52 protein-coding genes and 1 tRNA gene are annotated in these 50,792 nt (G+C 64.4%); 37 read left to right on the top strand and 16 right to left on the bottom strand.

All coding sequences use genetic code 11. From position 1 onward, the window contains the following. Window positions 1–193: 193 nt before the first annotated feature. Complete coding sequence (locus tag IEX97_RS07900; protein ID WP_188882221.1) at window positions 194–1,003, bottom strand: YaaC family protein; 810 nt, start codon at window positions 1,001–1,003, stop codon at window positions 194–196. 256 nt (window positions 1,004–1,259) lie between these two features. Here IEX97_RS07900 and guaB point away from each other — a divergent pair, with 256 nt between their 5' ends. The 24 genes from guaB (at window position 1,260) to IEX97_RS07785 (ending at window position 20,435) form a co-directional block, all read left to right on the top strand. Next, on the top strand, window positions 1,260–2,729 hold the full coding sequence (guaB, locus tag IEX97_RS07895; RefSeq protein WP_229776640.1) for an IMP dehydrogenase: 1,470 nt from the start codon (window positions 1,260–1,262) through the stop codon (window positions 2,727–2,729). Between the two features lie 51 nt (window positions 2,730–2,780). Next, complete coding sequence (locus IEX97_RS13920; RefSeq protein WP_268238328.1) at window positions 2,781–2,906, top strand: hypothetical protein; 126 nt, start codon at window positions 2,781–2,783, stop codon at window positions 2,904–2,906. Window positions 2,907–2,994: 88 nt separating this feature from the next. Next, window positions 2,995–3,879 carry a pyridoxal 5'-phosphate synthase lyase subunit PdxS gene (pdxS, locus tag IEX97_RS07890; RefSeq protein ID WP_188882218.1) on the top strand — a complete coding sequence of 295 codons (885 nt, stop codon included), beginning with the start codon at window positions 2,995–2,997 and terminating at the stop codon, window positions 3,877–3,879. 15 nt (window positions 3,880–3,894) lie between these two features. Further along, window positions 3,895–4,461: a pyridoxal 5'-phosphate synthase glutaminase subunit PdxT gene (gene pdxT, locus IEX97_RS07885; protein ID WP_188882216.1), complete on the top strand. Its 567-nt coding sequence runs from the start codon at window positions 3,895–3,897 to the stop codon at window positions 4,459–4,461. Between the two features lie 138 nt (window positions 4,462–4,599). After that, the gene (gene serS, locus IEX97_RS07880; RefSeq protein WP_188882214.1) at window positions 4,600–5,883 is read left to right on the top strand and encodes a serine--tRNA ligase; all 1,284 of its coding nucleotides are present in this window, start codon (window positions 4,600–4,602) and stop codon (window positions 5,881–5,883) included. Further along, window positions 5,883–6,191: a hypothetical protein gene (locus IEX97_RS07875; RefSeq protein ID WP_188882212.1), complete on the top strand. Its 309-nt coding sequence runs from the start codon at window positions 5,883–5,885 to the stop codon at window positions 6,189–6,191. The genes serS and IEX97_RS07875 overlap by 1 nt, the downstream gene beginning before the upstream one ends. Before the next feature lie 16 nt (window positions 6,192–6,207). Next, window positions 6,208–6,648 carry a hypothetical protein gene (locus IEX97_RS07870; protein ID WP_188882210.1) on the top strand — a complete coding sequence of 147 codons (441 nt, stop codon included), beginning with the start codon at window positions 6,208–6,210 and terminating at the stop codon, window positions 6,646–6,648. A 115-nt stretch (window positions 6,649–6,763) separates the two neighbouring features. Beyond that, window positions 6,764–6,970, top strand: coding sequence for a DUF1657 domain-containing protein (locus IEX97_RS07865; RefSeq protein WP_188882208.1), 207 nt, complete (start codon window positions 6,764–6,766; stop codon window positions 6,968–6,970). A 70-nt stretch (window positions 6,971–7,040) separates the two neighbouring features. Then, a complete protein-coding gene (locus IEX97_RS07860) occupies window positions 7,041–7,904 on the top strand; it encodes a DUF421 domain-containing protein (protein WP_188882207.1) in 864 nt (287 codons plus the stop codon). A 129-nt stretch (window positions 7,905–8,033) separates the two neighbouring features. Next, window positions 8,034–8,111: transfer RNA gene (locus IEX97_RS07855), tRNA-Arg, on the top strand. Window positions 8,112–8,414: 303 nt separating this feature from the next. Next, window positions 8,415–9,377, top strand: coding sequence for a ubiquinol oxidase subunit II (locus IEX97_RS07850; RefSeq protein ID WP_229776638.1), 963 nt, complete (start codon window positions 8,415–8,417; stop codon window positions 9,375–9,377). A 50-nt stretch (window positions 9,378–9,427) separates the two neighbouring features. Then, entirely contained in the window at window positions 9,428–11,398 is a 1,971-nt protein-coding gene (locus tag IEX97_RS07845) for a cbb3-type cytochrome c oxidase subunit I (protein WP_188882205.1), read from the top strand. A 3-nt stretch (window positions 11,399–11,401) separates the two neighbouring features. Beyond that, entirely contained in the window at window positions 11,402–12,046 is a 645-nt protein-coding gene (locus tag IEX97_RS07840) for a cytochrome (ubi)quinol oxidase subunit III (protein WP_188882204.1), read from the top strand. Between the two features lies 1 nt (window position 12,047). Continuing rightward, complete coding sequence (locus IEX97_RS07835; RefSeq protein WP_188882202.1) at window positions 12,048–12,380, top strand: cytochrome C oxidase subunit IV family protein; 333 nt, start codon at window positions 12,048–12,050, stop codon at window positions 12,378–12,380. A gap of 111 nt (window positions 12,381–12,491) precedes the next feature. Further along, window positions 12,492–13,472 carry a COX15/CtaA family protein gene (locus tag IEX97_RS07830; protein WP_188882200.1) on the top strand — a complete coding sequence of 327 codons (981 nt, stop codon included), beginning with the start codon at window positions 12,492–12,494 and terminating at the stop codon, window positions 13,470–13,472. A gap of 182 nt (window positions 13,473–13,654) precedes the next feature. Next, window positions 13,655–14,338 (top strand): Crp/Fnr family transcriptional regulator, encoded by a 684-nt coding sequence (locus IEX97_RS07825; protein WP_188882198.1) that lies wholly within the window; start codon window positions 13,655–13,657, stop codon window positions 14,336–14,338. Beyond that, window positions 14,335–15,714, top strand: a complete 1,380-nt coding sequence (locus tag IEX97_RS07820) for a hypothetical protein (protein ID WP_188882197.1) — start codon at window positions 14,335–14,337, stop codon at window positions 15,712–15,714. The genes IEX97_RS07825 and IEX97_RS07820 overlap by 4 nt, the downstream gene beginning before the upstream one ends. A gap of 81 nt (window positions 15,715–15,795) precedes the next feature. Further along, window positions 15,796–16,032, top strand: a complete 237-nt coding sequence (locus tag IEX97_RS07815; protein WP_188882196.1) for a DUF2249 domain-containing protein — start codon at window positions 15,796–15,798, stop codon at window positions 16,030–16,032. A gap of 25 nt (window positions 16,033–16,057) precedes the next feature. Then, window positions 16,058–17,464, top strand: a complete 1,407-nt coding sequence (locus IEX97_RS07810) for a hypothetical protein (protein WP_188882194.1) — start codon at window positions 16,058–16,060, stop codon at window positions 17,462–17,464. Next, window positions 17,457–17,759: a metal-sulfur cluster assembly factor gene (locus IEX97_RS07805; RefSeq protein WP_188882192.1), complete on the top strand. Its 303-nt coding sequence runs from the start codon at window positions 17,457–17,459 to the stop codon at window positions 17,757–17,759. The genes IEX97_RS07810 and IEX97_RS07805 overlap by 8 nt, the downstream gene beginning before the upstream one ends. Window positions 17,760–17,772: 13 nt before the next feature. Beyond that, a complete protein-coding gene (locus tag IEX97_RS07800; RefSeq protein WP_188882190.1) occupies window positions 17,773–18,735 on the top strand; it encodes a multicopper oxidase domain-containing protein in 963 nt (320 codons plus the stop codon). An 80-nt stretch (window positions 18,736–18,815) separates the two neighbouring features. Next, window positions 18,816–19,667 (top strand): DNA adenine methylase, encoded by an 852-nt coding sequence (locus IEX97_RS07795; RefSeq protein WP_229776636.1) that lies wholly within the window; start codon window positions 18,816–18,818, stop codon window positions 19,665–19,667. A gap of 19 nt (window positions 19,668–19,686) precedes the next feature. Continuing rightward, window positions 19,687–20,061: a nucleotidyltransferase family protein gene (locus tag IEX97_RS07790; RefSeq protein ID WP_188882188.1), complete on the top strand. Its 375-nt coding sequence runs from the start codon at window positions 19,687–19,689 to the stop codon at window positions 20,059–20,061. Then, complete coding sequence (locus IEX97_RS07785; RefSeq protein ID WP_188882186.1) at window positions 20,037–20,435, top strand: HI0074 family nucleotidyltransferase substrate-binding subunit; 399 nt, start codon at window positions 20,037–20,039, stop codon at window positions 20,433–20,435. The genes IEX97_RS07790 and IEX97_RS07785 overlap by 25 nt, the downstream gene beginning before the upstream one ends. Window positions 20,436–20,508: 73 nt before the next feature. On the opposite strand, the gene IEX97_RS07780 is transcribed toward IEX97_RS07785, so the two are convergent. The 9 genes from IEX97_RS07780 to gluQRS form a co-directional block, all read right to left on the bottom strand. Next, on the bottom strand, window positions 20,509–21,453 hold the full coding sequence (locus tag IEX97_RS07780) for a thermonuclease family protein (protein WP_229776634.1): 945 nt from the start codon (window positions 21,451–21,453) through the stop codon (window positions 20,509–20,511). Window positions 21,454–21,608: 155 nt separating this feature from the next. Then, window positions 21,609–22,715, bottom strand: coding sequence for a GerAB/ArcD/ProY family transporter (locus IEX97_RS07775; protein ID WP_188882185.1), 1,107 nt, complete (start codon window positions 22,713–22,715; stop codon window positions 21,609–21,611). Window positions 22,716–22,742: 27 nt separating this feature from the next. After that, window positions 22,743–23,858 carry a GerAB/ArcD/ProY family transporter gene (locus IEX97_RS07770; protein ID WP_188882183.1) on the bottom strand — a complete coding sequence of 372 codons (1,116 nt, stop codon included), beginning with the start codon at window positions 23,856–23,858 and terminating at the stop codon, window positions 22,743–22,745. Between the two features lie 73 nt (window positions 23,859–23,931). Then, window positions 23,932–24,159: a hypothetical protein gene (locus tag IEX97_RS07765; protein ID WP_188882181.1), complete on the bottom strand. Its 228-nt coding sequence runs from the start codon at window positions 24,157–24,159 to the stop codon at window positions 23,932–23,934. A 43-nt stretch (window positions 24,160–24,202) separates the two neighbouring features. Beyond that, window positions 24,203–25,471 (bottom strand): Ger(x)C family spore germination protein, encoded by a 1,269-nt coding sequence (locus IEX97_RS07760; RefSeq protein WP_188882179.1) that lies wholly within the window; start codon window positions 25,469–25,471, stop codon window positions 24,203–24,205. A 10-nt stretch (window positions 25,472–25,481) separates the two neighbouring features. Next, entirely contained in the window at window positions 25,482–27,101 is a 1,620-nt protein-coding gene (locus tag IEX97_RS07755; protein ID WP_188882178.1) for a spore germination protein, read from the bottom strand. Between the two features lie 173 nt (window positions 27,102–27,274). Then, window positions 27,275–28,150 (bottom strand): SMP-30/gluconolactonase/LRE family protein, encoded by an 876-nt coding sequence (locus IEX97_RS07750; RefSeq protein WP_188882177.1) that lies wholly within the window; start codon window positions 28,148–28,150, stop codon window positions 27,275–27,277. 56 nt (window positions 28,151–28,206) lie between these two features. Continuing rightward, window positions 28,207–28,761 (bottom strand): Uma2 family endonuclease, encoded by a 555-nt coding sequence (locus IEX97_RS07745; protein WP_188882176.1) that lies wholly within the window; start codon window positions 28,759–28,761, stop codon window positions 28,207–28,209. Between the two features lie 105 nt (window positions 28,762–28,866). Continuing rightward, a complete protein-coding gene (gluQRS, locus tag IEX97_RS07740; RefSeq protein WP_188882175.1) occupies window positions 28,867–29,841 on the bottom strand; it encodes a tRNA glutamyl-Q(34) synthetase GluQRS in 975 nt (324 codons plus the stop codon). Between the two features lie 198 nt (window positions 29,842–30,039). On the opposite strand from gluQRS, the gene IEX97_RS07735 reads away from it, so the two are divergent. The 3 genes from IEX97_RS07735 (at window position 30,040) to IEX97_RS07725 (ending at window position 32,687) form a co-directional block, all read left to right on the top strand. Then, a complete protein-coding gene (locus tag IEX97_RS07735) occupies window positions 30,040–31,047 on the top strand; it encodes a fatty acid desaturase (RefSeq protein ID WP_188882174.1) in 1,008 nt (335 codons plus the stop codon). A gap of 127 nt (window positions 31,048–31,174) precedes the next feature. Next, on the top strand, window positions 31,175–32,110 hold the full coding sequence (locus tag IEX97_RS07730; protein WP_229776632.1) for a heme o synthase: 936 nt from the start codon (window positions 31,175–31,177) through the stop codon (window positions 32,108–32,110). A gap of 112 nt (window positions 32,111–32,222) precedes the next feature. Then, a complete protein-coding gene (locus IEX97_RS07725; protein WP_188882173.1) occupies window positions 32,223–32,687 on the top strand; it encodes a DUF2249 domain-containing protein in 465 nt (154 codons plus the stop codon). 77 nt (window positions 32,688–32,764) lie between these two features. Here the strand turns inward: IEX97_RS07725 and IEX97_RS07720 are convergent, their stop codons facing one another. Genes IEX97_RS07720 through IEX97_RS07710 form a run of 3 tightly spaced genes read right to left on the bottom strand, consistent with a single transcriptional unit; the run spans window position 32,765 to window position 36,524 of the window. Then, on the bottom strand, window positions 32,765–34,234 hold the full coding sequence (locus tag IEX97_RS07720; RefSeq protein ID WP_188882172.1) for a DUF4129 domain-containing protein: 1,470 nt from the start codon (window positions 34,232–34,234) through the stop codon (window positions 32,765–32,767). Then, a complete protein-coding gene (locus IEX97_RS07715; RefSeq protein WP_188882171.1) occupies window positions 34,231–35,466 on the bottom strand; it encodes a DUF58 domain-containing protein in 1,236 nt (411 codons plus the stop codon). Before IEX97_RS07715 ends, IEX97_RS07720 begins: the two co-directional genes overlap by 4 nt. Further along, on the bottom strand, window positions 35,463–36,524 hold the full coding sequence (locus IEX97_RS07710; RefSeq protein ID WP_229776630.1) for an AAA family ATPase: 1,062 nt from the start codon (window positions 36,522–36,524) through the stop codon (window positions 35,463–35,465). The genes IEX97_RS07715 and IEX97_RS07710 overlap by 4 nt, the downstream gene beginning before the upstream one ends. Window positions 36,525–36,709: 185 nt before the next feature. On the opposite strand from IEX97_RS07710, the gene IEX97_RS07705 reads away from it, so the two are divergent. After that, entirely contained in the window at window positions 36,710–36,922 is a 213-nt protein-coding gene (locus IEX97_RS07705) for a hypothetical protein (RefSeq protein WP_188882170.1), read from the top strand. A 74-nt stretch (window positions 36,923–36,996) separates the two neighbouring features. Here IEX97_RS07705 and IEX97_RS07700 read toward each other — a convergent pair whose 3' ends face one another. Both IEX97_RS07700 and IEX97_RS07695 read right to left on the bottom strand, forming a co-directional pair. Continuing rightward, window positions 36,997–38,253 (bottom strand): class I SAM-dependent rRNA methyltransferase, encoded by a 1,257-nt coding sequence (locus IEX97_RS07700; protein WP_188882169.1) that lies wholly within the window; start codon window positions 38,251–38,253, stop codon window positions 36,997–36,999. Window positions 38,254–38,343: 90 nt separating this feature from the next. Then, window positions 38,344–38,886, bottom strand: coding sequence for a 1,2-dihydroxy-3-keto-5-methylthiopentene dioxygenase (locus IEX97_RS07695; protein ID WP_188882168.1), 543 nt, complete (start codon window positions 38,884–38,886; stop codon window positions 38,344–38,346). A gap of 174 nt (window positions 38,887–39,060) precedes the next feature. Between IEX97_RS07695 and IEX97_RS07690 the strand changes: the two genes are divergently transcribed. The 4 genes from IEX97_RS07690 to IEX97_RS07675 all read left to right on the top strand — a co-directional run bounded on the left by IEX97_RS07690 (window position 39,061) and on the right by IEX97_RS07675 (window position 42,968). Next, complete coding sequence (locus tag IEX97_RS07690; RefSeq protein ID WP_188882167.1) at window positions 39,061–39,510, top strand: hypothetical protein; 450 nt, start codon at window positions 39,061–39,063, stop codon at window positions 39,508–39,510. Then, a complete protein-coding gene (locus tag IEX97_RS07685; protein ID WP_188882166.1) occupies window positions 39,503–41,815 on the top strand; it encodes an ABC transporter ATP-binding protein/permease in 2,313 nt (770 codons plus the stop codon). The genes IEX97_RS07690 and IEX97_RS07685 overlap by 8 nt, the downstream gene beginning before the upstream one ends. Before the next feature lie 24 nt (window positions 41,816–41,839). Then, window positions 41,840–42,616, top strand: coding sequence for a metallophosphoesterase family protein (locus IEX97_RS07680; protein WP_229776628.1), 777 nt, complete (start codon window positions 41,840–41,842; stop codon window positions 42,614–42,616). Between the two features lie 169 nt (window positions 42,617–42,785). Further along, entirely contained in the window at window positions 42,786–42,968 is a 183-nt protein-coding gene (locus IEX97_RS07675; protein WP_229776626.1) for a type II toxin-antitoxin system HicB family antitoxin, read from the top strand. Window positions 42,969–43,077: 109 nt separating this feature from the next. Here IEX97_RS07675 and galE read toward each other — a convergent pair whose 3' ends face one another. Next, the gene (gene galE / locus IEX97_RS07670) at window positions 43,078–44,091 is read right to left on the bottom strand and encodes a UDP-glucose 4-epimerase GalE (RefSeq protein ID WP_188882164.1); all 1,014 of its coding nucleotides are present in this window, start codon (window positions 44,089–44,091) and stop codon (window positions 43,078–43,080) included. Between the two features lie 203 nt (window positions 44,092–44,294). On the opposite strand from galE, the gene IEX97_RS07665 reads away from it, so the two are divergent. From IEX97_RS07665 to IEX97_RS07645, 5 genes are all read left to right on the top strand, one after another. Continuing rightward, a complete protein-coding gene (locus tag IEX97_RS07665; protein ID WP_188882163.1) occupies window positions 44,295–45,089 on the top strand; it encodes an RpnC/YadD family protein in 795 nt (264 codons plus the stop codon). A gap of 280 nt (window positions 45,090–45,369) precedes the next feature. After that, a complete protein-coding gene (locus IEX97_RS07660) occupies window positions 45,370–46,620 on the top strand; it encodes a 2,3-diketo-5-methylthiopentyl-1-phosphate enolase (protein ID WP_188882162.1) in 1,251 nt (416 codons plus the stop codon). Further along, entirely contained in the window at window positions 46,617–47,402 is a 786-nt protein-coding gene (locus IEX97_RS07655) for an MtnX-like HAD-IB family phosphatase (protein ID WP_188882161.1), read from the top strand. Before IEX97_RS07660 ends, IEX97_RS07655 begins: the two co-directional genes overlap by 4 nt. Continuing rightward, on the top strand, window positions 47,387–48,019 hold the full coding sequence (gene mtnB / locus IEX97_RS07650) for a methylthioribulose 1-phosphate dehydratase (protein ID WP_229776624.1): 633 nt from the start codon (window positions 47,387–47,389) through the stop codon (window positions 48,017–48,019). The genes IEX97_RS07655 and mtnB overlap by 16 nt, the downstream gene beginning before the upstream one ends. A gap of 155 nt (window positions 48,020–48,174) precedes the next feature. Further along, window positions 48,175–50,792: UPF0182 family protein (locus tag IEX97_RS07645; RefSeq protein WP_188882160.1), on the top strand; the 2,618-nt coding region annotated here is incomplete at its 3' end.

Genomic DNA, 50,792 nt, shown 5'->3' with positions numbered 1-50,792 from the left:
GACTGGATTCTGGAGGGGATCATCTCGCAGAAGACGGACTGACGCCAGGTGTGCGCTATTTGACGCTCACGAACCGGGTGGCAGCTCACCTGCGCACCTACACACCTACACATACAAAATGTCCCGTATCCCCGGCCGAACGACTCGCGCCGCAAGGCGCGGTTGGAGTGAGGCCGGGGATACGGGACATATTTCAAAATTGAAGCAAGCGATGGAGCACCGGCGGGCGCCACTCTGCCACATAAGAAACATATTGACGTACCAAGGCAGCGTCAATGTCGTTGTTCCAGTGGACAATGTCAGACCATTCCACAGGATGATACCGAGCAAGGGCGGACAGGCTGTATAACAATCCGAAGTGAATCAAGGTGAGCGCCACATCCTGCGTGTTGTTCGCCTCCTCCGGAGAGATGCGGTGAGCAGAGATGCGGTTGGCAGGCTGTGTTCCCGGGATACTTGTATCGTCTTGCGGATGGTTGTTTTCAGCAAGCCGGCTTGCAAGCCGGCTTCGCCAAGGTAGTGCTTGAAAGCTTGTGTACCATGGCGGGAGAAGGACAGCCAGGTTGGGTAAGCTCGCCAACAGTTCGCCGACGCGGCAACGCAGAGGAAGCTCAAGACCTGGGCAGAAGGCGTCCCGGAAGCTTTGGAGCACTCCTTCGCGATGCAGCCACAGCACATCATATGGCCAACGATAGTTGGCTCGTTTTGTGCGGCGGACGGAAACACCATGTTGCATGACATGCGCGGAACGAGGATAACTGACCTCTTGAAGGTGAATCGCGGCTTTTAACCAGTTGAGCAATGCATAGTACATGGCAAGGGGCTTCAATTCCAAGGCGACCGCTTTTCCTTCGCGTTCAAACGCCATCGCCAGCCGCACGGTGGCCGCAAGATGGGTGGACGCGTGGTATTGCAATCCAGACGGCGCATCGGGGTGCCAAGCCCGAACAACCTGTAAGGCAACGGCCTCGCTTTGCAGCGACTCCATCGACCAAGCTGTCATGAGGTTCCTCCCTGCTTTTCGCATATGCACGACAATCCGACAGCAGTTGACAGTATGCGGACAGCGCTGCTATACTATGCCCAATATCCACGGCGGATTTGTGGCCATCCCATGTGATTCTTTTGGATGTCGCGAAAGTGAACCTCTGCTGTTCACTTTTCTTTATTTCCATTTCCAAAACGTGTTTCTCCATGGAAATTGCCTCAGTCTTACAGCCCGGAAGGCACAACATGGCATGGTATGGGAGGGAGCATCGTTGAGCCAGCGATGGGCTGAGAAGTTTGCAGGCGAAGGACTCACGTTTGACGACGTCTTGCTGATCCCCGCCAAGTCTGAGGTCCTGCCGCGCGATGTGGATGTGACGACGCGTTTGACGACGGACATCCGGCTCAACATCCCGATTGTGAGCGCGGCGATGGACACGGTCACCGAATCGGCGATGGCCATCGCCATGGCTCGCGAGGGCGGCATCGGGATTGTGCATAAAAACATGCCGATTGAGCGGCAGGCGGAGGAAATCGACAAGGTCAAACGGTCGGAGAGCGGTGTCATCACGGATCCCATCTACCTCACACCAGAACACCCCATTCGCGACGCGGAGGCGATGATGGCGAAGTACCGCATCTCCGGCGTCCCCATTGTCGAGCCGGGATCGCGCCGTTTGGTGGGCATCATCACCAACCGAGATCTACGGTTTGAGCAGAACTTCGACCGTCCGATTGCCGAGGTGATGACCAAGGATAACTTGGTCACGGCGCCCGTCGGCACCACGTTGCAAGATGCCAAAGAGATTCTCATGCGCCATAAAATCGAAAAACTGCCCCTCGTCGATGAACACGGGGTTCTCAAGGGTCTCATCACCATCAAGGACATCGAAAAAGCCCGCCAGTTCCCGAATGCGGCGAAAGATGCCCAGGGACGACTCTTGGTCGGAGGCGCGGTATCCGTCGCCAAAGACATGTTCGATCGCGTGGAAGCCATGGTGGCTGCGGGTGTGGACGTCATCGTCGTCGATACGGCGCACGGCCACTCGGTGGGCGTATTGCGCGCAGTGGCGGATTTGCGGCGCAAATATCCCGACCTGCAGATCATCGGCGGCAACGTGGCGACCGCCGAAGCGACGCGCGACCTGATTGAAGCAGGTGTGAACGCCGTAAAGGTGGGTATCGGCCCCGGATCCATCTGTACGACGCGGGTGGTCGCGGGCATCGGGGTACCGCAGATCACGGCTATCTACGACTGTGCCACCGCGGCGCGGGAGTACGGCATTCCCATCATCGCAGACGGTGGGATCAAGTATTCGGGTGACATCACCAAGGCCATCGCGGCTGGTGCGGACACGGTGATGCTCGGCGGCCTTTTGGCGGGCACGGAGGAGAGCCCGGGTGAGACAGAGCTTTATCAAGGCCGGCGCTTCAAGGTGTATCGTGGCATGGGTTCGCTCGGCGCAATGCGCGAAGGGGGAGGCGAGCGGTACTTCCAGGAGGATGCGAAAAAGCTCGTCCCCGAAGGGATTGAGGGACGGGTGGCGTACCGCGGGCCGGTCAGCGACATCCTGTATCAGCTGGTGGGAGGTCTGCGCGCGGGCATGGGTTATTGCGGTACCCCGACCATCCGCGACCTGCAGGAAAACGGCCGGTTCATGCGGATCACGGCAGCCGGCTTGCGGGAGAGCCACCCGCACGATGTCCAAATCACGAAAGAAGCACCAAACTACAGTGTGTAGAGAAATTCGGCCGCCGAGAGGATATGATATACTGGAGCGCAGGGTGATGACATGACCCTCCCGTGGTGGTTGATTGGGTCCATCATTCTGAACAGCATCTTGGTCATCCTGTTTCTCACCGGCGGTTTCTTCATGATGCGGGCATTTCTGCGGCAGTGGAGGAACCGTCAGGATTAGAGCAGCATGCATGGGATGTTGCGCACGCCCCCGGTGCCACCCGGGGGTCGTCGGCATGTCGGCAATATCTGCGGGAGGCGGGTGTCGTATGGCAAAGACAGGTACGGAGATGGTCAAGCGCGGAATGGCGCAGATGCAGAAGGGCGGCGTCATCATGGACGTCGTCACACCGGAACAGGCAAAGATTGCAGAGGCAGCGGGTGCATGCGCAGTCATGGCGCTGGAGCGCGTTCCGTCCGATATCCGCGCTGCGGGCGGCGTGGCTCGGATGGCGGATCCCAGCCTCATCGAGGAGATCATGAAAGCCGTATCCATCCCGGTCATGGCGAAGTGCCGGATTGGTCATATCGTCGAAGCGCGTATTCTGGAAGCCATTGGCGTCGACTATATCGATGAAAGCGAAGTGTTGACGCCGGCTGACGACAAGTTCCACATCAACAAGAAGGAGTTCACGGTGCCGTTTGTCTGCGGCGCGCGCGATCTCGGTGAAGCCCTGCGCCGAATCGGCGAGGGTGCGGCGATGATCCGAACAAAAGGAGAGGCGGGCACCGGCAATATCATCGAAGCGGTGCGCCACATGCGCACCATGCAGGCTCAGATCCGCAAGGTGCAGAACATGTCGGAAGACGAGCTGATGACCGAGGCGAAAAACCTGGGTGCGCCGTATGAACTGTTGCTCGAGGTGCATCGAACGGGGCGGTTGCCGGTCGTGAACTTTGCGGCGGGCGGCATCGCGACGCCGGCCGATGCGGCCCTCATGATGCTCTTGGGTGCCGATGGCGTGTTCGTCGGCTCGGGTATCTTCAAGTCGGAGAACCCGGAAAAATACGCCCGGGCGATTGTACAGGCCACAACGCACTATCAGGACTACGAACTGCTGGCCGAGTTGTCGAAAAATCTGGGCACGCCCATGAAAGGCATCGACCTCAACACCTTGCGCGAGGAAGAGCGCCTGGCGGTGCGCGGCTGGTAAGCCGAGGCGATGTCCATGAACATCGGCGTGATCGCATTGCAGGGTGCATTCGTGGAACACCAAAAGGCGTTGGCGCGGCTCGGTGTGTCCTCGGTGTTGGTCAAGCGCCGGCAGCACCTCGCCGGGTTGGACGGGCTCATCATCCCCGGCGGGGAAAGTACGTCCATCGGTCGGTTGATGCGGGAGTATGACCTGTTGGAGCCCATTCGCGACCTGGCTCAGCATGGGATGCCTATGCTCGGGACGTGCGCGGGGATGATCATCCTCGCCAAGCGGATTTCCGGTGGAGAGGAACCGCATGTCGCGGTGATGGATGTCGAGGTGGCGCGCAATTCATTTGGACGACAGCGCGAGAGCTTTGAAGCGGACCTGGATATTCCGGTGTTGGGATCGCGACCGTTCCCAGCAGTGTTTATCCGTGCACCGCACATCGTCTCGGTCGGGCCGAACGTCGAGGTGCTGGCTACGTACCAGGATCGGATTGTGGCGGTGCAGGAGGGCCACCTGCTCGCCCTGTCGTTCCACCCCGAGCTGACGGATGACGATCGCATCCATGCGTATTTCCTCGATTTGGTTGGATAAAGAAGGCGTCGGGCACCGGCACCGCGAAGAGCAGGCACCCTGGAGTACCTGGGGTGCCTTTTTGTTGTCAGGGTGCGCCACGGTTTGGTATGCTCGAACCAATGTGAACAGGCGCGGTTACGTGGAGGATGTGGTGATATGCTTGACATTCGCGCAATACGCAACGATCCAGACCGATTTCGGACAGGTCTGCGCCGCAAACATGCGGACCCGGCACTCATCGACGAACTGCTGGCGGCTGATGCCGCGTGGCGCAAAGCGCTCACAGAGTCGGAACAATTGAAAAGCCGGCGCAACAAAACGTCGGAGGCCATCGCCACGAAGAAGCGCCAAGGATTGGACGCAAGCGATGACATCCGCGAGATGCGCGAAGTTTCGGAGCGGATCAAGGTGCTCGACGATGAAGTGCGGCAACTGGAAGCCCGGGTGCAGGAGCTGTTGCTCGGCATCCCCAACATCCCCCACGAATCCGTGCCGGATGGCGAGAGCGAAGCGGACAACGTCGTGGTCCGCCACTGGGGAGAGCGGCCGGCGTTCATGTTTCCGCCGCGTCCGCACTGGGAGATCGCGCAGATGCTCGACATCGTCGATTTTGAGCGGGCGGTGAAGATCACCGGATCGCGGTTCGTCGCGTACAAAGGTTTGGGCGCCAAACTGGAACGGGCCTTGGCGTCGTTCATGCTCGACTTTCATATCGAACGCCACGGCTACACCGAGGTGTTTCCTGCTTTCATCGCGAATGAAGAGAGCCTCATCGGTACGGGCAACTTGCCCAAATTCGGTGAGGAGATGTTCAAACTCGAAGGTCTCCCTTATTACCTCATTCCGACGGCCGAGGTGCCATTGACCAACCTGTACCGGGACGAGATCCTGGCGGCGTCCGACTTGCCGGTGTTGCTCGCCGGGTACAGCGCATGCTTCCGGTCGGAGGCTGGATCGGCAGGGAAGGATACGCGAGGACTCATTCGCCTGCACCAGTTCCAAAAGGTGGAGTTGGTGAAACTGGTGGCGCCCGAGGAATCCTATCAAGCGTTGGAACGCTTGGTCGAGGAGTGCGCAGCCATCCTGGAAGCCTTGCATTTGCCTTACCGGGTGGTGGAGATCTGCACGGGGGATTTGGGGTTTAAGGAGACCAAGAAATACGATCTTGAAGTATGGTTGCCGGCACAGGAAACGTACCGGGAGATCAGCTCCTGTTCCAACTTTGAAGATTTTCAGGCGCGGCGGGCCAATCTGCGTTTCCGGCGCGAAGAGGGCGCCAAGCCGGAATACCTGCACACGCTCAACGGTTCCGGGCTCGCCATCGGGCGTACCGTCGCGGCCATCTTGGAGAACTACCAGCAAGAGGACGGATCGGTGCGCATCCCGGACGCTTTGGTCCCGTATATGGGCGTCGATGTCATTCGGCGGAGGGACGCGTGATGCACGCGCCCACGCTTACCGTGGCGAACTTGTTACGTTGGGCTGCGTTCGCAGCGGTTGTGATCATCGCGGGGGTATGTGTGGCGCTGCAGCGCCGGGCGCTGCACCCGGTGGCATTCGGCCGGTCGATGTTCATCAGTGCGACCGCGGTGCTGATGGGTCTGATGGTCGGCATGTCGCCGGGCATTCCGGCGACCGTCGTCTCGCTGGGACTGCTTGGTCTCGGTTTTGGGTTCCTGCTCTTCATGGGTTGGGTGTCGCTCCGCCATCTGCAGCAAAGGAAACGGAATCCAGAGGCGCGCGAATGAAGAAGGAGGAATTGGGGTGCGGTTGTCGCGCATGTCCGTCGAAGTGACGGCGGACGACTTGAATTCGTGGTTGGCCGCGCTCGCGCCGGATGCCCCTGTCCGGGTGCACGCCATCACGCCAGTGGGCGTTCACGGCCAGCTCAAGCTGTGGTTTTGGTACATCGACTTCGTCGCAGTGCCATCATGCCAAGACGGCGTGATTTCCCTCGACATTCGTGCGCACAAGCTGGTGCCTATCCCGGCAGCGTGGGTGCAACGGCAACTCCGCGAGGTGGTCAAAGACAGCCCGCCTGGGATTGAGGCGTTCCAGCAATCCCTCCGCGTTCATCTCCCCTCCCTATGCGCTCCGTTCGGGATTTCGCTGCGCGTCTGTGAACTGTCAACCCGTCAAGACGTGCTGTGCTGCGTGTTGGAAGACCTGCGCGTGGAACCTGGGACCATCTGGAATCGAGCATAACCCCTTGGGCAAATGGAGACCTCATCTAGTGAGGTGCCGGCGGCGCGAGGAGCATGCGCCGTACCGGGACCTTCCGGTGGGAGCACACTTCATCATGCCAAGAGGGGGAAGATGTATGACGGTGGCTTCGCAGGTCAAGCAAGCGCTGGCAGGTCTGAAGAGTGCGCAGGCGAATTTTGAACAGTTCGCGCTGCAGACGCAAAACCAGCAGGCGAAGCAGTTGTTCACAGATGCCGCGAACCAGACCAAGGCCATTGTGCAGTCGCTTGAACAGCGTGTTCAACAGTTGGAACAAGAGGAACCGCAGTACAAGGGGTTTTGAGGACGACGTGGCTTCCATGTGGTCATGCGGCCGCCGGACGGCAATCCCATGCCTTCCGGCGGCATCTGGAATGACACATACGGGGGAATGGTACGTGCATATCATCGACGTGGTGTTGCGGAGTGTGTTGATCTTTGCTGCGATGCTGTTGGCGAGCCGTGTGATCGGCCAGAAGTTCATGGTGCTCGCCGCAGGCGTGTTGGTGGTCATCGCAGGTGTGGTCGCGATGGATACCCGCCTGCCCTTGACGAACGGGATCGCCGCGTTGGTGACCTGGGGCGTGTTGGCGGCCATCGCCTCGTTTGCTGCATTGAAATCCGGGGCGTTTCGCAACCTGGTGGTTGGCCAGCCCACCACCGTGATCCAACAAGGGGAAGTGCTTGAACAAAACCTGCGTAAAGCGCGGTTGACCACGAACGAGCTGGTGTCGCTGCTGCGCGAAAAAGGCGTTTTTAAGCTGAGCGATGTGGAGTTCGCCGTCCTTGAACCGGATGGACAACTCAGCGTCATGAAGAAAACATCCCAGCAGCCGTTGACGCCCGCGCTGACCGGGTTGCAGGTAGAAGAAGAGCACGATCCGCGCGTCGTGATCATCGACGGCCACGTGATCGATCAAAACCTCGAGGAATTAGGGTACTCCCCAGGGTGGTTGTTGGGTGAGTTGCGCAAGCAGGGGGCGAGCGACTTCGCGGATGTTTTTTTGGCGCAGGTGGACGCCAAGGGCAACGTGTACGTGGATTTGTACAATGATACGGTGAAACCGCCGCAAGTGAAGGCAAGGCCCCTGCTGGAGGCCACGTTGAAGAAACTGCAGGCGGACTTTGAAACGTTTGCGCTGGAAACGCGCGATCCCGATGTGAAGCGGATGTACGAACAGGAGGCACAACTCCTCAAGACGGTTTTAGAACGGACCGCGCCGTATCTGCGCGAGTGAAGCGTCGGACGGTGTATGGCGGAGCGGGGATGGGTTCCATTGCCGCAAAGCCAAAGGATGTGATATCCTGAAATCAGCGTGCCGACGGATGCGCAGGTGGACGGCGAATCGGGCAAGAGGATAACGTATGCACCCGTAGCTCAGGCGGATAGAGCGAAGGTTTCCTAAACCTTGTCAGCGCAGGTTCGAGTCCTGCCGGGTGCACCAGCCTTGAAAACTGAAGCATAAACGCGAAGAAAAACCAAAAGACGGAGGTCCGAACGCCCCAGGCGTCGCGACCTCCTTTTTTTATGATGGCCTTGCGCGGGCCATCCAGGCTCATTGCGACACCGACTAGTCCCTTCTGACTCCCCATCATCCGTTCCGCCTAGTTCCTCTATGTGAGTCGAAAATGCTCCTTTCCTCCATTTCGAGGATCGCGCACCCCGTTTTACGATCGCGTTGCGCGGTGTGCATCGCGAGGTCAAGTCCAAAATCGAGTCCACATTTCTTTGGAAGGGGGAGGAGAGGATGGGTCAGCGGGAGATGCGCCGCCGGGTGACTCGTGTCGGCGTGATCGCGGTGGCAGCAGCCCTGCTGTTATCTGGTTGCAGCCCGCAGTACATGGTGCTGAATCCGGTCGGGCCGGTGGGAAAAAAGGAATTGGACCTCATTTTGCTGTCGACGGTCCTCATCATGATGGTCATCCTGCCTGTGCTCGCACTCTTGTTTTACATCGTCTGGCGCTACCGCGACAAACCAGGGAACAAGGCGCCATATCAACCGCGTTGGTCGGAAAACAAGGTCCTTGAGGTCATCTGGTGGGGAATTCCCATCGTCGTCGTCGCCATCTTGGGCACGGCCACGGTAAAGACGACGTACGCACTGGTGAAGCCGCCGGAGACGAACGTCAAGCCGTTGACGGTGGAGGTCGTCTCGCTCGACTGGAAGTGGTTGTTCTTGTATCCCGATCAGGGCGTGGCGACCGTCAACTACTGCGAGATCCCCACCGGCGTGCCGGTTCAATTCGAACTGACATCCGACGCACCGATGAACTCATTCTGGGTGCCGCAACTCGGCGGCCAGGAGTACACCATGCCCGGCATGGCGATGCGGCTGTGGCTGCAGGCGGACAAACCGGGCACGTATTACGGACATGGGGCGAACTTCACGGGCGAAGGGTTTGCGCATGACGAGTTCCGGGTCGTTGCGGTGGATGAAACCAAGTTCAACGACTGGGTGACGCATGTGAAGCAGACCGCCCCGGCGTTGACCAAGGCGGGCTACGCGCAGCTCAAACGCCCGAGCATCATGGGCACGGCATCGTACAAGTCATTCCCGCCCGGGTTGTTCAACGACACCGTGTGGGCGGACGGCGGACAGTATATGCCGGGGATGCTGAACGACGTGCCAGGGGGCGCGCCGAAGCACGGGATGCAGGACACATCCAGCATGTCTTCGCGCATGGCGCAGGAAGCGCACATGTCGTCGTGATGATGGCGTGATGATGGCGCGGACACAGAGGGCAAAGGAGCGTGAAACGGATGTGGGAAGCGATCCGCCAGTTCGGCGACACGTACCTGATGTGGAAGGAAGGGCCGCTGATTTGGGCTTCGGATGTGTTGATTCTGTTGACCATCGCCGGCATCGTGGCGGTGTTGACCTATTTCAAGAAGTGGAAGTGGCTGTGGGACGAGTGGTTGACCACCGTCGACCACAAGAAGATCGGCATCATGTACCTGATCTGTGCACTGCTGATGTTTTTCCGCGGCGGTGTGGATGCGCTCCTCATGCGGACGCAGCTGGCGCTGCCGAACAACCACTTTCTCGACGCGGAGCACTACGACCAGATCTTCACCACGCACGGCACCATCATGATCTTGTTCATGGCGATGCCGTTCATCTTCGCCTTGTTCAACATCGCGGTGCCGCTGCAGATAGGTGCCCGTGACGTGGCGTTCCCCTACTTGAACGCCATCAGCTTCTGGCTGTTCTTCTTCGGGGCATTGTTGTTCAACATCTCCTTCGTGTTCGGCGGGTCGCCGGACGCGGGGTGGACCAGTTACCCACCGTTGACGGAGCTTGGGTTCGACAAAGGCCCGGGCGAGAACTACTACCTGGTGTCGCTGCTCATCTCCGGCATCGGTACGATTGGCACCGGCATCAACTTCATCGCCACCATCCTCAAGATGCGCGCGCCAGGCATGACGATGATGAAAATGCCGCTGTTCTCCTGGGCGGTCTTGGCGTCGAGCATCGTCATCCTTACGGTCTTTCCGGCACTGAACGTGGCATTAGCGCTGTTGCTCATCGACCGCCTGTTCGGAGCACACTTTTTCACCATCCAGGCCGGCGGCAACCCGATGATGTTCATCAACCTGTTCTGGGTGTGGGGTCACCCGGAGGTGTACATCGTCGTCCTGGTGGCGTTTGGTGTGTACTCAGAGGTTGTGGCCACGTTCTCACGCAAGGAGATCTTCGGTTACAAGTCGATGGTCGCTTCGTTGATGGCGATCACGATTGTCGGCGACCTGACCTGGGTGCACCACTTCTTCACCATGGGCGCCGGGCCGGACGTCAACAGCTTTTTTGCGGTCTCGACGATGGCGGTCGGTATCCCGACGGGTGTGAAAATGTTCAACTGGCTGTTCACCATGTACCGCGGCCGCATCCGTCTGACGCTGCCGATGCTGTGGACGCTCGCGTTCATCGTCTGCTTCGCGTTCGCAGGCGCGACGGGCGTCATGCTCGCCGCGGCGCCCGCCGACTACCAGTACCACAACAGCTACTTCTTGGTGGCGCACTTCCATCAGGCGCTCATCGGCGGCGTCGTGTTCGGCATGCTCGCCGGCATGTACTACTGGTGGCCGAAAATGTTCGGCTTCAAGTTGGATGAGCGGCTTGGGCGCTGGGCGTTCTGGCTGTTCAACCTCGGCTTTTACGTCTGTTTTGTCCCGCAGTATGCGCTTGGGTTCATGGGTATGCAGCGCCGCATGTACACGTACCCGGCGGTGTTCGGGTGGGGCCCGCTCAACTTCATCTCGACCGTCGGCGCCTACATCATGGGGCTGGGCTTCCTGTTCATCGTCGCGCAGGTACTCTACAGCATCAAGTACGGTGAGCGCGACGTGACGGGCGACATCTGGGACGGCCGCACGCTCGAGTGGTCGCTGCCGTCGCCGGTGCCGCATTACAACTTCGCCGTGATCCCGTACGTGACGCACCGCGACATGTGGTGGGAGCTCAAGGAACAAGGGCGCACGCAGGAGCTGCGTCCGCGTCCGGAGGACATCCGGCCCATTCACATGCCGAACAACAGCGGCCGGCCGTTTTTGCTCGGCGTCTGCTTCTTCGTCGCAGGCCTGGGTTTCGTGTTCGCGTGGTGGCTGCTAGCAGTGCTCGGGCTTCTCGGCGTCGGCGCTTGCCTGCTGGCCAGGTCGTTTGAGACGCATGACGAACACGACGTGCCGGCTGAAGAGATTCGGCGATATGAAGCGCAACTGGGGAGGTTGTGAGCCATGTCCACGTTGACGTGGGAGTGGCCCGGGGTCCACGCGGCCCCGGGCGAGACGAGCGGCGAGGTGTCCATCGAATACAGCCAACCCAGCGAGTCATTGAAGATTTTTGGTTTCTGGCTGTTTCTCGCCACCGATATGTTGTTGTTCGCGTGCCTGTTCGCCACGTACGTGTTGTTGCACACGCACACGGCAGGCGGGCCGACGGCACGGACCCTGTTCGACGTACCTGGATTCGTCGCGGAAACGTTCATCTTGCTCACCAGCAGTTTCACAAGCGGGATCGCGACATATGAGATGAGGCGGCAGCGGGCTGGTTCCGTCGCCTTGTGGTTGGTCATCACCATGCTGCTCGGCATGGCGTTCGTGGGGCTTGAAGCCAAAGAGTTCGTGGATTACGTGCAGATGGGCGCGACCATGTCGCGCAGTGCGTTCTTGTCGGCGTTCTTCACCTTGGTCGGCACGCACGGGAGCCACGTGTCGCTCGGCATTTGTTGGATGGCCGCCGTCCTCATCCAGGTGTTGCGTCAGGGCATCCACCCGCAGACGGCGCGCAAGGTGTTCAATGTCAGCATCTACTGGCACTTCCTCGACGTGGTTTGGGTGTTCATTTTCACCGTCGTCTATTTGACCGGGGTGGTGATGTGACATGCAGGCACACAACGTGCGCACCCTGGCCGGGCGTGACAAGCACCGGCATGCTCTTCGCCAGTATGTCATCGGGTTCTTGGCGTCCATCGTCCTGACCCTCGCGGCGCTCTGGGTGGGGTTCGCCCACGGGTTGCCCGCGGGTCCGCTGCTGTTGGTGTTGCTGCTGCTGGCCGTACTGCAGATTGGCGTACAGCTCTTTTTGTTCATGCACATCACGGAAGGCGACGGCCCGCCGGTCCATTCGCTCGCCATCGCCCTCGCCTTCTTGTTCACATTCGTGTTTGTGGCGGGATCGTTGTGGGCGATGTCGTTTCATTACATGGTGGCCTGACCAAAAAGTTGCGGGATTTTCCGGACACAGGGTTTGCGGAGGAGGCCAGCCGTCGTTCGCACGGCTGGCCTTCCCGCTACCAACCGGACGGATGGCGGGAGGAAGCAGCGTATGGTGCGAGTGACCCAGGATGCGATAGGTGATGCGGCGAAGGCGCGGCGGGATGTGCGCGTGTGGCGGCTCAGTCTCGCCACGTTCATCAGCGTCTTCGTGGTCAATACCCTCGGTTTCACAGATACCATCACAGGTTCAGCCATGGGATGCGGGCGGAATTGGCCATTGTGCAATGGCCAGATTGTGCCGAGCCACTGGAACCAGGCGGTCTTCATCGAGTACGCGCACCGTGTTTCGGTCCTCATCGACATGGTCCTGTTTCTCCTGCTCGCGATCTCGCTGCGCCGCCACCAACGGCGGCGGTTGGTGCGCTTCTGCCTCGGACTCACCACGACCGGGATTATCCTCGAAGCGGTGCTTGGGGCGCTTGCGGTGTTGTTCGTGAATCCCCCGGCGGTGATGGCGGCTCATCTCGGTGTGGCCATCCTGTCGTTCGTCGGCACATTTTTGCTTGTGGTGTTTCTGCGGCCGGGGCGGTCTGCGCCGGAATCGGCACCACCTTCGTCGGTCGGGGAGCCGTTCGCCGCGATGGAGCAAAAGGTGCGGCGTTGGTCCATGTTGGCGGTGGTCTACGTGTACGCCGCCATGTACTTGGGCGCGTACATCGCCAGCACAGGATCCGGTTCCATGTTCACAGGATGGCCGTTGCCGGCTGAGCCCCCGCAGGCGGCCCAAGGCGCGTTTTGGCTCGATGTGTCGCACCGGGCCGCTGCGCTGGGGCTGTTGGCTCTGTCCTGGTACTTGCACGCGCTTATCCGGCGCCTGCGCGCCATTCGCCTGGATTTGCTCACCGCAAGCCGGTGGTTCGTGGCACTCGTCATCGTGCAAGCCCTTTCGGGTGCCGTGCTGATTGCGGCTCGGCTCGCACCCTGGGCGTTTCTTTTGCATGTGACGGTGGTGTCGTTCTTGTTTGCCATCGTGTGCACCATCGCCGTCGCGGCGCGGTACGGGACCGCCGCTTTACAAAAGGAGGTCTGACGTCCGAACCGTATGGACGGAAAGAGGTATGGAGACGACGAACGCGGCCGGGCCGAACCACTGGGGTGCTAAGTCTGTCCGCGTTATCATGAACTTGGACATCCACGCATTGGACATCCACGCACGGTCATGGACATGCACGAACCTCGCCGGCGCGTGCGTGTCCCGAAGGGGAGAGAGTTATGGACGGCCCCGCTGCACTGCGCGAGCTTGAGCTGTTTCGCGACCTGACGGAGGAAGAACTCCGGCAGGTGTACGCACTTGCGTTGGAGCGGCAATACGGCAAAGGGGACTACATCTTTTTTGAAGGCGAGCACCGGGAAGCGGTCTACTTCATCCGCCGCGGCCTCGTCAAAGTGTTCAAGGTTGATGAAGAGGGACGCGAGCACATCGTCAGCATCCTGGGGCGGGGGCAGATGTTTCCGCACGTCGGGTTCTTCCAAGACGGGCCGTACCCAGGCACCGCACAGGCCATGGAGCGCAGCACCCTGCTTGCGATTCCCACCGCCAAGTTCGACGCGCTGCTCTTGGCGCACCCGGATATGATGCGCAAGCTGATGCGGGTCATGGGGCAAAAGATCCTCCAGCTCCAGGCGAAGCTGCAGGAGTTGGCGCTGTTTGATGCCAGGGAACGCGTCATCGCGCTGCTGCGCCATTTTGCGGAAGAGCACGGAGAGGCGCGGCCGGACGGCATCCACATCAAACTGCCGGTGACACACGGGGAGATGGCGCGGATGATGGGCATGACGCGCGAATCGGTCAACCGGGTGTGGAACCAGTTGCGCCGCGAAGGGTTGTTGCGCGGCGAGCGGGACGAATGGGTGGTGCACCGGGCGTTGCTGGGCAAGCGGGGAGAAGGAGCATGAACCGCAGGGGAACAGGAAGCGGGCGATTTAAGGCCGCGGGACCGGCGCGAGGTTCATCAGCCCGGCTGCCGGCTGCGTTCATTCTCATCGCGATGGTGAACTTCGCCGCCGGGGCGACGCTCGGCGGCTTGATGGCGAACCGGCCGGCGTGGTGGGCAGCGCTCGGCGGCTGGCACGGCGAGCTCAACCGGTTTGGTTGGTTGACGATGATGATCTACGGCATGACGTACGCGGTGCTCTCCATCTCCGCCGGATTGCGTTTGCCGTGGCCATGGTTGGGCTTCGTGCACCTGGTTGTGGCGGAGGCGGGGGTGGTGGCCGTGGGCTTCGGCGGGACGACCGGGTCATCGGGCTGGACGTTGTCAGGGTTGGTCCTGCAGGCGTTGGCACCGACGTTGTTTATGTTCAACATTCTCACGGCGGTGGTGTACACCCGCCGGGCACGCCATCGCGAGGAAGAGGCGGCGCCGTCTACCCATCCGGCCATCGTGTGGTTGGCACGAAGCCCGGCGTATCGGGCGACGGATCGGATTGCTCAGCGCGGTACGGATGTGGCGTTGCTGCTCCTGTTGGCTGGCGTGTGGTGGCAGGCTGTGGCATCGCTTGCGGCGGGCCGGCCGGTCCCCGTACCCGGAGCCACGACGTTGGTGGAGGAGGGTTGGATTGCCGGCACGGTGTTGGCGGTGGCGCTCCACCTGGCGCCGAGGTTTTGGCCTTGGGCACGCTGGCCGCGGCCATGGTTGCACGCGCTGCAGGCGGTATGGCTGATTGGCGTGACGGCGGCGGCTTGGGGGCCGGATGGATGGGCCGGTGCAGGCGTGCGCGCCATTGGGCTGGCGCTGGCCGGTTGGGCGGTGATGCATCTTGCGGCGGTAAGCCCCGGGGTCAGCCGGCAGAGCCGCGCCGAGGGCAACACCGGCAACGGGACCGGGACGGGGAACGCGGCCGAATGTGACAGCGGGCGCAACAGGCACCGCGGCGGTGACGTCCGGGCGGGACGTGTGCCGGCGCACGCGCGCTGGCTGTGGCGATTCGGGTGGGCAATGGCGCTCGCCCTCGGCATCGTGTTTTTGGCCGGGATGAAGGCGGATGCCCTCGCCGCACGCCACCTGCTTTTTCTCGGTTGGACGAGCTCGCTCGTCTACAGCGTCGGCTATACCTTGTTTCCTGCTTTGTTGGGCAGGGGGGTGAAGGGAGCGGCTTTCGTGCGCGCTCAGGTCATCTGCGCCTGTGCGGGCGCGGCGCTTTTATCGGCCGGCTTTCTCATCGCGCCCTGGGTGCATGGGGAGGCCGCTGCCTTCTGGATGGTGCCTGTGGCTGCGGGCGGTACGCTCGCGTGGCTGGGCGCTGCGATGTTCCTCTTCGATTGGTTGTGAGCAGCCTCACAACGCGCGGGTGCGGGGGCCAGGATAATTGGACCTGCGGACACCTTTTGCGCAGAGGAGGCGGGAGAAGGCATGGAGTCCTACGCGGCGACCTTGGACGTGCGGCAGTTTCCGCCGCCCGCAAAGCACAAAGCCATCCTGGCCGTCTGGGATGCCCTGGCGGCCGGCAAACAAATGTTGATTGTGAACGATCACGACCCGAAGCCGCTCTATTACCAGTTTGCGGCGGAATTTCCGGGGCAATTCGACTGGACCTACCTGGAAGAAGGCCCGGAGCGCTGGCAGGTGGCCATCGCGAAACGCGGCTGAACGGCGCCGGCAGGGGGTGAGGTGTGTGGATGTGCGCTGGAAGGGGCAGGACGCGGGCCAACAGGTGGGCGGCGGCCGGAGGCCTGCAGAGGCGGATTCCGGCCGCGCGGACCGGGGTGCCGGTCTCCCGGCAGGCCAGGCGGCCGGGCCGGGCATGGTGGCGACAAGCTCATCGCCGCCGCTTCATCTGCCGGTTCGCTACATGATGCTCGGCTTGGCGGGATTCGTGGTCTTTGGTGTCGTCTTGGCGGCGGAGGCTTTCCGTCTCGGCCGGGACGATGCGACGGTACCCGGCGTGGTGGCCCTCACCCACCTGCTCACCTTGGCGTCGCTGTTGTCGTTCGTGATGGGGGCGGTGTACCAGCTCACGACGGTCGCGTTTTTGATCCGGCTCGCCTCCGAGCGGGCGGCGTGCATCAACTTTTGGCTGTACGCCGTGAGCATCGCCGGGCTTATCCCGGCGATGGCCGCCTGGTGGCTGCCCGGTTTGATGGTCTTTGGTACCTTGGCCTCCGTGGCCGTCATCGTCTACGCCGCCATCGTCGGGGTGACGTTGCGGCGGACCCGGGTGGGCGGCCCGATGCGGCTGTTCGTCCTGGCCGCGCATGTGCATCTGGTGCTCGCCGTGGTGGCCGCGTGGCTCATCATCCTGGCGGCGGCCGGGACCGGCGCCTTGGCCAGGTGGTACCTGCCGCTGCTCGCCACCCACATCCTCCTTGCGGCCGGCGGGTTCTTCACCTTTTTGGTCATGGGATTCACCGGCAAGCTGCTGCCGATGTTCACCTTGGCGCACGGCTACCCGCAATACCGTCCACGGTGGCTGTTTTGGCTCGCGGAGACGGCGCTCTGGACGCTCATCACGGCTGCTTGGACCTCGTGGCGCGTCCTGTGGTGGTTGGGCGGCGCGGCCGCACTGGTGGTGTTTCTGTGGTTTGGCCTCAGCGTGTGGTCGATGCTGCGCCACCGCATGCGCAAACGGATCGAGCCGCCGGTCCAGTCCGCCGTCGCGGCCGCGTGTGCGGGCGGCGCCGGGGCGTTGTGGTTGCTCGGCCAGGTGGCGGCACGCGGCGGAAGCGCCGTTTGGCAGAGCGTGACGGGCTTTTACCTGCTTGGCTGGGTGGCGTGGACCCTCATGAGCTACGCCTACAAGATTGTACCGTTTCTGGTGTGGACACACCGGCACAGCAAGCGCACCGGCAGCGGCCGGCCCGTGCTCATCGCCGACCTGTTGCCCCCGGCGCGATCGCGCCCGGCCTTGTGGGGATTCGCGGCGGGTGTGGTGATGCTGACCGCGTCCAGCCTCTGTGCGTGGCCGCCGGGTGTGGCGGTGGGGGCGCTCGCCGTCGCGGCTGCGGTCATCGGGTTCGCATGGCAGCTGCTCGGCGTTCTTGACATCCGCACGACGGCGAAGGAGTGGATGGCGCGTGATTGACCTGGATGAAGTGCGCGAAAAGCTGCGGCAAGAGGTGTACGACCCGGAGATAGGCATCAATGTGGTGGACCTCGGGTTGATCTACGACATCGCGGAGCCGGAGGAAGGCTTGCTCCACATCCGCATGACGATGACGACACCGGGCTGTCCGGCACACGACACGCTGGCGGAGGCTGTCGAGTGGGCGGCGGCCCAGGTGTTCGGCGTCGCCGACGTGCGCGTGGAGGTGGTCTGGGACCCGCCGTGGTCTCCCGCGATGATGTCGGAGGCGGCGCGTGCGCAGCTCGGATGGTGAGGGGGTGTCCGGCATGGCGGCAGCACGCGGGAAATCCGTGCATACGTGGTGGCGTTGGGTGCGGCTCGGATGCGCGGTCGCGGCCACGCTGGCGTGGACAGCGGGGTGCGGCTGGCAGTCACGCGCGGTCCACCCTGGGAAGAACGCGGCGGAGACGGCCAAGCCGCTCAACCAGCGGCCGGTGCCGATGCGGGTCATCCGGCACGGCAACCACGTCGAGTTGGAGATGACGGCGGAGGAGACTTCCATTCAGATTGCCGACGGGGTGTGGTACCACGCCTGGACGTTCGACGGCACGGTGCCCGGGCCGGTCATTTGGCTGCGCCAGGGGGACGAGGTAACGCTGCGCCTGCACAACGCCGATCCGCACATGGCGCACGCCATCGACCTGCATGCGGCGCTGGTGGCGCCGAATCAAGCGTTTGTCGATGTACCGCCGGGCCAGACGCGGACGCTGCACTTTACCGCCAAGCTGCCGGGGGTGTTCATGTACCATTGTGCGAGCCAGCCTATGCTGCAGCACATCGGCAACGGCATGTACGGCGCGGTGGTGGTCGTGCCGCCGGGCGGGCCGGTGCCGGCGTACACCTTGGTGCAGAGCGAGTTCTACCGGAACGGCGATTTTACCCAGATGGCACGTGGGCGTCCGCAGTACGTGGTCTTCAACGGGCGGGCATTCCAGTATGTGCAGCATCCGCTGCCCGCCAAGGTGGGAAAACCGGTGTACATCGCATTCGTCAACGCCGGACCGAACGAGTTCGCCGCATTCCACGTCGTCGGCACCGTGCTGCGCGACGTGATGCCGAGCGGCAGCCCCCGGACGCACCTGTACGACCTGCAGACGTATACCGTGGCACCGGGTGACGGCGCGCTCATCCGGTTGGTGTTCGACGCCCCGGGCATGTATCCGTTCGTCACGCACGACATGGCCGATATGACCCAAGGAGCCATGGGGATGTTCCGGGTGACACCATGACGGTACGTGCCGGTGCTGACGCAGTGCCACGATCTGTTGTAGAGTGGGAGGTGATAAGCCTGCCGAAGGGGATAGCGCTCGTGGTGGAGGAGGACGGCAGCGTGATGGACATCGCAGCGTCTGTATCTTTGTACAAACCGCTGCTCAAGTGGGCGGGTGGCAAGCGCTGGCTGGTGCCGACCCTGCGCCCGCTTTGGCAGCGGTTTGTCGCGTCGTGCCCAAACGGGCGCTTGGTGGAGCCGTTCTGCGGCGGTTTGGCGGTGACCCTGGGTTTGCTGCCGAGGCGGGCGTTGCTCAACGACGTCAACCCGCATCTGATCCATTTCTATCGGGCGGTGCAGCGCGGGCTGACCATCGACATGCCCATGGAGAACGATGCCGGGCTGTACTACCAACACCGGGACCGGTTCAACGCGTTGATCCGCCAGGGTCAAGCGGACTCGGACGAAGCGGCGGCGCTTTTTTATTACCTCAACAAGACCGGGTACAACGGCCTGTGCCGGTTTAACAAGCAGGGCCTGTTCAACGTGCCGTTCGGCAAGTACAAGCGGATCACCTACCAGCGGGACTTTCACGCTTATCGCGAGGTGTTCGCGGCGTGGGAGTTTCGCTGCGGCGACTTTGAGACGGTGAAGGTCCGGCCGGGGGATTTTGTCTACGCCGATCCGCCCTACGACGTGGTCTTCCGCCAGTACGCGGCGGAGGGCTTCTCCTGGCAGGACCAGGAGCGGTTGGCCCGGTGGCTGGCGTCGCTCGATGTGCCGGTGGCGGTGTCGAACCAGGCGACGGATCGCATCGTCGAGTTGTACCGGTCGCTCGGGTTCACCGTCTATTTTTTGCAAGGCCCGCGCATGATCAGCTGCACGGGCGACCGTTCCGCCGCGCGCGAGGTGTTGGCGGTCAAGGGCTTGGTGTCATCAGGCGCGAGATGACACGAGGAAGGGTCGTGTCGTGAACCAGCGAAGCCAAACGGGACAAGACGGGGCGGAAAATCAACCACGTGGTGCGGTCAACCGGGACGATGCGCGCTGGCGGGCGGTGCGCGAGGCGGTGCGCTTGGTGCGTGACGTCGCCGGCGCGGGCGTGCGCTGTTACGTGTTCGGCTCCCTCGCCCGCGGGGAAGCGGGGCCTGCGTCGGATATCGATCTCGCCCTCGAGGCAGACGGACCGTTGCCGAGGCGGGTATTGGCCGAGATTCGGGAGCGGTTGGAGGAATCGCACATTCCGTATGTGTTCGACGTGGTGGATCTGCGGGCTGTGGATGGTTCGTTCGCCAATCGCATTCGCCAGGAGGCGGTGTTGTGGACCGAGTCAGGGAAGCCTTGATGCGGGCAGAGCGGGCGCTGGCGCGTTTGGAGGAGGTATTGGCTGCAGACCGTGAGGATGAAATCCAGCGCGACGCATCCATTCAACGGTTCGAATTCACGTTTGAAGCGGTGTGGAAGGCGGCACGCCATGTATTGCGTCAAGCCGAGGGTATCGACGTGGCCTCGCCCAAGGGTGTCATCCGGGCATGCCTGCAGGTTGGCTTGCTTACCGCGCCAGAGACGGAACAGGCGCTGGCCATGGCGGATGACCGCAACCTCACCAGCCATACATACGATGAGGCGTTGGCGGGGGAGTTGTACCGCCGCCTGCCGGATCACGCTGCGCTGATGCGCACATGGCTGACGCGGTTGCAGACACGGGCCGGCGCGTAGGCACGTGCCGCGCCGCCGGGCATGCTGCACCGCCGCGGGGCGAACGGACACTGTGCCGGGTGCCCGCGGCGGGTTACCGCGCTACGTGCAGGGTCAGTTGCAGCGTCTTGCCGCCGGCGGTGATGATGACCGGCCAGTCGCCGGGCGTGGTGTTTGTTCCCACCATCCAGGTCCAGGTGATGAGGCCATGGCTGTCCGCTTGTTGGTCGGCGAGCCCGCGGGCGTGGCTGGGCCCGGTCTTGTACAACACCTCGATGTGGCCTACCGTACCCGGGCGCGTCCGCACGGTGACCGAAGCGTGATCGCCCGGGGAGACGGACAGGTTCGCGGTCACCAGCGTCAGCCCGGCTTGGGCGGTTGAGCTGCCGTTGCGGGCCGCTGCCCATTGCCGGTAGGCGGCGAGATTGAAACCATCCGGCGTGACATAGCCTGGGATCTGCCAGATGCCCAGGTGGTGGCTGCGGGCAAACGCCTCGTCTTGCCGCAACTGCGCCAGGTGCTGGGTGTTGGGTGCATAAACGTAGGCGACGCGCGCCAGGCCGCGCCGGACCACGTCTTCGTTGTACATGTCGTTGGGCGCCAGGTACACAAACGCCAACAAGCGGCCGTATTTGTCGCGCTGGTGGCCAGGTTTGCCTTCCTCAAGCCAAACGCGCTTCCCGGGCGGCATCTCCTTTTTCGCAAAGGCACTCGCTTCCGGGCCGAACGGCTCCACCGGTTTGCCGGGGTCGACCGTTTCCGGCGTGTCGATGAGGAGCAAGCGCACCGTTTCGATGCGCCCGTTCTGCAGGCGGACCACGATGGTGTCGCCATCCACGTCCCGCACGACCACCGCGGGAACGCGGGTGCTGGCGGAGGCAGCGTTGGCCGCTGGCGCTTTGGCCGCAGCCGGTGCCTTGGCCGCCGCAAAGACTGGAGAGGCCGTGTGCAGCAACGCGGCCGCAGCGGCGGGCCCCGGGGTGGCGGCGTGCGCGGCCAGGGACAACAGGAATGACCAAGCGGCAACACGCATCGCCATCCGTCCCGTTCGTCTCGTCGGCCAAGGGAACATGTCGGATCAGCACCTCTCTGCGTGGTTGAACGTGTGCGAAGCCATGCGTGGCGCCAAGCGGCGCGTGACGGCATGGCACGCGGGACAAAGTGCGCGGCGAAACGCGAGGAGAGATTCATCAATTATTGTAACCGAGCGGGCAACGTCCCGGAGACACGCCGGCGCACGTATGCGGCGGCGATGGCCAGGAGGGGCAGGCCGAGGAACGATGCGGCAAAGTATGCGGGGGCTGTGTCGATGATGAAGATGCCGAGATCGTGGACGTTGCGGAACAGAAAGTCGCTTCCCACCCAGGCGGAGAGCGCGGCGGCGTACACCACGATCCGCCGGGACGGCAGGGCGAACACGTGCCGCCAGACTTCGCACAAGCTGAAGTGAAACACGGACAGTTTCAAGATGAGCGTGGCCATGACCCCCATCACGTACAACGTGTCGAGGCGTTCCAAATATTTGCCGAGCCGGATGGTGCGCACCACCTCCAGCATCGGGTATTGCAGGTGCGAGGCGGCCGGTCCGGAGATGGCGATGGAAAGCGTGATGCCGAGGGTCATCAGGGCGGCGACGATGACCGACGCAATCAGCAAATCCCGGCCGATGGTCTCCGGTTTGCGCAAGTAGGGTGCCATATGCAGCACCAGCAGGGTCTCCAAACCGTACACCAAGACCGGGACGACACAGGCGCGCAGGACGGGAGACCACCCATCGCCGAGGATGGGGAGGAATTCCTGCCCGTCAAAATGCCGCAATGCGAGCACGAACAGCAACGGTCCGATGACGAGCGCGAACGGGGTGGTGGCTTCCGTCACCCGGGCCATCACCTCAAGTCCATGGGCAACGTAGAACGCCACGATGAACATGCACAGTCCGGTGAGGATGGGTTCCGCGGTGTGCGGCAACACGGCGGCGCCGAGGAACGCGCTCGCCTCGCGCAAGATGGTGCTGACGGAGATCCAGAGCAGAATGCTTTGCCAGACGGCGAGGCCTCGGCCCAACCAAGGACCGAATGTGAGCAGCAACGCGCCGGACAAGGTTTCACCCGGGAAGACACGCACGAACCACGAGGCGAGCGGCGCCGTGATGGCACCGGCCAGCAAACAGGATACGCCCGCCATCCACCCGTCGTGGACGGTGAATTGGGCCACGCTGGCGGGCAGGGTGATGATGCCGGTGGCGGTCACCGTCCAGATCAGCATCGAGACCAGTTGCACGCGTGAGATCTGCACGGACATCTCCCATCCCCCTTTCTCCGGCATGCTTCATACGGCGTGCGTGCCGTCGCGGACGGACGGCCACCGTTGGCGAACCCAGTGCACGGCCAAGACCAAGAGCGGCACCCCGGCGAAGGAAGAGAAGACGAACAGCGGGCCGACTTCCAGAATGTCGAAGGCGAGATCGGCCACGGTCCGAAACATGTACGGATGCGCGCTCCACATCAGCAGAGCCACCACACCCGTCAGCATCCGCGGCGAAGGCAGTTGAAGGAAGGTGCCCGTTGCATCACACAAAGCGAACAGGAACACCGCCAGCTTGATGATGAGCGTGATGAGGACCGCCATCACATACAGGGTGTCGATCCGCTCGAGAAACCAACTGAAACGGACGCTGCGGACCGCTTCGAGGATGGGGTATTGAAAATGGCTGACCGCAGCGCCGGACACGCCAAAGGAGACCGCGATGGCGGCGCTGAGCAAGACCATGATGATGGCGGTGGCGGTCAACACGTCGCGGCCCACGGTCGCCGGACTGCGCAATGCGGGCAGCAGTTGCAACACGATGAACAGCTCTGTCCCGTAGGCGAGTGCCGGAACCAGGGAAGCGCGCAACACCGGACGCCAACCGTCGCCCAGCACCGGGGTCAATTCATGGAGGTCGAAGTTTTTCAAGGCGAGCAGCAGCAGCAACGGACCGACGAAGAGCGCAAACGGCGTGATGGTTTCGGCGACGCGGGCAATCACCTCGATGCCCAGGTATGCGATATACGCCACCGTCATGAGAAACAAAAGGCTGATGAGCCATTCCGGCGTCGACGGCAGCGCGGTCGCGCTGACGAACACGTCGATTTCGCGGGTGATGGCCGCGATGACAATCACGTAGCTGCTCAAGTGCCAGAGGCCGAGCCACCGGCCGCACCACGGTCCGCATACGTCCAGGATGGTCTCCATCAAGGACCGGCCGGGGAAGCGACGGGCAAACACGTGCGCCATCAGGGCAGCGAAACCGCCGCCCATCCCGATGGACAAGCCTGCCATCCAACCGTCCGCAACGGTGAATTGGGCGACGAGCGCCGGGATGGTGACAATCCCGGTGCCGAGGGCGGTCCATAGAAGGATGGTGGTCAATTGCAGCCGGGAGATCTGGGTGCGGCCGTGCATCGGGTGCAGAAGTATCCCTCCTTGCTGTCCGGCGCATGCCATTCAAGGTCGCCGCTTGACCAAGGCCGTCCCGTCACAAGACCTTGTACAGCCATTGTGTGGGCGGATAGAAGATCCACTCGAGCCAACGCAACGGCCGGAAGTCCGGCATGTACAACGTCCAGCGGTGCGCCCATGCCATCAGGACGGCACCGAGGCACATGACCGCAAAGGCCGCTTTGCCGCGCCAGGGGGTGTCTTTCAGTTCACGCCATTGGGCTGCGGTGAGCAAGGTTGCCAATACCAGGGTCCACCAAAACACGGGTCCTTTGCTCCTTTCCGGGTTGCATGGAAACCGCGGCGGCTCAGAACAATCCTGGCGGGGGCGCCGCCGTGCCGCGCGCGGCCCGCGGCGGTTTTTGGCCTTCCTTTTGCCAGAGTTCTTCGGTATGGATGGTCAAGCCGCTGCGCACCACCGCCAGATCCGCATGGATGATCACCTGGGCACGGGCGAAGACCTCGGGCCACGCTGCTTGCCAACGGCGCCAAACCGCAGGATGTTGCCGGTAGAACGCGGTCGCCAGTTGTGCTGCGTCGGTATGGCGGGCTTGCAGCAGCGCCATGGTCTGACGCATCTCCCGTTCGATTTGGCGGGCGCCCGCTTGGCTCAAGGTCACGTACATCTTGGCGTCGAGCGGCTGGCTGTCACCGAGGCGCTCCACTTCCGCCGTGCCGTGGAGGGAGATGGTGAAGCGCAGGCGCCCGTCGCGCAAGACCTCGGCGCGGATGTCGGTCTGGGTCGACAGCAGGCGCAACGCGGTGATGGTTTCAGCTTGTGCGCGGGCCGCGTTGTTCTTGGCCTTGTCCTTTCCGACGGGCGTCGGCATGGTCAACAGGGTGTTGTACGTCGGTCCGCTCAACCACATCAGGCCGCGCACCGTCGCCATGGGCAGGTACAACGGCGGGCGCCCGGGCGGCAGGGCGGCGAGCCCGCGCAACACCGGCCGGTTTTCCGCGTCGACCTCCATCCATGCCAGCAGCGGGGTGCGTGCGGGGCTGAGGTGTTGCTTCACGACATACAACTGTTCCGTCCGGAACACGGCGGACTTTTGCGCTGCCTGTTCGACGAGCTCGCGGATGCCGAACGCGTTGAGCGGCTCCGGGTCCGTCCGGCTCTGGAGCAGGCGCGCCGAAGACCCCTGCGTGATCACCATCATTTGATTGCGGCGGAAGGCGCGGTAACGCTCCAGATAATCAAACGCGCGATCAATGCCGCTTTCCGCGCACCGGTGGTTGAAGACCACCAGCGTGTTGTGCGACAAGTAGAGGCGGTGCGGGAGGTTTTGATCGAAGGCAGCGATGGCGTCCTCCAAGGTGGGGGCCGTCGTTTGACGCAAGAGGAACGCCTGGCTGCCTCCGCTCTGGTTACCGCCAGAGTTACCGCCTGCCGCGCCGCCCGCTGAGGGGGATGACGTCGGGTTGACGATTTCCGCCGTGACGTGCACCTGCCCCTGCGCCGTCTCATCCACCCCCAGGCCAATGACGATGTTCAGGTCGTTCACCTCGGTGTAGTCGGCGCACCCGGCGAGCATCAGCATAAGACCCAGCAGACCCCATCGCCAGCGCGGCCTCATCCTGCGTCCCTCACCGGGGTTCCTTGGTCTTCGCCGGCGGCGGGGACGGGCTGCGCACCGGATCGAGCGTCTCGTATTGGCGCGGCCGCTCGCGCATCACCCACCACGGCGCCCGGATGATGACATCTTTCATATCCTGCCAGATGAACGGCGCGATGGGCGAGGTGTACGGCACGCCGAACGAGCGGATGGACACCAGGTGGCCGAGCAGGAACATGAGGCCGAGGATGATGCCGTAAAGTCCGAGGAAGCCGGCTAACAGCACGAACGTAAATTGCAACAGCCGCGTGGTCTGGACCAGGCCCAGGCCGGGCAGGGTGAACGAGGCGACGCCCGTGGCGGCGATGACGATGATCATCCCCGGCGAGACGAGTCCGGCGCGCACGGCCGCATCGCCGATGATGAGCGTGCCGACGATGCTCACCGATTGGCCGACGGCGCGCGGGAGGCGCGTGCCCGCCTCGCGCAACGCCTCGAAGGAGAACATCATGATCAGCGCCTCGGCCACGGTGGGGAACGGGATCCCTGCATGCTGGGCGGCAACGCTGATGAGCAGCGGCGTCGGGATGAGGTCCTGGTTGTACGACAGCACCGCCACGTACAACGCCGGCAGGAGGATGGCCGCCCAGAACATGGTGTGCCGGATGAGGCGCAGGGGGAGAGCGAGCGTGAACTGGGTGTAGTAGTCCTCGGGCGAGAGCAGGAAGTTGAAGAATGTCACCGGCACCAAGAGCGCCGTGGGCGATCCGTCGGCGATGACGGCGACCCGCCCTTGCATGAGGTTGCCGGCCACGCGCTCCGGCCGCTCGGTCTCCTCGGTGGTGGGAAAGAGGGTGAACGGCGCGTCGGTGATGTGTTCCCGCACATGGTTGATGTCGGTGATGATGTCGGTGCGGATGCGCTGGAGGCGCTGGCGCACCTCCTCCACCAGGGCGGGTTTGGCCACACCCTCGATGTAGAGGATGGCGACCTGGGTGCGGGAGTACGTGCCGAGTTCGTGCGTCTCCACCTTCAAACGCGGCGTGCGCAGCCGCTTGCGCAACAGGGCGACGTTGAGGTCGAGGCTTTCCACCATCGCCTCCTGCGGACCTTGCACCGTCGGCTCGTTTTCCGCCCGGTCGACGGAGCGGCCCGGCGGCCGGTTGACGTCGAGGCACAGCGCCATGCCCGACCGGTCCACGTACACCACCGCCCGCCCGCCGACGAGCGCGGTGGAGCATTCTCCCATCGTCCGCGCGTAGGTGATGGAGGTGGCCGTGAGGCGTTGTGCCAGCGCTTCCGGTGACGAGGCGTACGCGTCCGCGTGCGTAAGCGGATCGAACACGCCGGCCTGCAGGCGTTCATTGTCCGTCAGGCCGTTCAGCCACGCCACGACGATGTCGCGGCCGCCGATGTGCAGGGTGCGCAACCGCAAGTCGTGGCTGGGTTGCCAGAGTTCGCTCAGCGCTTGATGAAACGCACGGCTGCGCCGGGGCAGGGGCGCTTCTTGCCAGGCTTCTGCCTGCGCGGGCGCTGTGCCGGCGCGGGCGGTGCGATAGCGGGCCTGGTGCAGGTTGCGCAGACCGCTCCACACGGCGTCGAAGCTCGCGGTCCGCCGGTTCCGGCGGGACCGGAAAGAAAACCAACGCATCTGGATTCGCTCCCGTCGCGCGCAGAGAGGAAATGCGCGTCATGTTTGGCGGGATCTTCATCCCGGCGCTTAGTCTGCCGCGCGACGGGGCGGATCATGCGGACGGACGGGGCGGATCGCAGAAACATGGCCGAACCCGTTTCCCAAGGACGCTTCCCTGCGGTGGCGTGGGGTCAGCCGGCAAATGCGCAGGTCGGGAGGCCGCGCACGCCCACGGACGCCCGGAACAGGCCTCCCGAGTGGGTATAGGCGGCGAGGGTTGCCGCGTCGAGCCCGGTGCGGGCGCTGGTGATGTACAGTTCATCCAGGTTGGGCCCGCCGAAGACGCACGAGGTGGTGCGCGGCGCGGGGACCTCGACGGTGAGCAGGCGTTCGCCGGTGTACGGGTTCCACCGCGAAACCACGCCGCCGTCCCACTGTGCCACCCAGATCATGCCTTCTTCGTCCACGGTCATGCCGTCCGGCACGCCCTGGTCAATCTCCGCCACCACCCGGGGATTGGCGATGGTGCCGGTGTCGAGATGGTAGTCGTACGCCATGACCTTGCGGGTCGGGCTGTCGATGTAGTACATCACCCGGTTGTCCGGACTCCAGCCGATGCCGTTGGAGCAGAAGATGCCGGAAAGCACCTTGCGGACGGAGAGATCCGGCTCCAAGCAGTAGAGCGAACCGAGCGGTTCCGGACTATCGGCTATCGCCATGGTTCCCGCCCAGAAGCGGCCGCGGGCATCGCACTTGCCGTCGTTGAAGCGGGTGCGCGGGTCGTCCGCCTCCACCGCTGCGAGTAGGGAGAGCGCGCCGGTGACCGGATTGAGCGCGTAGAATCCGTCCTGCAGGACGACCACCAGACCGCCTTGCGCGCGCGGGACCACCGCGCCGACCATCTGGCCGACGGGGATGGTACGATCCCGCCCGGTGCCGGGGTGGTAGACGTGAATGGCACGGCCTTCGATGTCCACCCAGTAGAGCACGCCTTCACCGACGTGCCAGGACGGGCCTTCGCCGAGCGTGGCGCGGGCATCGAGGATGAGTTCAAGCGTATGGGCCATGGGGCAGACCTCCTTTGGGCGGGAAGGGCCGCATACGATGTGCCTTTCCCTTTAAGTTAGAAAATCGTCCCCACGTCGAGGGCGAGATCGGGAAAACGGGCGGGACACAATGTGTCACCACGCTTGAACTCGGCCATCCAGCGCAACGCGGTGCCGTCGTGCCGGTACACGTGGATGACCTGCTCTCCCGGGTCCACCACCCAGTATTCTGGAACTTGCACGCGTTGGTACAGGTTCAGTTTGCGGATCAGGTCCTGGGTCGCAGTGGACGGCGACAGGACTTCAATGACCAGAACCGGCACGCCGACAATCCGCTTGTCGCGTCCGTATCTGCCGCACATCACAAACAAATCGGGCTGTACGACATCCCGGGTTTGTAAACTCTCCTCGAAGCACAAGTCCATCGGGGCGATGTACGCTTGGCAATCTTTTCCCCGCAGATACATGGCGAATTCCGCACCCAGCTGTAACACGACCTGTTGATGTTCCGGTGTCGGACTTGCCAACATATAGGGTATCCCGTCGATCAACTCCCATCGCTCCGGGCCGTCCCAGGTGAGGTAATCGGCGTATGTATAGGCTTCGGAACGATCCCGCTTGGGCTTCGCCATGCCGCCATCCTCCCGTTCCGCGCAGTCCCTTCCGGCACCAGTATAACGCAAACGTGCGCGCAGCCCCGAGGGGGCGCGGCGCCTTCGCCTGTCGGCTTGCGACGGCTACGTCGCGCCGGCGCCCAACCACGCCGCAAACCCTGCCGGGAGGCGCACCGGCTCGCGCGGGAGGCGATGGAGGCGAAAGTGCGGCAGAAGGTCGGCCGGGCGCAGGGGTTCGGGCGTCTCGCTGAGCCCGGCGCAGTGCGCCAAAAGGCCCACCACGCGCTCGGGCGCAACCCCGTGCGCGCGCAGGCCGGGCAGGGTGAGCGTGGCGTCGCGCTTCGCCAGCCGGCGGCCGTCCGGGCCGAGCAAAAGCGGCACGTGGGCGAAGCGGGGCGCGGGCAGACCCAGGGCGTCGTACAGCCAGATCTGCCGCGGCGTCGAGTCGAGGAGGTCGGCCCCGCGCACGACGTGGGTGACGGCCATGGCCGCGTCGTCCACCACCACCGCCAGCTGGTAGGCAATCACGCCGTCCGCGCGCTCCACGATGAAGTCGCCGCCTGCGCCGGGCGGGAAGGACTGCGGGCCGAGGACGAGATCGTCAAACGAGATGGGCGCATCCGGCATGGCGAACCGCCACGCGGGGCGCTTGCGCCTGGCGCGATCCGCTTGTTCGGCGGGGGTGAGGCGGCGGCAGGTGCCGGGATACGCCGGGCCTTCGCTGCCGAGGCCGTGCGGGGCACGGGCGATGGCCAGCAGCTCCGCCCGGCTGCAGAAACACGGATACAGGCGGCCGTCGCGGCGCAGGCGGGCGAGGGCGTCCAGGTACAGGCGGGATCGAGCGCGTTGGGCATAAGGCGCAAACGGCCCGCCCACGTCCGGCCCCTCATCCCAGTCGAGGCCGAGCCAACGCAGGTCGTCGAGGATCTGCGCGGCGTATTCCGGTTTGCAGCGCGGGAGGTCAATGTCTTCCATGCGCAGTATGAACGATCCGTTTGCCTGCCGGGCATGCAACCAGGCCCACAGCGCGGTCCAGGCGTTGCCCAAATGCAGCCAACCCGAGGGTGTAGGGGCAAAGCGGCCGCGGACCTTTTCCATGGCACACCTCCTCGCCTGCGGGGCGAAAGACCGTTCGTGGCGCACGAGCCCGGTGCCCCGCGCGGCCAATGTCTCCTCTCTGTTTTTCCTCCTGGTGATGAAATTGTACAAAATCGCTCTGGTTTTCTCCCCGCAAACGGCGTATGATGGCGGCAAGCCGCAAGCATGCGGTGGTGAATGGAGATGTGGAAACGCGAGATGCACGAACCAACCAGCTTAAAGCTGGCAGTACGGCCGTTTGAAACCCCGCATGCGGGGCGCAGCCTCTGGCAGCTCACCAGCACCATCATCCCGTTTCTCGTTCTGTGGTGGTCAGCCCATGTCCTCCTGTCTGTGTCGTTTTGGCTCACTCTGCCTGTTCTCGTCATCGCGGCAGGCTTTCTCGTGCGCATCTTCGTCATCTTTCACGATTGCTGCCACGGCTCCTTCTGGCGGCAGCGGAGATGGAACCAGGTTGTCGGCGTCGTCACGGGTATTCTGACCTGGTTTCCATACGCCCAGTGGCGGCGGGAACACGCCATACACCACGCGAGCAACGGCAACCTGTCCCGCCGCGGCACCGGCGACATCTGGACGCTCACGGTCAGGGAGTACTGTGCGGCTTCTCGGTGGCGGCGCTTGCTGTACCGTCTGTACCGGCATCCGCTGGTGATGTTTGGCCTTGGACCCGTGTTGGTGGTGGTCATTCAGTACCGGTGGAATCAAAAAGGTGCCCGTGCCTCGGAGCGGTGGAACACGTACGCCACCAATGCGGCGCTTGCGGTCATCAGCGCCGCGCTGTGCTGGCTCTGCGGCTGGCAGCATTTCCTCCTCATCGAAGGCACCATCCTCTACCTTGCCGGCATGGCCGGCATCTGGCTGTTCTACGTCCAGCACCAGTTTGATCCTTCCTATTTCGCGTCCGAAACAGAGTGGGATCATGTCCGCGCCGCCCTCGAAGGCAGCTCCTTCTACCGCCTGCCCCGGGTGTTGCAGTGGTTCACGGCGAACATCGGGTATCACCACGTGCATCACCTGAGCTCGCGCATTCCCAATTACTACTTGGAACGTGCTTGGGTGAACACGCCCGCCTTGGCGGCGGTGCCGGGCATGAGCCTGCGCGAAAGCCTGCGCTGCCTGCGCCATCGGTTGTGGGACGAGGAAAACCGCTGCTTCGTCGGCTTTCGCGATGCCCGTTTGCGGGCAACCCGGGCTGGTCTTCTGTGATGGAACGCACAGCGGCCTCCGCCGGCCTCAGGTACAGTAACGGTGAGTCGGGATGGGCAATCCCCGGGTCGCGTTTTCTCTACTCAGTGCATCGCGGTGTATCCGCTGCGGAGGGGAGGGATGACCCGTGACCTTGTCTCGTGCGGCCACGGGTGCCGCACCAAGGACGGCCGCCTGGTTGCTGCGCCTGGCCGGGGGCATCGCCGCGTATGTGGAACTGACCAAGCCGCGCATCGTGGCGTTGCTTGTGTTCACCGCCTACTGTGCGATGGTGGCGGCGGCCCATGGTTTGCCGGGCTGGCGGCTCATCGCGGCAACCGTGACCGGTCTTGCGTTCTCCGCAGGCGGCGCAGCGGCCGTCAATATGTGGTTCGATCGCGACATCGATGCGGTGATGTCGCGCACGCGCCATCGCCCGCTCCCCGCGGGCCTTGTCGCGCCGGGCCTGGCGCTCTGCATGGGCTTGGCGCTCGGCGCGGCCGGGTTCATATTGCTTTGGCGATGGGCGAACCCGCTCGCGGCTTGGCTGTCGCTCGCCGGATACCTGTATTACGCCGTGGTGTATACGATGTGGCTCAAGCGCCGGACACCGCAGAACATTGTGATTGGCGGCGGAGCGGGTGCGTTCCCGCCGCTCGTCGGCTGGGCGGCGGTGACCGGCCACCTCGGCGTGACGGCGTGGGCGCTGTTCGCCATCACGTTTTTCTGGACTCCGTCCCACTTCTGGAGCCTGGCCCTCTATAAGGAAGACGACTACGCGGCGGCCGGCGTGCCGATGTTGCCGGTGGTGCGCGGGCGGGAAGCGACGCGACGGGCGATGCTCGCGTACGCGACCGTGCTGTTGCCTGTGTCACTCGTGCCATGGGTGGCGGGCGCCGTGCCGGCGGCGTACGCGGTGGTGGCCGCGCTGGCGGGTGTTTGGTTCTGGTGGGGCAATTTCCGCTTGCTGCGCGCGAAGACAGATGAGACCACGTGGGCACGGCGAACGTTTGTCGGGTCGCTGGTGTATCTGCCCGTGGTGTACACCGCGCTCGCGGTGTGCGCGGCGCTCGCGCAGCCGTAAGCCCGCTCGCTGCCGCTGGCATGAAGATGCGTTCGGCGGCCGACGGTCGGCTGGCGGCGGTCGCATGTCGCAGCAGCTTGGCCCCAATCTGAACGCAGAGGGGGAAATGGCCATGGCCCGGCGCATCGTGGACCTTGACGTACGACCGATTCTCCTGGCCAAAGGGGAGCCGTTCCAGGTCATCATGGAGACGGTGCAGACGGTGGGTGAACGCGACGTGTTTCAGCTCCACGCCACGTTCGACCCGGTGCCGCTGGAGCGTGTTCTCGGCAAGCAGGGCTTTCAGCACGTGGTGCGACAAGAAGCGGACGACCATTTCATCGTCCAATTTTCGCGGGAACAGACCCCGCTGCCGTACTGGCGGATCGACAACCGCGGCCTCGAACCGCCGCAGCCGATGATCCGCACCTTGACGTTGCTTGACCAGGACCCGGCGTTCGCGGCCGGAGAGCGGGGACTGGAGATTTGGAATGAACGGGTACCCGCGTTCCTGTTGCCGGAACTGGAAGAGCGGGGATACCAGTACGACGTACTGGAAGAGGAGCCCGGCACGGTGGTGGTACGGATTCACCGCTGAGCGGCGCGGTGGTGCCGGACAGGCTTGTCACGAACCGGCTGCCTGTTGTGGCCTCGCCTCGTGCAGCGGACAGGGCGTCACGGTGTCCGGCCGCGTCTGTCGGGGGGCAGCACGCCGTCTTGACGCATCGCCTCGGCGATGCGCGCCACCTCGTCTTCCGGCGCAGGCACCTCTCCGTAACGATCCGCTTCATACAGCGGGACGAGCTTTGCCAACCAAATCGAAGCGGTGTCCCGCTGTTGTTCTTCCCGCCAGCGGGCGGCGAACTGCGCGGCTGTCTCGCCGGGTCGGCGCACGCGGCCGCGTGCCGCTTCGGCGGCGAACCATGCCTGCAGGAGCCGCCGGACTGGCGTCGGCGGTACGGCCGGTTCGTGCGGCGGACGCCGGGGAAGGCGGCGACGTTCGATGACCGGCGGCGGATCATCGCTCACCGCCGCAGGCGGCCCGGCTTGCCGCCACTTCCATGCGAGGTACGCGACCAGTGCCAGCAGCAGCAACCATCCCAATCCGGTCCACAGGGCGCTCAGGTTCGGACCAGGTGGATGCGGATACGCCGTTGCAGCCTGTTTCAGGTGCGGGAGGCCGGCGAGCGGTTGGGGAAGCCACGGCAGGGCACGCCACCGCATGTGTTGGAGCAACGGGATGAGGAACAAGAGCAAAAACGGCACCAGCCAAGAGGCGTCCAAACGTCGCTCGCGGAGGAGCCACCAGACAAAGATCCCAATCAGGCCCGTGAGGATGAACCAAGGGCGCAAGGCAGGGCTGAGGATCACCCCCACTGCTGCGGCGAGCGCCATCCCGGCCGGTGCCAGCACGCGCGCCATCCCGGGGAAGTCTTGCGCACCCGCTTCCCGCGCCAGCTCAATCTGGGCGCGGCGCAGCGCCGCGACTCGCAACGCCACGGCACCGAGGTACAGCCAGCGGGCAACGCCGCTTGCGGCCATCGCGGCGCTGCCTGCACCGCCTGCCGGGATGGTCCCGCCTGAAACCCCCGTGCCTGCACCACTGTTCCCGCTGTCCAGGAAACTCCAGGCAAGCAGCAGTCCTGCCAGCATCACGCCACCGTCGAGGAACAGCCGCCGAAACTGCACCTCGCTGTCGATGGTATCGCGGGCGTCGGTGAGGCGGCGGATCGCAAACACGGACCAGGCAAGCAGGCAACAAAACGCTGCAAACCCGCCGCGGGTCGCTGTCCATGCGGCGGCGAGGGCAAGCGTCATCGCGACGACGCCAGCCCGCGTTTTGCGGGACCCGCGTGCCTGACCCGGCCGGCTTGGCAGGTCAAGGCGTGCGGTCAACGTGACGATGCCTGCCGCGGCGAGGACCTCCGCGGGGGCATCGAACGGGAAGCGCGGGGAGGTGAGGGCGGCGAAAATCAGCGCGGTGGCCGCGGCGAGGCATGCATCGGCCCATAAGCCGGGCAGGTTCCGCGCCGGGGCCGATGATGCTAGAATGGCCTTCTCCGCGCCAGCCGTTGCCGTGGTGGCCGCAGCCGCGTCCGTGGAAGCAGGTTGAGCCTGTGTACGGACATCGCCGGGATGGTTCACCGGATCGACACCTCCTGCCGAATCGGTCGCGTGGTGTCCTGTGCATTTCCTGGCCGGGCTTCCTCTTCCTCGCGCTTGCTGCGAGCGTCCGCATCCTGGCCGGGCCCGGGAGCGGTCGCCGCCACGGGCACCACCGCCACCTCATGGCCACGCCGGCGCAGGGCGGCCAGCCGCCCGGCGGTTCCCTCATCCTGGTATGGGGTGATGACCACCACCTGCACCGGCTGCGGCAAGGCCGCGATCAGCTCGTCGAGCAGGCGATCGAACGTGACGTGCGGGATGTGCGGCAGTTGGCCGAGGACGTGGCCGATGCGGTGGGACACGGCGGACGTCAGCGGTCCGCGGGCGTTGAGGACGCGATGCTGCCCGCGCCCCGCCCAAAGGGCGTTGCTGTACACCGTCACGTCCGCCTCTCGCCGCAGCAGGCGCAGCGCGATGGCGTAAGCACATTCGATGGCCGCGTCGGCCAAGCGCACCGATCCCCCCATCGCGCCGCGGCTTGGCTCCACGTTGACCACCAACACCCATTCGTCCGCGATGGACAACGGCCGCTCCAACACCATGAGTTCGCCGCGGCGGGCGCTCAACACAAAGTGGACGTCGCGCAGCGGATCGCCAGGTTGGTAAGGGCGCAGGTCGATCCAGTCCTGCGCGGTCGCGAACAACTTCCGGCGGGTGAGGGCCGGGCCTATCCGCTGCATCGCCGCGTCGGCGGCGGCAGCCGGGATGTGCCGCGGGTGCACGGTGAGAAAACGGTGCACCGGGATCTGACGGTGTGCCCGCTGTGGTGTCAGGCCGTCGGCGAGGCGGAGTGTCAGCTCGCCGAGCTGCTGGACGCCGCGTTGCACCCCGTATACCGTGAAACGGGCGGCCACCAGCTCTCGCCCGCGCAGGCTGGTGGCCAATGACAGCCGCTCGGGGTAGCTCCGCGCAAAGGGGCCTTCCGCGGAGGCCGGACGGCTGCCCGGTGTCCCGCCGCCGGCAGTGTGGGCCGGCACATGCGGTGGATGCAGGCCGAGACCTGGCGGCAGAGGGAGTTCGCAGACCACGAGCGGCGCCGGCAGGCGGCTTGCGTTTTCGATGGTGATGGTCACGGTGCAAGCGGTGCCAAACGGCAGCGAATGGCGCGACACCTCGACCTGTGCACGCAGCTTCGGCAACACGCGTTCGCTCCACAGCGCCCGCCACACGCGGAGCAGGAGGATGACCCCGAGGAGGACGAGCAGGCTCATGGGGTCCATCCTGCCGCGGCATCGTCGACCGGCACCGGAACGGTCGCAAGCAGCTCGCGCGTCCACTGCCAAGCCGCGTGGGGGTGTTGATCGGGCGCGCCGTGGAAGACCAAACGGTGGAAGAGGACAAGCGGTGCCACCCGCTGCACGTCGTCTGGGGTGACGAAGCTTCTCCCGGCGATGACGGCGGCCGCGCGGGCGGCGTGGGCCAGCATGATCAGCGCGCGCGGACTGGCGCCGATCTGCACATCGGGGTGTTCGCGCGTGGCGCGGACCACGTCGGCCATGTAGCGAAGCACGTCGTCGCTGGTGCGGACCTGGCGCACGGCAGCCCACAGAACCGCCCAGCGCGGCGGGACGTCCGCCGCGGCGGCCGCCGTTTGGTCTGGGACCGGTCCGCTCTCCGCGCGCGTGGGCGTGGTCGCGCTGTTTATCCCGTTCGGGCGAGTGACCTCGGCGGAGAGCTCAGCCGCCGCCGCCGGTCCGTCCGCCAGGTGCAGCCGCAACAGGGCCACCTCGGCCTCCGCGGGCGGGTAGCCAAGGGACGTCTTGAACAAAAACCGATCCAACTGCGCTTCCGGCAGCGGAAACACGCCCTGCGATTCCACAGGGTTTTGTGTCGCCATCACGAAGAACGGCTGTGGCAGCACGTGCGTCTCGCCGTCGATGGTGACCTGGCCCTCGGCCATCGCTTCGAGCAAGGCCGATTGTGTGCGCGGCAAGGCGCGGTTGATCTCGTCGACGAGCAGCACGTGGGCGAAGATGGGGCCTTTGCGCAGCGTGAATTCGCCGGTGCGCGGGTGGTAGACCAGCCCGCCCAAGATGTCGGAAGGCAGCAGGTCCGGCGTGCACTGGATGCGCCGGAACGATAACCCCAACTCGCGAGCAAACGCTTTCGCCAACGCGGTCTTGCCGACGCCCGGCACGTCCTCAAGCAGGATGTGGCCGCCTGCCATCACCGCCATCAACAGCTCTTCCACCGCACGTTCCATGCCGATGAGCGATTGGGCGATGGACGCCTTGACCTGATGGATCACCCGCACTGCTTCGTGGATCACGTTCTCTTCACCGCTTTTCTTCACCGCGCCATAGATTTGTAAGATTCCAGGAACTTTGCTCCATGATACCAACCGGATGGCGGCGGAGCAAGTGCGGGTGCGGCCGCAGGTTTGCTAGAGCCGCAAGTTGGGAAAGCTAGATGCTAGACTTGCTGCGGCAACGAAACGGGAGGGAGGGGCAGACCATGACGGACAGCACCCTGCTCGGCATGGTTCTCGCCGGGCTGGTGTTCTTTGGCCTCGTCCGCGTGTTCGGACCGCGCGGCTGGCGCAAGCCGAAGCGGCGCACCAAACGGACCAAGCGCGTTCGCGTGCACCCGCTCATTTTGAAGGAGCGCAAGCTCGCCGCCGAACTCCGGGCGGTGCGGGCGAAGTTGCGCGAACAGCATCTGCTGTGAGGATGCGGCAGGGACGGCTGCCAAAGACGGGTGCGCGGGAAGATGCGCGAAACGAGGGGACCGGCGTCACCTCTTCACCGCCGGCTGCGCACCTCGTAGATGGCAAACTTGAGGTAGTGGCCTTCCGGCACGCCTTCAATCTCCGGGTGGTCCTTGCCGGCGCCCGACCAGTGCACCAGGCGCAGGACCTTGTGCGCGTCCACCGCGGCGTCGAGGATGGTCTCGCGGAACAAATCCGGCCGCATGTGGAAGGAACAGCTGCTGGTGACCAGGTACCCGCCGTCGCGGGTGAGCTTCATCCCGCGCAGGTTGATCTCCTTGTATCCGCGGATGGCCCCTTCCAGGGCATGACGCGATTTGGCGAACGCGGGCGGATCGAGGATGACCACGTCAAAGCGCCGGCCCGCCCGCTCCAGCTCGCGCAGGTAGTCGAAGGCGTTGGCGGCCACCCACTGCACCCGGTCCGCCACGCCGTTGAGCTCCGCGTTGCGCCGCCCGACGGCAAGGGCGGGCTCCGAGATGTCCACGGCGATCACGCGCCGCGCCCCGTAGGCGAGGGCGTGCACGGCGAACGCGCCGGTGTGGCAGAACGCGTCGAGCACCTCGGCGCCGTCCCAAAACGGATCGCCATCTTGGGGGGTGCGTCCGTGCTCTGCTCCCCAACCGGTCATGAGCGGCCGGATGGCGGCGCGGTTGTCGCGCTGGTCGAAAAAGTAGCCTGTCTTGTGGCCGGCTTGCACATCGACGATGAATTGGAGGCCGTTTTCTTCAATCACGACCTCCGGCGGCACCTCGCCGGCCCACACGGTGGTCTCGAGCGGCAGACCTTCGAGGCTGCGCACCGGCACGTCGTTGCGCAAGAGGATGCCGCGCGGGCGAAAGACTTCCATCAGTGCGGCGAGGATATCGTCCTTGCGGACCTCCATGCCGAGGGCCAGGATCTGCACGACGAGCACGTCGCCGTACTTGTCGACGATGAGGCCGGGGAGGAAGTCCGCTTCGCCGTATACGGCGCGGCAGGCGCCGGTGGCGGGAAGGAAGCGGCCGCGGTGCGCCCAGGCGGCGGCAATGCGGCGCGTAAAGAACGCGCGGTCGATGACCTCGCCGGCGTCGTAGGTGAGGACGCGGGCGACGATCTGTGACCGCGGATTGATGTAACCGCGCGCGAGGAACACCCCCTGGTGGTTGACGATGTCGACGAGATCGCCCGGGGTCGGATCTCCCTCGATGCGCTCGACTTCGGTCTGGTACACCCAAGGGTGGCCGGCTTCCAAGCGCCGGCGGCGTTGGCGTTGGAGGACGATGCGCGCAGAAACAGAAGGGTTCGACATGTCGGACCTGCCTTTCTGAATACGGCCGCGAGGCCCGTGGCCCGCGGGAAGACAAGCGGGGCGGCGCCAGGCCGCCTCCGCTGCTTTCACTCAGGCTGTCGCGAACTCAGGGTCTTCATACGGGTGAGCGACCCAGCCGGACGGATCGATGAACAGGCGCACGGCAACCACCTTGCGCTCGCTTGTCAAGGTGAAGAAGTGCGGCGTGTTCTCCGGTACGGAGATGACGTCGCCCGGCACGAGCTCCACGTTGAAGTAGCCGACGTCTGGCTTGCCTTTAATGATGAAGATGCCGCTGCCCGCGGTGATGGCCCGCACCTCGTCCTCGCTGTGGGTGTGCACCTGCTCGAACTTCTTGAGCAGCTCCTCCAGGTTGGGCGTCGCTTCGGAGAGGGCGACCATGTCCCATTTCACGTAGCCGCGGGCCTGCGCGAGCGCCTGGATCTGCGGTTCGAGGGCTTTCAGGATCTCCGCTTGCTCCTCCTGGGACAGCACGAACTTGTCGCGCAGGTGTGCAGGGATGGGTTGCAGATCCCAATGGTCGTAGTAGACGCCTTGACCGTTCAAAAACGCGCGCACCGCGTCCTCGCCTGCGATGACCTGACCGGTCTTGCGGATGGTGATCTTCGCCACGCGCCATCCTCCTCCGAATTACAAGATATCCAATATGGATTATCTGCATTGTATGACACCTGTCTGCGCCTGTCCAGGCGGTGCAAGCGTGCAAACAGGCTGTGAAAATCCGTCCCCTGGTGTACAATGAGTGGCAACATCACCATCATCATATCATGGAAAGGAAGAGCGGATGTGAATGCAATCCGTACATACGTCGTGGGGGCTGTGGTGCTTGGCCTGATTGCCTGTATCGTGTCCATCGCCTTTGGCGGGCACCCGTCGCAGGTGCATACCATCGTGGGTTTGGTGCTCGACGCGGTCTTCTTGGTATGGGCGTTCTTGGCCGGCCGGGCGGCGAAGCGGCAGGGTGGCAAGCCGATGTGGACAGGGGCGCTGACCGGTGCCGTCTACGGGTTTGTCGAGGCGCTCGCCGGCTTTTTCATCCACATCGACGCCTCGGTGTTCAAAGGGACGAATCTGCCGCCCGACCAAGTGGCGCGCGCGGTGGAAATCTCCAATTCGACGTGGGCGCACGTCTTGGCGGTGGTGGCCGCTGTACTCGAGATGGGCGTGCTCGGCCTCATCGCGGGGCTCATCGGGGGTGCGATGACGCGCCGGGAAGGGGACGCGAACGATGTCTGAAACACGTCACGGCAACAGCGGCCATGACGCAGACCCTTTGCCGGCAGACGTCGGCGTGAGCGGCGGGGACGGCGCTGGTGCGGCAGGGGTCGAGCCTGTGCTCATCTTGCGCGGGGTGAGGAAACATTACCGCCGCGGCAGCGAGGACATTGTGGCCGCGGCCGACGTGTCTCTTGAGCTGTATCCGGGGACCTTGACCTGCATCCTCGGCCCTTCGGGCGGGGGCAAGTCCACGTTGTTGCACCTGATGGGCGGCATGGACCGGGTGTCCGGGGGCCAGATTCTGGCGCTGGGGCGCGACATCACCCGCATGAAGGCGGATGAGTTGGCCGCGTACCGGCGCACGGCGGTCGGGTTTGTGTTTCAGTCGTTTCACCTCTTGCCGACGCTGACCGCGCGCGAAAACGTGGAGTTGCCGATGTTGCTCGCGGGGGTGCCGGCACCGCTGCGCCGCCAACGCGCGGAGGCGCTGCTCAACCGCTTTGGCCTTGGCGATCGCGCCTTGCACCGACCGGGCGAGCTGTCGGGCGGGCAGGCGCAGCGGGTGGCGGTGGCGCGGGCGCTGGCGCTGAACCCGCCGCTTTTGCTCGCCGACGAACCGACGGGCAACCTCGACAGCCAGAGCGGCCATGAGATCATGGCCCTGTTGGCTCAAGTGGCGCACGAGGACGGGCGGACGGTTGTCGTCGTCACGCACAACGAGGAGTTTGTGGCCTATGCGGATCGGGTCGTCCGCATCCGCGACGGGCGCATTCAGTCGGATGAATGGCGGCGCCCGCCGCAGGCGGCTGCGGCTGCGGCGGCTACCCGGAGTCCAGGTGTACAGATGACAGATACGTCGGCAGAGGCAGGTCCGGCTGCACCTGCCGCGGTGGGCCGCGGGGCACCCGAGGCGGCGGCCGGCCGGTCCGCGGTGGGCTTTCAGGCCATCCTGCGCCTTGCTGCGTCGGCGGTACGGCGGCGGTTGGGCCGGGCGGTGCTGACCGGCAGCGGCATTGCCATCGGCGTGGCCGCGATGGTCCTGCTCATCGGCATCGGGGCGGGACTGAAGTCGGGCGTGGTGCGGGGCTTGGCGACGCTCGGGCCGCTGACATCCATCACCGTGTCGCCGTACCGGCAGACGGGCGGGAGCGGGTTTGGCGGGCTTGCGGCAAGCGGCCCGCAGACGCCCATCACGCCGGACGCATTGCGGCGCCTGGCGGCGCTTCCGGGTGCGAAGGCGGCTTATGCGACGGCGACGTTCGTCGCACGCTTGACGCGGAGCGGCACGCAAGTGGAAGCGGACGTGGTGAACCTGCCGCCCGCATCGCTCTGGCACACGGAGGGTTTGCTGCCCACGCTCGCAGCCGGACGTTGGCCGGCGGCCGGCGGACTGGTGTTGGCGGAGAGCACCGCCAAGGCGCTGTTGAGCGGCGGTACGGCCGGTGGCAGTGGTACGGGCGGCGCGGGCGGTGCCACAACCGGCGCGGGTGGCGGGAAGCAGGCGTCGCCGCAGTCGCTCATCGGGAAGGCGGTGGATGTCGAGGTCCAGGGCATGACGGGGAACGTGCTCGGCGGCGGTGCGTTCACGCCAGCGGCCAGCATGGTGCCGGTGCAGCTGCGCGTGATCGGAATTGTGCAGGGAACGGCGTTTTCGTATGTGTCTTATCCGCAGGCGCTGCGCTGGATGGAAACCATCGGCGGCGGTGGGGGTGGTAGCGCCGGGCCAGCTGGAGGAAATCACGGGGGTCTGCCGCCGGGCCAGGCGGGCGCGGGTCGACCGGTGGCGTATCCGGGGGCGGTCGTGATCGCCCGTTCCATCGACGACGTATCGCCGCTCGCAGAGCGGATTGGCAAGCTCGGCTACGGCACGACCACAGTGCAGGACATCCTGAAATCCATCACCAAGGCGTTTGCCGTCATCCAGGCTGGGCTCGGGGTCATCGGCGGGATTGCGCTGGTCGTCGCCGGGTTGATGATTGGGGTTGTGCTCAGCATGTCTGTGCTGGAGCGGCGGCGGGAAATTGGCATTCTGCGCGCCGTGGGCGCGCGGCGGCGGGACATCGCGCGGCTGTTTCTGGTGGAAGCGGCGGTCATCGGCGCCGCGGGAGGTGTCGCGGGGGTGGCCGTGGGCGGCGGCGCGGGGTGGCTTGCCAACGCCATGACCCGCCAGTTCGCTCATGCCACGCAAGCTTTGTTCGTGATGCCCGTGTGGCTGGCGGTTTTGGGGATAGGGTTTGGCGTCGCGGCCTCGCTTGTCGCCGGTTGGGCGCCAGCTTCGCGCGCGGCGCGCCTGCACCCTGTGGAAGCGCTGCGGGCGGATTGAACGGCACCCGCAGGGAGGGCGTGGATGCGGCCTGAATGCGCACAGCCAAGGGGGATGGATGGCGTGGAGACGGTCCTCGCCGTGCTCACCGATGTGCACGGGAACTATCCTGCCTTGCGCGCGGTCTTGGACGAGATCGATGGTCTGGGCATGGTCGAACGCATCGTGTGCTTGGGAGACATGATTGCGATTGGGCCCGACACAAACGAGGTGTTGGAGGCTCTCTTTTCGCGGGACGACGTATCCATGGTGTCGGGCAACCATGAAGATGCGGTGCTGGCCTTGTGCCTGGGCCGGCCGCCGCAGAGCCACGGGGAGGAATTGGAGCATCACCAGTGGATTGCGGACAGGATGGATAAGCGGTTTGTGCCTCTGCTCGCGCGGCTGCCGCGCAGCATGACCTTGTCGTTCCACGGCCGCGTGTGCCATTTTGTCCATTATCATTTGGACGCGGGCCAACAATTCTTGCCGGTGGACTGGGCGCCGTCGGGCGAAAAGCTGGATGAGCTGTACCAGGACCATCCGGCGGAACTGGTGGCGTTCGGTCACCACCATCCCGTGCACCTGTTTCGGACCGAGCGTCGCTTGTATTTCAACCCCGGTGCGCTGGGGTGTTGCGACAGGCCTGTCGCCCGGTACGGACTGGTGCATATCACCGGGCAAGGGATGGAGGTCGAGTGCCGCGAGGTTCCGTATGACAACCGGGCGTTCCTGCGCTCGTACCACGAGCAACAGGTGCCGGCGCGCGCATTCATCCTGCGCGTGTTCCACGGCGGCCAGGGCGGCGAGGTCGGCGGGTGAGTTATTGCCGTTTGGGCTGCCGTCTGTCCGCGTATCCGACATTGCATTTTTAGGGGACCAGGAGTCAGGAACGGATCACCCTCCTGATTGCGTGTGTTATGCATGGTATGATGTATCCGAAACTCAGGAAACAGGTCGTGTTTCTCTCGCAACACGGAGGATGGTCAGGATGAACGAAACCAGACCGTTACGGCTGACAGCGGCCGTGACGAAGGACGGTAAATGGTACGTCGCTCGGTGTTTGGAGGTGGAGGTGGCAAGTCAGGGCGAGACAGTGGAGCAAGCGCTCGACAACCTGCGTGAAGCCCTGGAACTGTATTTTGAAGACGTCCCCGCATGCGCGGGCTCTTAGTCGAGTGAACACCAAATCACCATCGAGTGAATAGAATCATCGTGTTCCACGGCGGCCAGGGCGGCGAGGTCGGCGCCTGGCCACCGTGAACCTTTTTTCGTGCCGCTGCTTATTCCTCATACCCGCGGGGGTTCTGGACCTGCCATCGCCAGGCGTCCGCGCACATTTCTTCGAGCCCGCGCGTCGCGCGCCAGCCAAGGACCCGTGCGGCCTTCGTCGGATCGGCGTAACTGACCGCCACGTCGCCCGGACGCCGCTCCGTGATTCGGTACGGGATCTTGACCCCGGACGCCTTTTCGAACGCCTGGATCACCTCGAGCACGCTGTACCCGACGCCCGTTCCCAGGTTGAACGCGTCGGCTCCCTGATGTTGGGCCGTCCACTCCAGCGCCTTCACGTGCCCGGCGGCTAAGTCCATGACATGGATGTAGTCGCGCACGCCGGTACCGTCCTTGGTAGGATAATCGCCGCCGAAGACGGACAGCTCCTTCAGCTTGCCAATGGCCACCTGAGTGATGTACGGCATCAGGTTGTTCGGGATGCCGTTAGGGTCTTCACCCATCCGGCCGGACGGATGAGCCCCCACCGGGTTGAAGTAGCGTAACAGGGCGATGCTCCATCGATCGTCGGCACGGGCCAGGTCGGTCAGAATGTCTTCAATCATGGCTTTCGTCCGCCCGTACGGGTTGACCGGCTGCTTGGGCATGTCCTCCACAAACGGCACCTTGTCCTGCGCTCCGTACACGGTGGCGGACGAGCTGAACACCAGGCGCCGTACCCCGAACTCCTGCATCACGTCGCACAAAACGAGAGTACCGGTGACGTTGTTGTGATAGTAGCGCAGCGGCTGGCGCACCGATTCACCCACCGCCTTGAGGCCCGCGAAGTGAATGACTCCGTCAATCGGATACTCCGCGAACACGCGCCTCACCGCATCGCGATGGAGGAGGTCCGCAGCGGCAAACGGCACCTTCTTGCCGGTGATTTCCTCGATGCGTTCCATCACGGTGCGCTTGCTGTTCACGAGGTTATCAAGCACGACCACGTCATATCCTGCATCCAGCAACGCCACGCACGTATGGCTGCCGATGTATCCCGTTCCGCCTGTGACGAGAATGGCCAAGGGTGGTTCCTCCTATTTAGGCTACTCAAATCGGTCTGCGCCCAGCAGGCGCTTCGCTGCCCATCATAACCCGAAACCCCGTTGGTTGCCACAGGCGTCATCCGACGTGGAACAGTTTTCAAAGCGATATGTACGCTTGCCCGGCATCATGGACCCAGTGCGACTCTCCCGCGTATACTTCAAGCCATGAAAGAGGTGGGTGAATGGTTGGGCAAGATACGCTGATGAAAGCTCTCACTCGCTCCTTGTCCAAGGATGCATTGTCTGCGTTCGGGATCCAGGGTGTTGAATTGACAGAACCGGTTCCCACCGAGTTGCCCGCGAGTACATTGCGTATGGACAAGGTGTGGCGAATGCAGGACGGACAACTCTTTCACCTGGAGTTTCAAAGCAAGCGCGAACCGACGCTGCACCGGTTTCTCGAATACGATGCGCGGCTGGCGCATCTGTACCAGGCACGAATCCGTACCGTAGTGTTGTACCATGCGAATGTGATGGCCGCGCCCTCGCAGCTCGACATCGGCGTTGCCGTGTACAGGGTGGAAAACGTATTTCTGTCGCGGTTAAATGGAGATGAAGCATTGAATGCGGTGGAGAAGCATCTGCTCACGGGCATTTGGGAACCTGAAGACAGACTGCGCTTGGCTCTGGCCATGAATATGCAGGTGCGCGACCATCACCAAGCGTTTGACCGTGTGTTGGCACTCGCAGCGATGGTGTCTGATGACATCGAGCGTGATCTCGTAGTCAGTGCGATGCTGACATTCGCGGATCAGGCACTGGACGAAACGCAACGATTACGGTTGCGAAGGGAGTTGAGGCGCGTGTCGAAGCTCGTGGAGGAACTGTTTCAAGAAGGGCGTGAAGAAGGACGGGAGGAAATGGCAATCCAGGTTGCGAAAAAACTGTTTGCACGGGGTGCTTCGGTCGACGAAGTGGCCGACATCACCGGATTGCCGCCAACCAAGTTGGAAGAGATTCAGAGGCTGTTGCATTGACACCCCTATTCGGCCATGCTACATTGAAGGCATCGCCTCTTTCAGCGTGAGAAAGAGGCCGTTTTTGTTTGCATCGTCCGGCGCGCCGGTGTTGGCCGCACCGGACCTTGGAGGCACCGCACGCCATTGTGCCGGTGTCGATAGCGCCCGTCCGGGGGCGCGTCAGCCGGCATGCGGTCGCCGTCGCCTGGGATCGCGCCCTGGGCGGCGCTCCCATCGGGCTTGTCCGCGCTGCTTCCATAGGCCGCGCTTCTTTGCACAAAGGAAGGTGACCGACACCATGACACATCTGTCCGGCACGAACTCGCCATCCATCGGACCGGACTACATCGTTGCGACATACCGGCTGGTAACCCGGGACAAGGACTTGCGCAAGCGCGCCGAGTCTATCGCCGTCGGGTTGACGGTCGGGTCATGGACCGATCTCCCGGCAGCCCGCCAAGCACAGCTGAAACCCTACTGCGGGACGGTGGGCGAGACGCGCATTCTCGCGGAACACCAAGACGGCTCCATCCTGGCCGAAATTGAAGTCGGGTATCCGGTGCGCAACCTCACGCCGCGCATCCCGGCGCTGTTGACCACAGTCTTCGGCAAGCTGTCGATGGACGGCGACATCAAGCTGGTCGGCCTGCGCCTCCCCGAGGCGTTCGTCCGCCAGTTTCCGGGGCCCAAGTTCGGCGTCGCCGGCGTCCGCCAGCGCCTTGGCGTCGAGGGGCGGCCGCTCATCATGAGCATCTTCAAGTCGTGCATCGGCATGCCGCTCGATGCCCTCGTCGAGCACTTTACCGAGCAGGCCTTGGGCGGCGTCGACCTCATCAAGGACGACGAAATTTTCTTCAGCGAGCAGCTGGCGACCCCGGAGGCGCGCGTCGCGGCGTACGTCCGCGCGGCAGAGCGCGTGGCCGGGACCACCGGGCGCAAGGTGGCGTACGCCGTCAACCTGACCGGGCCCACGTATGAGCTGCGCGATCGCGCCCGCCGCCTGGCGGACCTTGGCGCCGGCGCATTGTTGTTCAACGTGTTCGCTTACGGCTTGGACATCCTGCAGGAACTCGCGGCCGACCCCGCCATCCAGGTACCCATCATGGCTCACCCGGCCGTCGCGGGCGCTCTGTACGCCGCACCCCGCCACGGCATCGCCGCCAGCATCGTGCTCGGGCAACTGCTGCGGCTGGCGGGGGCGGACATCGTCATCTACCCGTCACCGTACGGCTCCGTCACGCTCGCCAAGGAAGAGGGTGCAGCGGTCCTTGGCGCCCTGCGCGGCCCGTCGCCGCACAAACCTTGTCTGCCCGCGCCGTCGGCCGGTATCCACCCCGGCATGGTGCCGGTTCTGCTCCGCGACTTCGGCACCGATTTCATTGTCAACGCGGGCGGCGCCATCCACGGCCACCCCGGCGGGGCGACGGCAGGGGGCCAGGCGTTCGTCGCGGCCGTCCAAGCGGCCATCTCCGGCCGGCCGCTGCGCGAGGCGGCGCAGGCGAGCGAGCCGTTGGCGCAAGCCATCGCCCGCTGGGGGGTGGCGGAATGAGCGGGGCGCCGCGCGGGAAAGGGCACCCGCCGGGACTGGCTGCGGTCCGCGCGCCCGAACCCGCCGCGGCGACGGACGCGGCCGGGAGGCCAGGCGCCGCCAGCCCCTCCGTCGCCATCTTCTGCGACTTCGACGGCACCATCTCGGAGAACGACATGATTGTCCAGATCATGCGCCGCTTCGTCCCCGCGGAGGCCGAGCCGCTCATCCAGGCGGTCACCGAGCGGCGGATGAGCGTGGCGGAAGGCGTGGGGCGCATGTTCGCGCTCATCCCGAGCGTCCGCTTCCCCGAGGTGGCCCGCTTTGCCCGCGAGACGGTGCGCATCCGCGCCGGTTTCGCCGAGTTCGTGGCGTTCTGCGCCGCGCGCGGCTGGCCGCTCTCCGTGGTCAGCGGGGGCTTCGATTTCTTCGTCGATCCGGCGCTCGCTCCGTACCGGGACAAGCTGCGCGTCTTTCGCAACCACATCGACACAAGCGGTGAGCGCCTGCGCGTCGTCTGGTCCGAGCCGTGCGACGAGCTGTGCGACGGCGGCTGCGGGCTGTGCAAACCGTCGGTTCTCCGGCGGTACGGCCAAGGCGCCGCGCGGCGGATCGTGATCGGCGACGGGGTGACCGACCTCAAGGCGGCGCGCATGGCCGACTTTGTCTTCGCCCGGGCGGGACTCTTGCGCGCCTGTGCGGAAGAGGGATTGCCGCACGCTGCGTTTGACGACTTTCACGACATTGTGCGCGGGTTGACCGAACTCGCGCGGGGAGGGGACGACTTTTGGCGGAAACCTTGACCCCGTGGCGCGATGCGCCGCAGGTGTTGTGCGCGCTGGCGGACGAGCTGGCGGCGAAAGGCTGGTTGCCGGCCACGAGCGGCAATCTGTCCGTGTGCGTGCGCCAACACCCGCTGGCGCTGGCCATCACGCGCAGCGGTGCCGACAAGCAACACCTGACGCCGCCGGACGTCATCTACGTGGACAGCGAGCTGCGCGTGCTGGATGCGGTGGATCCGTCTCACAGGCCGTCCGCGGAGACCATCGTGCACACGAAGCTCTACCAGGCGCTCAGCTGCGGCTGCATCCTCCACGTGCATACGGTGTACAACAATCTGGCAAGCGAGGTGTATTTCGCGGAGGGCGCGGTGTCCATCGCGGGCCATGAGCTGCTCAAAGCGCTCGATCACTGGGAGCCAGACGCCTGCATCCAGGTGCCCATCGTCGAGAACTTGCACGACATCCCCGCCTTGGCCGACGCGGTGTTGGCCGCCGTCCGGCCCGGCGTGCCAGGGGTGCTTGTCCGCAACCACGGCATCTACGCCTGGGGTGATACACCTGCCGCAGCCAAACGCTACCTGGAGGCGTTCGAGTTTCTGTTCCAATATGTGCTCACCTTGCGGCTGTTGCGCGGCTGAAGTACAATCAAATTGCGCTGAGCAATTTTTGCCAAGGTTTCGTTTTGGCGCAGGTTGACACGGATTTCCATGGTACGCGGCGCGGGGCGTGGACACCGGATCCGCGCGTCCGTGCGCACTGCCTGTGAAGTCGGAGTGGAGACGGGGTCGTCGGCATGGTCGTGTTTCCCGAAAGCTTCGCGCAACCGTTCCAGCGGTGGCAGCGGCGGGTGAGCCGTTTCGCCCTGTTGGTGTTCCTCCTCATTGTCCTTATCTCGTTCATCCAGACCTTCTTGCACCTTTTGTTCCTCTATCGCGAACACGCCGCGCTCGGCTACGGCTTCGTCTATTTGAAGAACCTGTGGCTGGAGCTTGCGTTTCGTTATGGCGGGGCCATCGTCTACGCCTGGCTCGGCTGGGTGGCCGTGCGGCCGCTCTCCGGGGTGTTGCCGCGCTTTTTGTACCGTGGCCTGGTCTATGCCGCTGCGGTGGCAGGCTGGGGCATCGGCTACGGCATGTGGACCATCGACGCGAGCACCTGGTACGCGTTCTTCCAGCACGTGCCGTTTCACCGGCGCGATCCGCTCCTGCACCTTGACGATGCGTTCTACGTGTACGACCTGCCGGTCTTGACCGGCATCGTCGGCCGGCTGCTGGGGACGGCCGTGCTCTTTGCCGTCCCGCGCGTCGTCGCTTTGCTCGCCCTCTTCGCGCGCCAGGCGTTCATCACCGCCGGGCCGCCTTTGGGACAGCGGATTGCCGCCCAGGTCCGGGTGCTGATGGGCATCGGCGCGTTCATCTTCCTCTGCCTGGCGGCGCTCGCTTGGCTGGCCCGCTATGAATTGTTGCTGACGTCCGGCAACGGCACGTTCTTGTTCGGGCCGGACTTCGTCACCGCCCGCCTGACGCTGCCGGTGTTCTCGCGGCTTGAAGTGCTGGCGCTCCTCGTGGTGGCGGCGGCGTTCGCGGTGCTCGCCGCGCAGCCGTACCGGGTCCTGGCACTGCGGGACGGCTTTGTCCGCCTGCGCGCCCGCGGCTGGAAGTTGCCCATCGGGGCGTTCGCCGCGTACGTCGGATTGGTGGTCGTCCGCGCGCTGGTCAACGGCCTTGTCAACGGGCTGTACGTGCACCCGAACCAGAACATCGTCGAGCTGCCGTACATCGGGTACACCATCGACGCCACCCGCTGGGCGGTCGGGATCGATCACGTCACGGCGAAGCCGTTCGTGCCCTCGGACCGGCTCACCGCGGCGGACGTGGCGCGGGAGAAGAATGCGCTGGACAACGTCCGCGTCAACGACCAGGGGCAGACGACAGCCATCTTCAACCAGTTGCAGAGCTTCAAGAGCTACTTCCAGTTCACGCCCGCGCAGGTGGACCGCTACGGCCAAGCCACCGTCTACAGCTCAGTGCGGGAGATGAACGTGGACCAGGTGCCGGTGCAGACGTGGGTCAACCGGACGCTGGTGTACACCCACGGGTACGGCATAGCCATCAGCCCGGTGAATCAGTTCACCGCCGACGGCCTGCCGGTGATGTGGGCGAAAAACACACCCCAGGAGACCCAACCGCCTATCCCGCGCATCACCCGCCCGGAGATTTACTTCGGGCTGATGGACAACGACGTCATCGCCCCGTCCAAGCAGCCCGAGTTCGACTACCCGGTCGGATCGGAGGATCACGCCTCCCACTACCAGGGCGGGTACGGCCTGCCGGTGTACGGCAACCGCTGGCTGCTCACGCTGGAACTGGGTACCTTGCGCTTTTACACGTCGGATCAACTGACGACCAAGTCGCTGTACCTGTTTGACCGCAACATCTACCGGCGGGCGGCGGACATCGCGCCGTTCCTCCGTTACGATCACGACGCGTTCGCGTTCATCGACGGCCGCGGCCACATCCAGTGGATGTTCGACGCTTACACCCAGACGCCCAACATCCCGTACGCCCAGCCGGAGATGGGCACGGCCTACATCCGCAACTCGGTCAAGGTGGTGGTGGACGCCTACACCGGCAAGACCACGTTCTACGTGGTGGACCCGACGGACCCGCTCATCCGGACATGGATGCGCATCTATCCTGGGCTGTTTACCACCAAGGTGCCGGCCGACGTGGCGGCCCACTTCCGGTATCCGACCGATTTGTTCCAGGTGCAGGCGCAGGCATTGACGCGCTACCACATGACCGATCCGGCGGCGTTCTACAACCAAGAGGACCTGTGGGCCATCGCCAACCAGATCTACCAGCAGAACCAGGTGACGCAGCGCCCGCCGGTGTACCAGGAAATCCGCATGCCGGACCAGGCGCGGCCGCACTTCGTGGTGAGCGTATTGTTCACGCCGGCCAACAAGGACAACCTGAACGGGTGGTTCATCGCCGACAACGAGCCGGGGTCTTACGGCCGCCTGACGCTCTACCAGTTCCCGCAGTCGGAGTGGGTGACCGGGCCGATGCAGGCGGAGAACCAGATTGACGCCAACCCGGCCATCTCGCAGCAGCTCACGCTGTGGAACCAGCAAGGGTCGCAGGTGGTGCGGGGGGATTTGCTCCTCATCCCGGTGGGCCGGGCGGTGCTCTACATCGAGCCGGTGTACCTGGTCGCCAACCGCCAGAACTCCTTGCCGCAGCTGCAGCGGGTCATCATCGACTTCAACCAACAGGTGTACATGGATACGTCCCTGTCCGCGGCGCTGCAGGATTTGCTCGCCGGGAACCCGGCGGGATCGGCCAATGCGGGCGGCGCGGCCGGCGGGGCTGCGGCCGGGCAGACCGGCGCGGGCGCGGGTGCACCCGG

The sequence above is a fragment of the Paenalicyclobacillus cellulosilyticus genome, from assembly GCF_014647315.1.
GTDB classification, from domain to species: Bacteria; Bacillota; Bacilli; order Alicyclobacillales; family Alicyclobacillaceae; genus Alicyclobacillus_J; species Alicyclobacillus_J cellulosilyticus.
This window is presented reverse-complemented; position numbering and strand designations above follow the sequence as displayed.

Bases quoted from the DNA above. Each gene is read 5' to 3' on its own strand.
- IEX97_RS07875 (WP_188882212.1), top strand. From the start codon at position 5,883: ATGCACGCGCCCACGCTTACCGTGGCGAACTTGTTACGTTGGGCTGCG.
- IEX97_RS07800 (WP_188882190.1), top strand. From the start codon at position 17,773: ATGGCGGCAGCACGCGGGAAATCCGTGCATACGTGGTGGCGTTGGGTG.
- IEX97_RS07865 (WP_188882208.1), top strand. From the start codon at position 6,764: ATGACGGTGGCTTCGCAGGTCAAGCAAGCGCTGGCAGGTCTGAAGAGT.
- IEX97_RS07830 (WP_188882200.1), top strand. From the start codon at position 12,492: ATGGTGCGAGTGACCCAGGATGCGATAGGTGATGCGGCGAAGGCGCGG.
- IEX97_RS07820 (WP_188882197.1), top strand. From the start codon at position 14,335: ATGAACCGCAGGGGAACAGGAAGCGGGCGATTTAAGGCCGCGGGACCG.
- IEX97_RS07775 (WP_188882185.1), bottom strand. From the start codon at position 22,715: ATGTCCGTGCAGATCTCACGCGTGCAACTGGTCTCGATGCTGATCTGG.
- IEX97_RS07680 (WP_229776628.1), top strand. From the start codon at position 41,840: ATGCGGCCTGAATGCGCACAGCCAAGGGGGATGGATGGCGTGGAGACG.
- pdxT (WP_188882216.1), top strand. From the start codon at position 3,895: ATGAACATCGGCGTGATCGCATTGCAGGGTGCATTCGTGGAACACCAA.
- IEX97_RS07760 (WP_188882179.1), bottom strand. From the start codon at position 25,471: ATGAGGCCGCGCTGGCGATGGGGTCTGCTGGGTCTTATGCTGATGCTC.
- IEX97_RS07900 (WP_188882221.1), bottom strand. From the start codon at position 1,003: ATGACAGCTTGGTCGATGGAGTCGCTGCAAAGCGAGGCCGTTGCCTTA.
- serS (WP_188882214.1), top strand. From the start codon at position 4,600: ATGCTTGACATTCGCGCAATACGCAACGATCCAGACCGATTTCGGACA.
- IEX97_RS13920 (WP_268238328.1), top strand. From the start codon at position 2,781: ATGACCCTCCCGTGGTGGTTGATTGGGTCCATCATTCTGAACAGCATC.
- gluQRS (WP_188882175.1), bottom strand. From the start codon at position 29,841: ATGGAAAAGGTCCGCGGCCGCTTTGCCCCTACACCCTCGGGTTGGCTG.
- IEX97_RS07725 (WP_188882173.1), top strand. From the start codon at position 32,223: ATGGCCCGGCGCATCGTGGACCTTGACGTACGACCGATTCTCCTGGCC.
- IEX97_RS07835 (WP_188882202.1), top strand. From the start codon at position 12,048: ATGCAGGCACACAACGTGCGCACCCTGGCCGGGCGTGACAAGCACCGG.
- IEX97_RS07675 (WP_229776626.1), top strand. From the start codon at position 42,786: ATGAACGAAACCAGACCGTTACGGCTGACAGCGGCCGTGACGAAGGAC.
- IEX97_RS07860 (WP_188882207.1), top strand. From the start codon at position 7,041: ATGACACATACGGGGGAATGGTACGTGCATATCATCGACGTGGTGTTG.
- IEX97_RS07665 (WP_188882163.1), top strand. From the start codon at position 44,295: ATGGTTGGGCAAGATACGCTGATGAAAGCTCTCACTCGCTCCTTGTCC.
- IEX97_RS07705 (WP_188882170.1), top strand. From the start codon at position 36,710: ATGACGGACAGCACCCTGCTCGGCATGGTTCTCGCCGGGCTGGTGTTC.
- IEX97_RS07655 (WP_188882161.1), top strand. From the start codon at position 46,617: ATGAGCGGGGCGCCGCGCGGGAAAGGGCACCCGCCGGGACTGGCTGCG.
- IEX97_RS07660 (WP_188882162.1), top strand. From the start codon at position 45,370: ATGACACATCTGTCCGGCACGAACTCGCCATCCATCGGACCGGACTAC.
- IEX97_RS07850 (WP_229776638.1), top strand. From the start codon at position 8,415: ATGGGTCAGCGGGAGATGCGCCGCCGGGTGACTCGTGTCGGCGTGATC.
- IEX97_RS07700 (WP_188882169.1), bottom strand. From the start codon at position 38,253: ATGTCGAACCCTTCTGTTTCTGCGCGCATCGTCCTCCAACGCCAACGC.
- IEX97_RS07735 (WP_188882174.1), top strand. From the start codon at position 30,040: ATGCACGAACCAACCAGCTTAAAGCTGGCAGTACGGCCGTTTGAAACC.
- IEX97_RS07715 (WP_188882171.1), bottom strand. From the start codon at position 35,466: ATGAGCCTGCTCGTCCTCCTCGGGGTCATCCTCCTGCTCCGCGTGTGG.
- IEX97_RS07685 (WP_188882166.1), top strand. From the start codon at position 39,503: ATGTCTGAAACACGTCACGGCAACAGCGGCCATGACGCAGACCCTTTG.
- IEX97_RS07750 (WP_188882177.1), bottom strand. From the start codon at position 28,150: ATGGCCCATACGCTTGAACTCATCCTCGATGCCCGCGCCACGCTCGGC.
- IEX97_RS07840 (WP_188882204.1), top strand. From the start codon at position 11,402: ATGTCCACGTTGACGTGGGAGTGGCCCGGGGTCCACGCGGCCCCGGGC.
- IEX97_RS07755 (WP_188882178.1), bottom strand. From the start codon at position 27,101: ATGCGTTGGTTTTCTTTCCGGTCCCGCCGGAACCGGCGGACCGCGAGC.
- IEX97_RS07825 (WP_188882198.1), top strand. From the start codon at position 13,655: ATGGACGGCCCCGCTGCACTGCGCGAGCTTGAGCTGTTTCGCGACCTG.
- IEX97_RS07745 (WP_188882176.1), bottom strand. From the start codon at position 28,761: ATGGCGAAGCCCAAGCGGGATCGTTCCGAAGCCTATACATACGCCGAT.
- IEX97_RS07780 (WP_229776634.1), bottom strand. From the start codon at position 21,453: ATGGCGATGCGTGTTGCCGCTTGGTCATTCCTGTTGTCCCTGGCCGCG.
- pdxS (WP_188882218.1), top strand. From the start codon at position 2,995: ATGGCAAAGACAGGTACGGAGATGGTCAAGCGCGGAATGGCGCAGATG.
- IEX97_RS07770 (WP_188882183.1), bottom strand. From the start codon at position 23,858: ATGCACGGCCGCACCCAGATCTCCCGGCTGCAATTGACCACCATCCTT.
- IEX97_RS07815 (WP_188882196.1), top strand. From the start codon at position 15,796: ATGGAGTCCTACGCGGCGACCTTGGACGTGCGGCAGTTTCCGCCGCCC.
- IEX97_RS07845 (WP_188882205.1), top strand. From the start codon at position 9,428: ATGTGGGAAGCGATCCGCCAGTTCGGCGACACGTACCTGATGTGGAAG.